At 66.6% G+C, this 56,464-nt stretch carries 50 protein-coding genes, 3 tRNA genes and 1 pseudogene (2 of these 54 running past the window's edge); 21 read left to right on the top strand and 33 right to left on the bottom strand.

Translation table 11 applies throughout. The features are described 5' to 3' along the window. The 7 genes from AB0N24_RS10020 to AB0N24_RS10050 all read right to left on the bottom strand — a co-directional run. Nucleotides 1-457: the start of an ABC transporter permease gene (locus AB0N24_RS10020; RefSeq protein WP_364123345.1), read on the bottom strand. 569 nt of this gene lie to the left of the window's left edge; only the first 457 of its 1,026 coding nucleotides appear in the window; the start codon lies at nt 455-457; the stop codon falls past the left edge of the window. Nucleotides 458-469: 12 nt separating this feature from the next. Continuing rightward, nucleotides 470-1,447 carry an ABC transporter permease gene (locus tag AB0N24_RS10025; protein ID WP_364123347.1) on the bottom strand — a complete coding sequence of 326 codons (978 nt, stop codon included), beginning with the start codon at nt 1,445-1,447 and terminating at the stop codon, nt 470-472. A gap of 111 nt (nt 1,448-1,558) precedes the next feature. Beyond that, nucleotides 1,559-3,238, bottom strand: a complete 1,680-nt coding sequence (locus AB0N24_RS10030) for an ABC transporter substrate-binding protein (protein ID WP_364123349.1) — start codon at nt 3,236-3,238, stop codon at nt 1,559-1,561. Between the two features lie 78 nt (nt 3,239-3,316). Next, complete coding sequence (locus AB0N24_RS10035; protein WP_364123351.1) at nt 3,317-4,399, bottom strand: LacI family DNA-binding transcriptional regulator; 1,083 nt, start codon at nt 4,397-4,399, stop codon at nt 3,317-3,319. 325 nt (nt 4,400-4,724) lie between these two features. Further along, nucleotides 4,725-4,800 (bottom strand) — tRNA-Phe (locus AB0N24_RS10040). Nucleotides 4,801-4,848: 48 nt separating this feature from the next. Beyond that, nucleotides 4,849-4,922: transfer RNA gene (locus tag AB0N24_RS10045), tRNA-Asp, on the bottom strand. Between the two features lie 115 nt (nt 4,923-5,037). Further along, a tRNA-Glu gene (locus tag AB0N24_RS10050) sits at nt 5,038-5,110 on the bottom strand. Nucleotides 5,111-5,284: 174 nt separating this feature from the next. Between AB0N24_RS10050 and AB0N24_RS10055 the strand changes: the two genes are divergently transcribed. After that, on the top strand, nt 5,285-6,307 hold the full coding sequence (locus AB0N24_RS10055; RefSeq protein ID WP_364123353.1) for a PHP domain-containing protein: 1,023 nt from the start codon (nt 5,285-5,287) through the stop codon (nt 6,305-6,307). A 12-nt stretch (nt 6,308-6,319) separates the two neighbouring features. Here AB0N24_RS10055 and AB0N24_RS10060 read toward each other — a convergent pair whose 3' ends face one another. Continuing rightward, a complete protein-coding gene (locus tag AB0N24_RS10060) occupies nt 6,320-6,865 on the bottom strand; it encodes an isoprenylcysteine carboxylmethyltransferase family protein (RefSeq protein WP_364123355.1) in 546 nt (181 codons plus the stop codon). An 83-nt stretch (nt 6,866-6,948) separates the two neighbouring features. After that, entirely contained in the window at nt 6,949-7,551 is a 603-nt protein-coding gene (locus AB0N24_RS10065; protein WP_364123357.1) for a LysE/ArgO family amino acid transporter, read from the bottom strand. Between the two features lie 69 nt (nt 7,552-7,620). On the opposite strand from AB0N24_RS10065, the gene AB0N24_RS10070 reads away from it, so the two are divergent. From AB0N24_RS10070 to AB0N24_RS10090, 5 genes and pseudogenes are all read left to right on the top strand, one after another. Further along, nucleotides 7,621-8,502: an ArgP/LysG family DNA-binding transcriptional regulator gene (locus AB0N24_RS10070; RefSeq protein WP_364123359.1), complete on the top strand. Its 882-nt coding sequence runs from the start codon at nt 7,621-7,623 to the stop codon at nt 8,500-8,502. 214 nt (nt 8,503-8,716) lie between these two features. Next, nucleotides 8,717-9,658 carry a class A beta-lactamase gene (gene bla / locus AB0N24_RS10075; RefSeq protein ID WP_364123361.1) on the top strand — a complete coding sequence of 314 codons (942 nt, stop codon included), beginning with the start codon at nt 8,717-8,719 and terminating at the stop codon, nt 9,656-9,658. Nucleotides 9,659-9,792: 134 nt separating this feature from the next. Beyond that, on the top strand, nt 9,793-10,782 hold the full coding sequence (locus AB0N24_RS10080) for a DMT family transporter (protein ID WP_364123363.1): 990 nt from the start codon (nt 9,793-9,795) through the stop codon (nt 10,780-10,782). A gap of 9 nt (nt 10,783-10,791) precedes the next feature. Next, on the top strand, nt 10,792-11,220 hold the full coding sequence (locus tag AB0N24_RS10085; protein WP_364123365.1) for a metallopeptidase family protein: 429 nt from the start codon (nt 10,792-10,794) through the stop codon (nt 11,218-11,220). Nucleotides 11,221-11,234: 14 nt separating this feature from the next. Further along, nucleotides 11,235-11,771: pseudogene (locus AB0N24_RS10090) on the top strand (cation transporter). Between the two features lie 6 nt (nt 11,772-11,777). On the opposite strand, the gene AB0N24_RS10095 reads toward AB0N24_RS10090, so the two are convergent. Beyond that, nucleotides 11,778-13,697, bottom strand: a complete 1,920-nt coding sequence (locus tag AB0N24_RS10095) for an EAL domain-containing protein (protein ID WP_364123367.1) — start codon at nt 13,695-13,697, stop codon at nt 11,778-11,780. Between the two features lie 444 nt (nt 13,698-14,141). Between AB0N24_RS10095 and AB0N24_RS10100 the strand changes: the two genes are divergently transcribed. Beyond that, nucleotides 14,142-15,560, top strand: coding sequence for a C40 family peptidase (locus AB0N24_RS10100; protein WP_364123369.1), 1,419 nt, complete (start codon nt 14,142-14,144; stop codon nt 15,558-15,560). A 200-nt stretch (nt 15,561-15,760) separates the two neighbouring features. On the opposite strand, the gene AB0N24_RS10105 is transcribed toward AB0N24_RS10100, so the two are convergent. The 12 genes from AB0N24_RS10105 to AB0N24_RS10160 form a co-directional block, all read right to left on the bottom strand. Continuing rightward, nucleotides 15,761-16,831, bottom strand: coding sequence for an aldo/keto reductase (locus AB0N24_RS10105; protein ID WP_364123371.1), 1,071 nt, complete (start codon nt 16,829-16,831; stop codon nt 15,761-15,763). A gap of 183 nt (nt 16,832-17,014) precedes the next feature. Next, nucleotides 17,015-18,007 (bottom strand): carbohydrate kinase family protein, encoded by a 993-nt coding sequence (locus AB0N24_RS10110; RefSeq protein WP_364123373.1) that lies wholly within the window; start codon nt 18,005-18,007, stop codon nt 17,015-17,017. Nucleotides 18,008-18,242: 235 nt separating this feature from the next. Next, nucleotides 18,243-19,658: an NAD(P)H-quinone dehydrogenase gene (locus AB0N24_RS10115; RefSeq protein ID WP_364123375.1), complete on the bottom strand. Its 1,416-nt coding sequence runs from the start codon at nt 19,656-19,658 to the stop codon at nt 18,243-18,245. 148 nt (nt 19,659-19,806) lie between these two features. After that, the gene (locus tag AB0N24_RS10120; RefSeq protein WP_364123377.1) at nt 19,807-19,950 is read right to left on the bottom strand and encodes a hypothetical protein; all 144 of its coding nucleotides are present in this window, start codon (nt 19,948-19,950) and stop codon (nt 19,807-19,809) included. Nucleotides 19,951-20,174: 224 nt separating this feature from the next. Further along, the gene (locus AB0N24_RS10125; RefSeq protein ID WP_364123379.1) at nt 20,175-20,684 is read right to left on the bottom strand and encodes a universal stress protein; all 510 of its coding nucleotides are present in this window, start codon (nt 20,682-20,684) and stop codon (nt 20,175-20,177) included. Between the two features lie 12 nt (nt 20,685-20,696). Then, entirely contained in the window at nt 20,697-22,070 is a 1,374-nt protein-coding gene (locus tag AB0N24_RS10130; RefSeq protein ID WP_364123380.1) for an MFS transporter, read from the bottom strand. A gap of 168 nt (nt 22,071-22,238) precedes the next feature. Further along, nucleotides 22,239-23,381, bottom strand: coding sequence for a LacI family DNA-binding transcriptional regulator (locus AB0N24_RS10135; RefSeq protein ID WP_364123647.1), 1,143 nt, complete (start codon nt 23,379-23,381; stop codon nt 22,239-22,241). 100 nt (nt 23,382-23,481) lie between these two features. Continuing rightward, complete coding sequence (locus AB0N24_RS10140) at nt 23,482-24,324, bottom strand: ABC transporter permease (protein WP_364123649.1); 843 nt, start codon at nt 24,322-24,324, stop codon at nt 23,482-23,484. Between the two features lie 67 nt (nt 24,325-24,391). Further along, nucleotides 24,392-25,390 (bottom strand): ATP-binding cassette domain-containing protein, encoded by a 999-nt coding sequence (locus AB0N24_RS10145; RefSeq protein ID WP_364123382.1) that lies wholly within the window; start codon nt 25,388-25,390, stop codon nt 24,392-24,394. Beyond that, entirely contained in the window at nt 25,387-26,631 is a 1,245-nt protein-coding gene (locus tag AB0N24_RS10150) for a hypothetical protein (protein ID WP_364123384.1), read from the bottom strand. The genes AB0N24_RS10145 and AB0N24_RS10150 overlap by 4 nt, the downstream gene beginning before the upstream one ends. Before the next feature lie 128 nt (nt 26,632-26,759). Further along, nucleotides 26,760-29,420: a PEP/pyruvate-binding domain-containing protein gene (locus AB0N24_RS10155; RefSeq protein WP_364123651.1), complete on the bottom strand. Its 2,661-nt coding sequence runs from the start codon at nt 29,418-29,420 to the stop codon at nt 26,760-26,762. 125 nt (nt 29,421-29,545) lie between these two features. Further along, nucleotides 29,546-30,577, bottom strand: a complete 1,032-nt coding sequence (locus AB0N24_RS10160) for a universal stress protein (RefSeq protein WP_364123386.1) — start codon at nt 30,575-30,577, stop codon at nt 29,546-29,548. A gap of 458 nt (nt 30,578-31,035) precedes the next feature. On the opposite strand from AB0N24_RS10160, the gene AB0N24_RS10165 reads away from it, so the two are divergent. Beyond that, a complete protein-coding gene (locus AB0N24_RS10165; protein WP_364123653.1) occupies nt 31,036-31,668 on the top strand; it encodes an FAD-dependent monooxygenase in 633 nt (210 codons plus the stop codon). Nucleotides 31,669-31,692: 24 nt separating this feature from the next. Here the strand turns inward: AB0N24_RS10165 and AB0N24_RS10170 are convergent, their stop codons facing one another. Next, nucleotides 31,693-32,313: a copper resistance CopC family protein gene (locus tag AB0N24_RS10170; RefSeq protein ID WP_364123388.1), complete on the bottom strand. Its 621-nt coding sequence runs from the start codon at nt 32,311-32,313 to the stop codon at nt 31,693-31,695. A gap of 112 nt (nt 32,314-32,425) precedes the next feature. Here AB0N24_RS10170 and AB0N24_RS10175 point away from each other — a divergent pair, with 112 nt between their 5' ends. Both AB0N24_RS10175 and hutG read left to right on the top strand, forming a co-directional pair. Continuing rightward, on the top strand, nt 32,426-33,871 hold the full coding sequence (locus AB0N24_RS10175; protein WP_364123390.1) for an NCS2 family permease: 1,446 nt from the start codon (nt 32,426-32,428) through the stop codon (nt 33,869-33,871). Nucleotides 33,872-33,968: 97 nt separating this feature from the next. Continuing rightward, entirely contained in the window at nt 33,969-34,940 is a 972-nt protein-coding gene (hutG, locus tag AB0N24_RS10180) for a formimidoylglutamase (protein WP_364123392.1), read from the top strand. 9 nt (nt 34,941-34,949) lie between these two features. Here hutG and AB0N24_RS10185 read toward each other — a convergent pair whose 3' ends face one another. Together AB0N24_RS10185 and AB0N24_RS10190 are read right to left on the bottom strand one after the other, a co-directional pair. Then, on the bottom strand, nt 34,950-36,890 hold the full coding sequence (locus AB0N24_RS10185; protein WP_364123394.1) for a hypothetical protein: 1,941 nt from the start codon (nt 36,888-36,890) through the stop codon (nt 34,950-34,952). A gap of 110 nt (nt 36,891-37,000) precedes the next feature. After that, nucleotides 37,001-37,744 (bottom strand): FadR/GntR family transcriptional regulator, encoded by a 744-nt coding sequence (locus AB0N24_RS10190; RefSeq protein ID WP_104173906.1) that lies wholly within the window; start codon nt 37,742-37,744, stop codon nt 37,001-37,003. Nucleotides 37,745-37,959: 215 nt separating this feature from the next. Here AB0N24_RS10190 and AB0N24_RS10195 point away from each other — a divergent pair, with 215 nt between their 5' ends. From AB0N24_RS10195 to AB0N24_RS10225, 7 genes are all read left to right on the top strand, one after another. Beyond that, the gene (locus AB0N24_RS10195) at nt 37,960-39,324 is read left to right on the top strand and encodes an MFS transporter (protein WP_364123396.1); all 1,365 of its coding nucleotides are present in this window, start codon (nt 37,960-37,962) and stop codon (nt 39,322-39,324) included. A gap of 102 nt (nt 39,325-39,426) precedes the next feature. Next, on the top strand, nt 39,427-41,172 hold the full coding sequence (locus AB0N24_RS10200; protein WP_364123398.1) for a dihydroxyacetone kinase family protein: 1,746 nt from the start codon (nt 39,427-39,429) through the stop codon (nt 41,170-41,172). Further along, the gene (locus AB0N24_RS10205) at nt 41,169-41,639 is read left to right on the top strand and encodes a ribose-5-phosphate isomerase (protein WP_364123400.1); all 471 of its coding nucleotides are present in this window, start codon (nt 41,169-41,171) and stop codon (nt 41,637-41,639) included. Before AB0N24_RS10200 ends, AB0N24_RS10205 begins: the two co-directional genes overlap by 4 nt. Then, nucleotides 41,623-42,435 carry a triose-phosphate isomerase family protein gene (locus AB0N24_RS10210; RefSeq protein WP_364123402.1) on the top strand — a complete coding sequence of 271 codons (813 nt, stop codon included), beginning with the start codon at nt 41,623-41,625 and terminating at the stop codon, nt 42,433-42,435. Before AB0N24_RS10205 ends, AB0N24_RS10210 begins: the two co-directional genes overlap by 17 nt. Next, a complete protein-coding gene (locus tag AB0N24_RS10215; protein WP_364123404.1) occupies nt 42,432-43,265 on the top strand; it encodes a sugar phosphate isomerase/epimerase family protein in 834 nt (277 codons plus the stop codon). Before AB0N24_RS10210 ends, AB0N24_RS10215 begins: the two co-directional genes overlap by 4 nt. Nucleotide 43,266: 1 nt before the next feature. Then, the gene (locus AB0N24_RS10220; protein ID WP_364123406.1) at nt 43,267-44,127 is read left to right on the top strand and encodes a phosphogluconate dehydrogenase C-terminal domain-containing protein; all 861 of its coding nucleotides are present in this window, start codon (nt 43,267-43,269) and stop codon (nt 44,125-44,127) included. A gap of 178 nt (nt 44,128-44,305) precedes the next feature. Beyond that, the gene (locus tag AB0N24_RS10225) at nt 44,306-44,542 is read left to right on the top strand and encodes a hypothetical protein (protein ID WP_364123408.1); all 237 of its coding nucleotides are present in this window, start codon (nt 44,306-44,308) and stop codon (nt 44,540-44,542) included. 24 nt (nt 44,543-44,566) lie between these two features. Here AB0N24_RS10225 and AB0N24_RS10230 read toward each other — a convergent pair whose 3' ends face one another. From AB0N24_RS10230 to AB0N24_RS10245, 4 genes are all read right to left on the bottom strand, one after another. Beyond that, nucleotides 44,567-44,803 carry a hypothetical protein gene (locus tag AB0N24_RS10230; protein ID WP_364123410.1) on the bottom strand — a complete coding sequence of 79 codons (237 nt, stop codon included), beginning with the start codon at nt 44,801-44,803 and terminating at the stop codon, nt 44,567-44,569. A 165-nt stretch (nt 44,804-44,968) separates the two neighbouring features. Further along, nucleotides 44,969-46,561 (bottom strand): histidine ammonia-lyase, encoded by a 1,593-nt coding sequence (gene hutH, locus AB0N24_RS10235; protein ID WP_364123412.1) that lies wholly within the window; start codon nt 46,559-46,561, stop codon nt 44,969-44,971. Then, the gene (locus tag AB0N24_RS10240) at nt 46,558-48,261 is read right to left on the bottom strand and encodes a urocanate hydratase (protein WP_364123414.1); all 1,704 of its coding nucleotides are present in this window, start codon (nt 48,259-48,261) and stop codon (nt 46,558-46,560) included. Before AB0N24_RS10240 ends, hutH begins: the two co-directional genes overlap by 4 nt. Before the next feature lie 222 nt (nt 48,262-48,483). Next, nucleotides 48,484-49,311: an IclR family transcriptional regulator gene (locus AB0N24_RS10245; RefSeq protein ID WP_364123416.1), complete on the bottom strand. Its 828-nt coding sequence runs from the start codon at nt 49,309-49,311 to the stop codon at nt 48,484-48,486. A gap of 229 nt (nt 49,312-49,540) precedes the next feature. On the opposite strand from AB0N24_RS10245, the gene AB0N24_RS10250 reads away from it, so the two are divergent. Beyond that, nucleotides 49,541-50,458: an SDR family oxidoreductase gene (locus tag AB0N24_RS10250; protein ID WP_364123418.1), complete on the top strand. Its 918-nt coding sequence runs from the start codon at nt 49,541-49,543 to the stop codon at nt 50,456-50,458. A 35-nt stretch (nt 50,459-50,493) separates the two neighbouring features. Here AB0N24_RS10250 and AB0N24_RS10255 read toward each other — a convergent pair whose 3' ends face one another. Then, the gene (locus AB0N24_RS10255) at nt 50,494-52,041 is read right to left on the bottom strand and encodes a DUF222 domain-containing protein (protein ID WP_364123420.1); all 1,548 of its coding nucleotides are present in this window, start codon (nt 52,039-52,041) and stop codon (nt 50,494-50,496) included. Nucleotides 52,042-52,278: 237 nt separating this feature from the next. Between AB0N24_RS10255 and AB0N24_RS10260 the strand changes: the two genes are divergently transcribed. Then, nucleotides 52,279-53,784 (top strand): amino acid permease, encoded by a 1,506-nt coding sequence (locus tag AB0N24_RS10260; RefSeq protein WP_364123422.1) that lies wholly within the window; start codon nt 52,279-52,281, stop codon nt 53,782-53,784. Between the two features lie 28 nt (nt 53,785-53,812). Here AB0N24_RS10260 and AB0N24_RS10265 read toward each other — a convergent pair whose 3' ends face one another. Further along, a complete protein-coding gene (locus AB0N24_RS10265) occupies nt 53,813-54,418 on the bottom strand; it encodes a hypothetical protein (protein WP_364123424.1) in 606 nt (201 codons plus the stop codon). Between the two features lie 331 nt (nt 54,419-54,749). Here AB0N24_RS10265 and AB0N24_RS10270 point away from each other — a divergent pair, with 331 nt between their 5' ends. Next, entirely contained in the window at nt 54,750-55,028 is a 279-nt protein-coding gene (locus AB0N24_RS10270) for a hypothetical protein (RefSeq protein WP_104173761.1), read from the top strand. Between the two features lie 37 nt (nt 55,029-55,065). Further along, nucleotides 55,066-55,701 carry a LysE family translocator gene (locus tag AB0N24_RS10275; RefSeq protein ID WP_364123426.1) on the top strand — a complete coding sequence of 212 codons (636 nt, stop codon included), beginning with the start codon at nt 55,066-55,068 and terminating at the stop codon, nt 55,699-55,701. A 40-nt stretch (nt 55,702-55,741) separates the two neighbouring features. On the opposite strand, the gene AB0N24_RS10280 is transcribed toward AB0N24_RS10275, so the two are convergent. Together AB0N24_RS10280 and AB0N24_RS10285 are read right to left on the bottom strand one after the other, a co-directional pair. Beyond that, nucleotides 55,742-56,233 carry a hypothetical protein gene (locus tag AB0N24_RS10280; protein WP_364123428.1) on the bottom strand — a complete coding sequence of 164 codons (492 nt, stop codon included), beginning with the start codon at nt 56,231-56,233 and terminating at the stop codon, nt 55,742-55,744. A gap of 93 nt (nt 56,234-56,326) precedes the next feature. Beyond that, on the bottom strand, nt 56,327-56,464 hold the end of the coding sequence (locus tag AB0N24_RS10285; protein WP_364123430.1) for a class I SAM-dependent methyltransferase. 618 nt of this gene lie beyond the right edge of the window; the window shows 138 of its 756 coding nt (coding positions 619-756); the start codon falls outside the window, past its right edge — the gene reads right to left on this strand; it ends in the stop codon at nt 56,327-56,329.

The raw sequence follows: 56,464 nt of genomic DNA on the forward strand, positions 1-56,464 counted from the left end.
ACTTGCCGAAGTAGGCCGAGGCCAGGCCCACGAGGATGCCGATGAACGTCGAGGCGAAGCCCACGGTCAGGCCCACAAACAGGGAGCTGCGTGCGCCGTGGATGGTCAGGGCCAGTACGTCCTGGCCCTTGGCAGTGGTGCCCAGCCAGAACTCGGCATCGGGCTCCTGGGACGCCATGCCGGTGATTTTGGAGGGATTGTCCGGGTAGAGGACGGGGGCCAGGAGCGCCAGGGCGATGAAAACGAACAGGATGGCCGCGCCCGTCATGGCCTTCTTGTTGGTCAGCAGGCCGTGCAGCAGGCTGCGGTTGGGCCTGCGGACGGAGGGTCCGGGCGGGAGCCCTGGGCCGCCGTCGGGCGTTCCTGCCGTGTTTCCGGCCAGGGTGCCCGGCGGAGTGCCGCCGGCGGGGGTCTCCCCCGACACGGTGGAGGCGGTGGTTGCGATGGAAGAGGTCATGGCCCGTCCTTCCTAGTTGGCGCGTACGCGCGGGTCGAGGCGGACGTAAAGGATGTCCACGAGGAAGTTGGCCAGCAGCACGGCGGCCGTGATGGTCAGGAAGAGCCCCTGCATCAGCGGGTAGTCGAGGCCCTGAACTGCGTTGAGGAGCTGGTAGCCCACGCCGGGGTAGGCGAACACCACCTCGGTCAGCAGCGCACCACCCACCACGAAGCCCAGGCTCATACCGAAGCTGGTGACGGACGGCAGCATGGCGTTGCGGGCGGCGTAGCGGAACATGATCCGGCCCGGGCGCAGGCCCTTGGCCTCGGCCATGGTGATGTAGTCCTCGGCGTTGGTGGCGATCATGGTGTTGCGCATGCCCAGCATCCAGCCTCCCACCGAAACCAGCACGATGGTGAGGGCCGGCAGCACCAGGTGCATGCCGACGTCGGACATGAACTCCCAGCTGAAGCTGGGCTCAATGGTGTCGCTGAACGCGTGGCGGATGGGGAACCAGCCCAGCGTGACGCCGAACAGGTAGAGGGCACCCATCGCGAGCCAGAAGTACGGGAAGGACCCGATGAAGATCAGGAAGGGAGGCAGTGCCGAGTCGATGGCTCCGCCGCGCCGCCAGGCGGCCAGGATGCCGAGCAGGTTGCCCACGACGGCGGCAATCACCAGCGCGGTCCCGCCCAGCAGGAGCGTCCAGCCCACCTGCGAGGCGATGACTTCGGTGACCGGGGTGGGGAAGCGGGAGATGGAAACGCCCATCTGCCCGGTGACCATGTTGTGCAGGTAGCCGACGTACTGCTCCCAGATGGGCCGGTCGTCGACGCCGAGCAGCTTGCGCAGGGCGTCGATCTGTTCGGGCTGCATGCGGTCCTGGGTGCGGGCGAACATGCGGGATACGGGGTCCCCCGGCATAAAGCGCGGGAGGAGGAAATTCAAAGTGATGGACACCCAGAAGGCGATCAGGTAGAAACCCAGGCGGCGCAGGATAAAGCGCACGGTTTCCCTCCATTCGGGAATTGCGGAAGTGGGGCGGCGTGCCCGGTGCCGTGGCTTGGTGCCGGGCACGCCGTTAGTGCGGAAGGGGCGAGGGGACTGAGTGCCCAGCCCCTACTTGGCTGGTTCCAGCGAGGTCAGGACCAGCACCGTGGTGGGTGCCCTGACCGAGAGGGTGGCGTACGGGTTTTCTTCCGTGGGCCATCCGGTGAAGCGCGTGTTGTTGTAGGCGCCCCATTCCGGCCCTGCGAACAGCGGGATGGCGGGGGCAACGGCGCTGTACTCCTCCTGGAGCTTGTCCGCGATCTCGTGCTGCTTGTCCTGGTCGGTGGCGGCCGCGAATTCGGTCAGCAGGGCGTCGGCCTTGGCGTCGCCGAAGCGGTGGTAGTTCTCGAACGTCTTCTCCCCCACCGGCTTGACCGTGGAGGTGCCCATCATGCCCGCGAAGTACTTGTACGGGCTGGGATCGTTGGCGCTCCAGACGATGCCGGAATCGAAGTCACCGGTCTCATAGCCTGCAACCACGGCTGCCCAGTCCGGGGAATCAACCTTGGCCGTGACGCCCACCTCGGCGAGGTTCTGGGCGATCACGTTGGCCACGGAGAGCCAGTCGGAGGACGCGGCGCCTACGGAGATCTTGAACTCGAAGGGCTTGCCGTCCTTCAGCGTGCGCTTGCCGTCCGCGCCCTTGGGGTAGCCGGCCTTGTCCAGGAGCTTGTTGGCCTCGTCAACGTTGAGCTTCGTCCAGTCGCAGTCGTCCTGGACGTCCTTGTTCTTCCAGGTTCCGTAGTTCCCGGACAGGCCGGTGCAGTCCGCCGGCTGGGTGTAGCCGCTCATGCCGATCTTGGTGACCTGCTCACGGTCCACGGCCATGGAGAGGGCCTTGCGGACGTCCGTGTCGTTGAACGGGGCCTTGGTGGTGTTGAGCTGCCAGTTGATCATGGAACCCGTGGGCGGGAACCAGTACTTGCGGTGGTCCGGGTCCTTGGAAATGAAGGTCTTCTCGATGTTGGGCATGTACTGCGGGGCCCAGTCTACGTCGCCGTTCGCGGCGGCGAGGTTGGCGCCGTCGTTCCCGGCGAAGGCGAGCATCTTGATGCCGGCGATCTTCTGCTTTTCCGGCTGCCAGTAGTTGGGGTTCTTCTTGAGCACAAACGATTGGGCCTGGAAGGTGTCCACCTCGGTGTACGGGCCGGTGCCCACGGGCTTTTCGTTGGCGTCCTTCTCGGGGTCCGCAATCTTGGACCAGACGTGGTCCGGCAGGATGCTCAGCTGGCCGAGGTCGAACAGCGCCGGGGACCATGCGGTTTTGAAACTGAACTTGACCTGGTTGGTGCCTTCGGCCGCGACAGTGTCCAGGTAGTCGTAACCGCCCTTGATCTTCTTCTGCAGCGCGAACGTGGTGACAACATCGGCCGGGACCAGGGGCTGGCCGTCGGACCACTTCACGCCGTCGCGGAGGGTGAAGGTGATGGACTTGCCGTCCTCGGCTGCCTTCCATTCGCTGGCCAGCCACGGGGTGGTTTCACCCTTGGCCGGGTTGTAGACCAGCAGGGATTCGTAGATGGCCTGCTGGGTCATGGGGGCCACGGTGGGGGCGAACGGGTTGAAGTTCCGGACGAACGTGCCCATGTCCTCGCGGGGAATGGTCAGGAGCGCGCTTTGGGCCGAGGCGTCAGCCTTCGCGGAGCCGGAGTTGCCCGCATTGGCGGAGCACCCGGTGAGCACCAGGGCACCCATGGCCAGGCCGGCCGCCGCAATGCGGGCAGACCTCAGGAATCGTGCTTGTGTCATGATGGATATCTCTTTCCTCGTCTTCGCTGTCGAAGGTGAAGGTGTGGTTGGGGTTGCTGTTCAGTAGTTGATTTGCCGTCAGACTGAATAGCGTTCTAGCAGCGGACAGTCGACCATTTGCTGATGTGCAGTGATCGGCTGTCCTGCTGTAAGGCTTGCGAGTGTCTGGACACCCAGCGCACCCATCTCCTCGAAGGGCAACGCAACCGTGGTCAGTTTCGGCCTGAGGTAGGCCGCAATGAGTTCCTGGTTGTCGAAGCCGATCACGGCGATGTCTTGGGGGATGGCGAGCCCGCGCTCCTTGATGGCGTCGTAGGCGCCCATGGCCATCCGGTCGTTGAGGCAGAACAGCGCGGTTGGCCTGCCTGCCCCGGCGGGATATTTGTCAAGAATTTGGCAGGCTGCCTCGTAGCCGCCGTCCGCCGTCGCGTATCCCGGGACTACAAGATCAGGATCGAGTTCCAGCCCTGCCGCGGCGAGTGCTTCGCGGCAACCGTCCAAGCGCCCGATGGCGGCGGGGATGTTCGGATCCAGGTTGATGACACCGATCCTGGAGTGGCCTGCCTGGAGCAACCGCTCGACGGCGACGCGGCCACCGGCACGCTCGTCCGGGACAATCGAGGGCAGCTTCCCGTCCGCGTCGAAGCAGTTGATGAGGACTGTGGGCACCTCGTTGGCGCTTTTCGGAACATGCACGGCCCGGTGGAAGGTGGCCGCATACAGAAGTCCTTCCACCCTCTGCTCCAGCAGCTTTTCAAATGCTGCATCCTCCATCCCCTGGTTGGGTCCTACGGCATCGGCCTGGTCTGAAGGGGCAATGAGCAGGAACCGGCGGGAGAGCCAGGCCTGGTCCTGCGCGCCCTTGATGATGTCGACGGCGAACGGTGCCGTGACGATCTCTGTGACGATGCCGTACCAGTCGCTCCGTTGGGAAGCCAGGGCCCTGGCGCCGGCATTGGGCCGGTAACCGAGCCTGTGGACCGCTTCGAGGATGCGCTGCTTGGTGTCTTCCGAAATGCTGGCGTTTTCCCGGTTGCTGAGGACGAACGACACGGCGGTGCGGGACACTCCGGCGGCTTTGGCAACGTCCGCCATGGTGGCGCCGCGGTTGCCGGGGGCCGACGGAGTCGCCTCCGCCGCAGTGGGTGTGCTGTTCGCCATTGAATACTCCGGGTATCTTGCCAACACTGGCCGCCGTGGCCAGCTGAATCATCTTTAGTAACGCGCGTTACTTCGAGCGTGTGATTTAGGTTACGCGCGTTACTAGGATCCTGTCAACGGGTTTCGTGGGGATTTTCCTGGCCTCGCGCTCTGGGCCGGTAAGCGCGCCATGCTGGCGCCGGACTCTGTGGTCGAAGGGGCGCCGCCGGGAGCGTCACGACGCGCGTCGCGGGGACATTTGCGCGTCGCTGGACCTGCTGCGCCTCAGAGGGAGTAGCTGGTTAAAGAAGAAAAGCACCAGTTCCGAAGAACTGGCGCTTCCCAGTGGTGGCTCCGACCGGCGTCGATCCGGTGACCTTTCGATTTTCAGTCGAACGCTCTACCAACTGAGCTACAGAGCCTAGGTGACATGTCACCTTGACGGCCGGAATTTCTTCTGGCAATCAGAGCGACCCTGACGGGACTTGAACCCGCGACCTCCGCCGTGACAGGGCGGCGCGCTAACCAACTGCGCTACAGGGCCTTGCTTGTTTACTGCTTGTACTGCGTGTTTCTTGCTTCCTGCAGTATCGCTACTGCAATTTTTCAAGGCCTTTAGCCTACCAGACTTTTCGGTCCGGTTTGACCACTTCCTTGCGTACCCCCAACGGGATTCGAACCCGTGCCGCCGCCGTGAAAGGGCGGTGTCCTAGGCCGCTAGACGATGGGGGCCTGAACTCAATCCGGCTCATTCAGGGCAAAAATAAAGGGCCGAAGCCTTTCGTTTTTGTCCTTTCGAGTTGCTCCGAACTGGACCTCTAAAACTATAGAGCCTACTTCCGGAATATCCAAAATCGGTCCCGCACGGGGGCAGGATTCGGCACCCATCGGGTGCAAGATGGACTGATGGACGCCGTTGATGCCCTGAATGAAATCGCCTTCTGGCTCGAGCGCGAGCTGGCCCCGACGTTCAAGATCCAGGCGTTCCGAAAGGCGGCCGGGATCATCGGGGCCCTGGACCCGGACGAGGTGGCTGCCCGGGCACGCAATGGCCGGCTGAAGAGCATGAAGGGCATCGGGGAAAGAACCTTTGAAGTCATCCGGCAGGCGGTCGACGGCGGCGTCCCCGACTATCTCGACGGCCTGCGGCAGCGTGGGCAGCAGCCACTGGCAAAAGGCGGCGCCGAACTGCGCTCCGCCCTCCGCGGTGACTTGCACAGCCACAGCGACTGGTCCGACGGCGGGTCCCCGATCGAGCTCATGGCTGACGCCGCCCGGACGCTGGGCCGGGACTACCTTGCCCTGACGGACCACTCGCCCAACCTCAAGATCGCCAACGGACTAAGCGCCGAACGCCTGACGGAGCAGCTGGACGTTGTTGCGGGGATCAACGACGACGACGGCAGCAACTTCCGCCTGCTGGCCGGCATCGAGGTGGACATCCTGGAGGACGGCACCCTGGACCAGTCGCCGGACATGCTGGACCGGCTGGACGTCGTGGTGGCGAGCGTCCACTCGAAACTCCGGTCCGACCGGCGCACCATGACCGACAGGATGCTCGGCGCCATCAACGATCCGCACATGAATGTCCTGGGCCACTGCACCGGGCGCCTGCTGCAGGGGTCTAGGGGAACCCGGCCGCAGTCCGAGTTCGACGCCAAGCGGGTATTCGCCGCGTGCGCCGAGCAGGATGTCGCTGTCGAAATCAATTCCCGTCCCGAGCGGCAGGATCCCCCGGACGAGCTGATCCAGCTGGCCCTCGACGCCGGCTGCCTCTTCAGTATCGACAGTGACGCCCATGCGCCCGGGCAGCTGGATTTCCTGCAGTACGGCGCCGAGCGCGCGGCCTCGAACGGGGTGCCCGCCGAACGGATCGTCACCACCTGGTCACTGGACCGGCTGCTGGAGTGGGCGGGCCGCGGAAAGTAGCCGCCGGTGCGACTAGCGCCGCGGTGACCCCGGACCCTCCGGGCGCCACGGCGTGAGCCTGGGCAGCCAGCGCGGGACGTTGCGGCGGTACTCGTCGTATGCCGCACCGAACTTCCGGGTCAGCACCGGTTCCTCGTACAGCCGGACGAACGCCACCACCGGGACGGCGCCGATGGCCAGCGCCAGAAAGAGCTTAGGCTGCCCAAGCAATAGCCCCTGCCCGGCGACGGCCGCTGCTATGGACACGTACATCGGATTCCGCACGTACCGGTAGAGCCCGCCCACCACCAGATGCTTGGGAGGCGCAAAAGGCGCGGGAGTCCCGAGGCCCTCCACCGCGAAATGCACAAAGGAGTTCGCAATCACCGCCGCGCCCGCTCCGATCAACAGCGCGCCGGTGACCTGCGCCGGCACACCCCCGGGTACAGGCGCCGCCACTTCCCAGCCAGTGAGGAGCCACGGAACCACACCAGCCACTGTTGCCGGGGCAACTGCGAAGGCCGCCGTGCCGATGGCTGCGCGCCTTCTGTCGCGGGCCGAAGCTGCGGATGCTGTCATACCAGCAATCGTGAACCCGCCCCCCTTGAGCGGGCAAGTGCCGACCGGCCCTGTCCTTCCGGCGGGACGGGGGTTGGCGGTACTCAGGCGACCAGCGAGATGGCCATCGTCACCATGACCGCGGCGATGACGGCATCGAGGACGCGCCACGCACTCCTGCGCCGGAAGACCGGGGCCAGGAATCGTGCGCCGACGCCCAGTGCCGTGAACCAGGCGATGCTGGCCAGACCCGCCCCGGCAGCAAACCACCAGCGGCCGTCCGGGCCGTGCGTGCTGGCCAGCGACCCGAGCAGCAGGACCGTGTCCAGGTACACATGCGGGTTCAGCCACGTAAAGGCCAGACCGGTTCCCAAGACAGCGACCCAGCTGACAGCCTGCCCTGTCCCGAGCTGTCCGAGCGCCTGCCCGCGGATGGCCCGCCAGGCGGCGAAGGCTCCGTAAGCCGCCAGGAAAGCAGCCCCGGCCCAGCGCACCGCCTCGAGCACTGCCGGAGCCTGTTCGATCACGACGCCGACGCCCGCCACGCCCAACAGGATCAGCACCAGGTCCGAGACGGCGCAGACGGCGATGACCAGGGCGACATGCGAGCGCTGGAGGCCCTGGCGGAGGACGAAGGCGTTCTGGGCGCCGATGGCCACGATGAGGGACAGGCCGCTGGCTAGGCCTGAGAGCAAGGGAAGGATCACGTTCCCAACGGTAGGAGGATCGTCATCATGAAACCAGTTAAACATTCTGCTCATAGATAAGATGAGCTAATGATAGACATCCATCCGGACCAGGCCCGGACGCTGGCGGCCATCGTCACGCAGGGCAGCTTCGATGCCGCGGCCAGCCATCTGTCGGTTACCGCCTCCGCTGTCAGCCAGCGCATCCGCGCCCTCGAGGTTGCCGTCGGCCGCCCTGTCCTGCGGAGGACACGTCCGATTGAACTCACCGAGTCCGGCCAGGCGGTGGTGCGGTTTGCCCGGCAGCTCGAAATGCTGTCCGCCGACCTCGCCGATGAACTGCAGCCCGGCAACCCCCATCCGGACACCCGCCTGACCCTCGTGATCAACAGCGACTCGCTGCACACCTGGGCGCTGGCCGGGCTGGCTGCGGCGGCCGGGACGGTCCAGCTGGAAATCCTGCGCGAGGACCAGGATTATTCGCTGGAGCTCCTCCGCAGCGGCGCAGCGGCAGCGGCCATCACGGCCACCGCCAAACCGGCCCCGGGCTGCACCTCCCGGCGGCTCGGCGTCATGCGCTACCTGCCGGTCTGCACGCCGGCCTTCGCCGAAACCTGGTTCGACAGCGGCGCGGCGGCCAGTGCCTTTGCGAAGGCCCCGGTCATCATCTTCGACCGCAAGGACGACCTGCAGGACCGCTACCTGCGGCGGTTCAGCCGCAAGCCCCTCCAGCCGCCGCGCCACTATGTGCCTGCAGCCCACGAGTTCGGCGAGGCGATCCGGCTGGGCATGGGCTGGGGCCTGCTTCCCGAGATTGAACTCGGCGACGACCTGGACCAGCGAACACTGCAGACCCTGGCCGCCAAGTCCTTCGTCGACGTCCCGCTGCACTGGCAGCAGTGGCGCTACGGATCGGCCGTGCTGGACGGCGTGGCGGCAGCTATCCAGGACGCGGCCCGCGTGCTGAGGTGAGAGGCGGCGCCCGGGCCCGGCCGGTCCCGTTGGGTGACGGCCGGAGCGCGGCCGGCTCCAATAGCACCCCGAATGACAGCTTAGTAAAAGTGATTGACAAATTACGGTGACGTCGGTTGAGTGGACCTCGCGTGCACGCCATCGGCGCAAACGGCATTAGCGTCGGCGATCCGGACGGCGGTGCGGGAACAGGCCCAACACACGGGGAGCAGCCATGGCCGGACGCACTTCAAACCTTTCGCGGCGGACCCTGCTCACGGGAGCCCTGGCGGCGCCTGTGGCAGGAGGCATCGCCCTCGCCGGGGCACCGGTCGCAGCAAGTTCCCAGGGGCCGGCCGCGGCCAATGTGCTCCTTCAACGGAGGGACTGGCTCATGCGGAGGGTGGAGCGGCTCGAGCGGGAGTTCTCCGCGAGAGTTGGGCTGTTTGTGGCAGACGGGCTCACCGGCGCGGAGTTCGGGCACCGGGCCGACGAGCGGTTCGCCATGTGCTCCACGTTCAAGGTCTACGCCGCGGCAGCTGTGCTGGAACGCGCCCGGGAAGGACTGACGGACCTCAACCGGGGCATCCGCATCGATCCCGCCGGCGTGGTGGTGAACTCACCCGAATGCGCCGACTTTGCCGGGAGCACCCTGCCGCTGAAGTGGTTCTGCAAAGTGGCGCTGACGCACAGCGACAACACGGCGGGAAACCAGCTGCTGGAGGAACTGGGAGGACCGGCTGCGATCGGCGCCTACGCCCGGTCACTTGGCGACACCGAAACACGGCTTGACCGCTGGGAGCCCGAGCTCAACAACGCCGAGCGCGGTGATCCACGGGACACTTCCACGCCGCAGGCCCTCGCGCAGGGGTACCGAAAGCTGCTGCTGGGCGACGCCCTCAGCCCGGAAACGCGGACCCGGCTGACAGGCTGGATGCTGGCCAACATCACGTCGGGATCGCGGATCCGGGCGGGCCTGCCGGGCGGCTGGACATCCGCGGATAAGACCGGCGCCGGGCTGTTCGGCACCGTGAACGACGTCGGCATCATCCGGAATCCCGCCGGCGAACCGCTGGTCATCGCCATCCTCACTGACTCCGCCACCGGCGTGGCCGACACGCCGGGGAGCAACGAGCTGGTCGCGGCCGTGACCCGGGCGGTGACCAGCGGAAAGTGACGCGCGGATTTGACCGGCGAAGAGTAACCCGCCGAAAGCGCCCGGCTGTCAGCCGGGAAACTTTGGCAGGATCTCGACTAGACGTGACCGATTTCCGCCAGCCGCGGCGATGCGGCGAGGGCTAGATTGGCAGCATGGCTACCACCGCCGCACCCGGCCCCACTCCGTCCGCAGGCCCCCACGAAGGGTCCCCGCACGCTGCCCCCGCACCCGCCCCGCAACCCGCGCCAGCCACACGCAGCGTCGCCAACAGGAGCGCGCCGGTCAACAAACTTGGAGTGGCCGCCGTCGCCGTCACGGTGGTCCTGTGGGCCTCCGCCTTCGTGGGCATCCGCGCGGTGGGCCCAAGCTTCTCCCCCGGTTCCCTGACCCTGGGACGGCTGGCGATTGCCGCCGTCGTCCTCGGTGCGGTGGTGCTGCCCAAGTTGCGGAACCTCCCCCGAGGGCGTGAGTGGTGGCCCATCCTGGCGTACGGCGTGATGTGGTTCGGCGGCTACAACGTGGCCCTCAACGCCGCCGAGCACATGCTGGACGCCGGCACCGCCGCCCTGCTGATCAACGTCAATCCCATCCTGATCGCCGTGATGGCCGGGGTGATCCTCAAAGAGGGATTCCCGCGCTGGCTGATCATCGGCAGCCTGATTGCGTTCGCGGGCGTGGCTGTCATTGCGCTGGGTTCCGGCCAACGGTCGACGGCGGACGTGCTGGGCGTGCTGCTTTGCCTCCTGGCCGCCGTGCTCGCCGCCGTCAGCGTCATCGTCCAGAAGCCGGTGTTGAGGAAATTCCCCGCGGCACAGGCCACCTGGTTCGGCATCATGATCGGTGCCCTCTGCTGCCTGCCGTTCAGCGGCCAGCTGGTGGGCGAACTGCAGCAGGCCCCGCTGCCGGCCACCCTGGGGGTTGTCTACCTGGGGATCTTCCCGACGGCGATTGCGTTCACCACGTGGGCGTACGCGCTGTCCCTCATCGATGCCGGAAAACTGGCCGCCACCACGTATCTGGTCCCCGGCACCACCATCCTCATCTCCTGGCTGGTGCTCGGCGAAGTGCCCACGGTGTGGGGCCTGGTGGGCGGCGTGATCTGCCTGGTGGGTGTGGGGCTGACGCGGCGAAAGTCCCGCTAGAGTCTTGGTATGCCCGCCAACCTGCCGCCAGGTCTCCCCATCGTCCCGGACGGCGCCGACAACGACGCGCCATTCCCCATGACCGAGGAAGACTTCGAATCGGCCGTCAGCGACGCCCTGGAGCGCATCCCGCCGGACGTGGCGCAGGCCATGGACAACGTTGCCGTGTTCATCGAGGACGATTACGTCCCGCAGCCCGGCGAGGACCCGGACACCGTGCTGTTGGGCCTCTACGAGGGTGTCCCGCTGACCGAGCGGGACGCCTGGTGGGGCGCCGGCTCGCTGCCCGACCGCATCACCATCTACCGCCAGCCGATCCTGGAAATCTGCTCGTCACGGGAAGAGGTCATCCAGGAGGTGGCCATTACCGTGACGCATGAGATTGCGCACCACTTCGGCATCAGCGACGAACGGCTGCACGAACTCGGCTGGGACTAGCTAGCCTTGGAGGCATGGGACACGACCACAGCCACTCACACGGCATCTCTGCCAGTGGCACGGGCACTGCCAAGCACCGCAAACGCCTGATCGCCGTCCTCAGCATCACCCTGGCCGTGGTCCTGATCCAGATCGTCGGCGCCGTGATCTCCGGTTCGCTGGCGCTGCTGGCCGACGCCGGCCACATGCTGTCCGACGCCGCCGGTGTGTTCATTGCCCTGCTGGCCGCCTGGATCGCCACCCGGCCCGCGAGCGACCAGCGGACCTACGGGTACCTGCGCGCAGAAGGAAAGCCTGAACGTGCGCGGCGCCTACCTTGAAGTCCTCGGGGACCTGCTGGGTTCGTTTGCCGTGATCGCAGCGGCCGTGGTGATCCTCCCCCGGGCGTGGCACCTGCTCCGCGATGTGGTGGACGTGCTCCTGGAGGCGCCGACCAGGTGCTGGACAAACTAACCACGTGCCTGGGCTCGCACTTCGACACCGAGCACTGCACGTTCCAGCAGCTGAAGCCCGAGAGCCACCCCGAGCACGAGTCCCACCAGCACGCCTGAGCGGCACTAGGGAAACCACCGCTGTTCGTCCAGGTCCCTCAGATCCAGTGCCCGCCCGACGGAGAACTCGTCGAGGATGGCCAAGTGCGAGTCGAGTCCTACCGGCCGTTCGCTGGGACGGCCCAGCAGGTAGCCCTGCCCGGCAATGACAGGCTGGTGCCCAACAGCAGCAGGGCCCCGTTGCAGCAGCAGGGTGAGCATGCCGGGTTCTTCGATTCCCTCGGCAATGATCCATCCTCCGGCCTGCTGGACGAAGGTGACGGCGGCCGCCACGGTGGCCACCGCCGAGGGGTCGTTGTCGAGACGGGAGATAACGTCCCCATCAATCTTGATGATGTCGAATCGGACCAGTCCGAGGGAATGCAGGCCTGCGTTGCTCTTGCCCATGTCATCCAGGGCCAGCCGGAAACCGCGGCCCTGGGCATGCCTGAGCGTGCGGATGGAGTCCGGATGGTTCAGCCCGGCCTGCTCCGTGACCTCCAGGACGACGTCTTCAGCCTCCAGTCCCGCTGCCGCCAGCTCGGCGACCAGATGATCAAGATCGAAGTACGGCAATCCGTCCGGGTGCACGTTCAGGAAGAGCAGCCCCTCCCAGTGCTGCCTGCCAACCGCCGACAGCACCGCTGACCGCGCCCGGGCGTCCAGCACCGCGGCCATGCCGAGACGTTCGGCGAGTTCAAACGCCTCCTGTGGCCCGTTGATCCTCGAACCTGCCGGCAGGCGCAACAGTGCCTCGTGGGCGAGCACCACCCCACGGCGCAGGTCCCAGATGGGCTGGAACGCTACGTTGAGCGGCTCTTTGCTTGAGACCAGGGAAGTCAGCTCGTCGATTTTCTCGGCGCTGACAATGTGGCCCTCGGCCATTGATTTGAACGAGACGCTTTGACGCCGGCCCAGGCGCTTCGCCTCGTAGAGCGCCGCGTCGCTGCGCTCCCACAGTTCCGTCAGAGTCAGCGACTCCCCCGCGCTTGAGGCGACACCCGCGCTGAACGTCACGCCCGGGAACCGTCTGGCAAGGGCCGCGCGGACCTGGTCGAGCGCTTCGGTTGCCCGGTCCTCGTCGCTGCCGGGCAGGATGACTGCGAACTCGTCGCCGCCGAGGCGGAACGGAGTGTCGGTCGCGGGAAGTACCTGGAAGGAATCGGCCAGGGCCCGCAGGACGCGGTCGCCGTGGCTGTGCCCCAGCCGGTCGTTGATCTGTTTGAATCCATCAATGTCGAGCAGAACCAGAGTGGTGGTGGCGAACCTTGTGTCCGCCAGCGTCGCCTCAAGTGAGGGCTGGAACGGCCGGCGCCCCGCCAGGCCGGTCAGCGGGTCCCCGTCAGCCTGCTGCTGTGTTCGCATCTGGTGGCGCTGGAGGGAGCGTCCCCCGAAGACATACGACAACGGTATGGCGACCACTATGGCAGTGAACAGTCCCAGGATTTTGTGCGGGCCAAGGTCCCCGATCAATTCCGTGATGATGTCCGCGTGCTGGTCAATCTCCAGTATCAGGGTTCCTTCCGGCGCGGACACCGGCACCAGGAACTCATACCGCGTGATGCCCCTACCCCCGATTTCGGCTTCGGTTTCCACGGAGGTTTCGCCAGTGGACAGCACCTCGGCAAAACGGGAGGCGTCAGCATGATCGGACGCGCCGCCGTCCTCGCCGCTGCGTAAGATCAGCGTCCCTGCCGCGTCAAATAAGCCAACATACACTGTGCCTTGGCTGTGCTGCAGGTGGCGGACCTCCGCCGCAACCCCCTGCTCGCGCCGCAGCGGGTCCGTCTCCTCGCCGAGGACTTGCTCAAGCCTTTCGGCCAGTGCCTCGTAGTTCCGCCGGGAATCCTGCAGTCCGCGGTCGATGATGTGCTGGCGGGTGACGCCGTACTCGATAAAGCCGGCAACCAGCATCGCGGCCGACACCGCGAATACCCAGCGAACCATGAAGGACAGCCCTTCAGCATTGAAGCCGCGGCGCCTTCCGTGGCGCCCGGGGCTTCGACGCCCGCGCCTACGGGAGGGTCCGCTGTCAGGTTCGCCATCCGCCCATAGGTGATGCCCACGTTTTTCCACAACGCCCCCGTCGCAAGGAAGTACGGATACCCTGCCCGAGCAGGGAGCCGATTAGGGGCCACGATAGTCGAACAGGCCTGTTGTCCGACAGGGAATCCACCCGCTGGGCCGGTTTTTCCGACACGCCGGAAGAAATGTGACGAAATCACATCATTGTTGTTTATGTTATCGATGTGACCAGTGTTGCCAAAGTTGCTGTTGGCACGTAGCCTCGGGTGTGCCGGATCTCCGCAGCGGAGCATTTACTTGTGAAAATCACGCGTGAAAAATTCAAACTCCTCGCTCATTCCGGCCTGACTGCTGCGAGGTTTATTGATGGGTTTGACCGGATCCGGCCGCAAAGCGGCTGTGCTGTGCACCGCCGTCGTACTCCTCGGATCCCTTACCCTGCCCGCCCAGGCCGCACCGCTTCCGGGCACAGCAGTGCCCGCTGTGACGGTTCCGGCGTCGCCGGAGATTCCGTCCCCGGAAGAGATCGCGGCAGCCAAAGCCAGTGAAAGCGCGACGGCGGACCAGGTCACCCGGATCGACCGCCTCCTGGCGGACGCCGCGGCAGCCCAGGAAGCCAGCTTCGCGGCGGCCATGCGGGCCAACAATGCCTACGGTGACGCCCTGGTCACGCTCGAGATACGCCGGGATGCCGCCACGCTCGCCTCGGCGAAGGCCGCGTCCGCCGAGGCCGAACAGGCGAAGACCCGCAAGCAGGTGGGACAGCTGGCCGGGGACCTGTACCGGAACGGCGGGCTCAATCCCGCACTGAGCACTTTTGTCAGTGGCAATGGCGATACACTGCAGCAGGCCGCCACCCTTGAAGCCATCTCTGCCGGCCGCAGCCGGGCCTTCGAAGCCGCCGAGAACGCCGCCTCGGCGGCGAAGTCACTGACCGCGGCGGCGGAAGACGCCAACCGTGCCGCCGACGATGCCGCCAAGTCAGCCGAGGACCGGAAGGTTGATGCCGAACGTGCCAACGCTGCCCGGACGAAGGCGGTGTCCGAGGCAAAGGCCCAGCGGACCGTGCTGGTGGACCAGCTCGCAAGCCTCAGGAACACCACCGTGGCGCTCGAATCCGCCAGGGTGGACGCGCTGGACCGCCAGCGCGCCCAGGACCGGCTGGCGGCTGTCACCGCGGCCGCCGCTTCCCAGGCAGCGGACCAGGCTGCCGCGGCACAGGCCACCCCAGCACAATCCCCGGCAGCACAGAACCGGCCGGCGGCGCAGACACCGGCCTCACCGGCCTCACCGGCTGCTCCCGCTCCGGCCGCTCCCGCGGCACCGGCGGCGCCCGCTCCCGTCCGTCCCGAACTGGTCACCCCGCCGCCGGCTGTTCCGGCTCCGTCCCCCGCGCCGGCTCCGTCCCCGGGCGGTTCAAACCAGACCGCCATCTCGGCAGCGTTGGCCAAGGTGGGATCCCCCTATTTCTACAAGTACGGGGGTTCCGGACCGCTGGGCTTCGACTGTTCGGGACTGGTGCAGAACGCCTTCGCCGCGGCCGGCAAATACCTACCGCGCACGGCAGCCCAACAGTATGCGCAGGCACCTGTGCACGTGCCGCTCTCCCAGGCACAGCCCGGCGATCTCCTGGTCTGGGGATCGGCCCCCGATTTTTACCACGTGGGGATCTACATTGGCGGCGGGCGCGTGGTCCAGGCCCTCAACCCGGAGGACGGCATCACGGTGACGGACCTCGCCTGGATGGCCGGAATGCAGCTGCACCCCACCGTGGCCCGCTACTAGTGTCCTGCGCCTGAAATTCGGTTCAGAAGTCGGCCGATTGATTCGAGGATCTCCACTGGGCACCGCTTCAGCCGGCCGGGTCCGCCTTTAGAAAAGGGGCGGGGAACGGTCAGGCGCATGGCTGGAATAGGCCCCCGTTGATGGTGTCAGCCTATATAAGTGCAACACCGGCCACCATTTTCAATGACGAGACAGGTCCCCTAGACATGTCCGTTCCCGACATGCTGATCCACCGGGCCCAGTACGCCGCTACCTGCTAGCGCCCTTGCTTGCGGGGTCGGCCACGCTGGTTCAGGGCCTGGCCCGGGGACCGGGACGTCTGCTCCGCGGGCTGCCCTCCAGAGGGCGTACCATTCGTGTCTGGTCATGAGGGTGGCTTGAAGCTCTGCGTCCCGGCTCGCCAGGATCCGTTTGGGGTCCCTCGTTCCGATGACGGGTTCGATCCCGGCAGGATGTTTCATCAGCCATGCCAGGACGATTGCTTCGGGCGTGGTGTTTTTGCCATGTGCAAGGGAGAGGACCAGCTTAGCCGTGGCGGCCTCTTCCGGTGTGCTGAGCGCGGATGCGCGGCCCGAGTAGACACCTCTGGCGAGTGGGGCCCAGGCCTGGAGCCTGACGGAGTTGCCCAGGCAGTATTCGATGGTTCCCTCGGGGAAGCTGTACCTATTCCTATCCCGGTGGTTGACGAGGACACCGGTCTCGATCCAGTCCCTCTTGCCCAGGCTCATTTCCATCTGATTGACGACGATAGGTGTGTCCAGATGCCTCTGGAGCGAAGCCATCCGGGTGCCGGACATGTTGGAGACGCCCAGATACCGGACCTTGCCGGATGACCGCAGAAACTCGAAGGCCGAAGCGATCTGTCCTGGTTCCAGGAGCGGGTCGGCCCGGTTGAGCAGGAGCGTATCGATGTAGTCTGTTTTCAGCCGCGTCAGGCTGCGCCCTACACTCTCAATGATCGCGGCGCCATCCAAGTTATAGTGCGGCACTTCACGACTGTCGGTGCTGAGTCCGCAATGCGTGTTGATTTGGATGCGTTCCCGGAGGCCGCCCGAACGGGAAAGGACCTCGCCAAAGACGGCTTCGGACTTGCCAAATCGATAGGCTTCCGCTTGGTCGAAGATCGCGATCCCCGCTTCCAAGGCAGCCTCGACGGCGGCTTCTGCCTCGTCGATCTCTGCCAGCCCGTACGGTGCAGATGACCAATCGCCGCCAAGACCCATGCACCCATAGACAATATGGCCTAAGCTCGTGGTTTTTTCACCATTCATGATTCTCTCCATTCCAGCGCTCTTCCCGCTGTGAGGCGGAGCGTGCGTAAATAGGTGCCGAAACCGCTGAGGCGTTCGCCCCCGCGGTTCTGGCAGACTCCCCACAGGCTGCGGTTGAGAGGGTCGATGCCTGGAGGAGTTCGGCCAGGTCGTTCACTACGTAGCTCGCTTGGGGGGGTTCCGTCAGGCCAGCGACAGGCTGCCGTAGGTGTCCAGAATCTGGCGGTTGGTCTCAGCCAGGTCGTGGTATCCCAGCCCCGGCTCAGAACAACGCTGTGCGCCCAGCGCATTTCCGTAGCGGGCTGCCGATACGAAGTCGTGGTGTTCGAGGTAGCCGAAGGCCATCCCGGCGGCAAAGGAATCGCCGCAGCCTGTCGTATCAATGACATGGCCGACCGGTACGGGCGGCACGAAAGTCTCCTGGAGGGTGCCGTCCCGGTCCAGCTGGTAGATCACGCAGCCCTTTTCGTCGAGTGTGATGCAGACGGCCTGGATTCCTCTGCGGAGGCAGTGTTCGGCAAAGCGTGGCATTTCCGCGGGCGGAAGAGGAGCACCGAAGACCGCTTCGCTCGACCGGAATCCGGCCGCGAACCAGCTGCATCCGGCCTCTTCAAGGTTCATCTTCAGGATGTCGACGTTGCCCAACCAGGTGTCCCTGTCCACCCAGAGACGCCTGACGCGTTCGCCGCCGACGCTCAGGGCCCTGGTCGGGCCAAGGCCGTCGAGGAGGATCACGCTGTTGCTGTTCTGCCTGATGTAGGCCAGAGTCTGGTTGCTGACCTCATAGTCCGTGATGGGCACGCACACGAATGCGTCGGCGTCGAGGACGAACCTTATGTCCTTGGGCAGGATCGGGCTCATGAATCCGGTTTGCCGTTCGATGCGGACGTTTTGGTCGACGTAGTCAAGTTCAACGATGTCGCCGCTGTCGGTCGCGGAACGGATGCCCGTCAGGTCCACGTTCGGGAGTCCCTTCAACAGGTTCTTAATGGGTTCCTCGTCCTCCCGCCGGACGTGTACCACAGGGCAGATGCGGTCGCTGGTCGCCATCAGTGCCGACAGCGCAGCCACGGTGTACAGAACGCAACCGTACCTGGCCAGGATGTCCCCGTGGTGGGTCGTGATGCGGTCGCGAGGTATTGGGCCGAGGACCGCGACAGTGCGATGGGTGGACATGATTGCTCCTTGGTGCGCTGCGTCAGCGGCGCGCGAGTGCGCGCCACTGGAAATGCGGGTGAGGCAAGCCGTGCGGTTCAAACCATTGCGGCCGCAGCAGGAAGCCGTGGGCATCCCGCCTCAGCGGGTGGTTGCTAAGGAGCCGGCCGTGCGGATACGGCTTCCATGTCTTCGAGCTCCACTCCCGTGGTTTCGCGGACGGCGAACACGATGAAGATCATCGACAGCAGCGTGGTTACATGTGCACGTGCAGGCGCCGCGCAGCCTCGGCGATTGACCCGGTAAGAGACGGGTACACCGTGAATGTGCTGGCGAGGTCATCGACATGCAGTTTCTGCGCGACCGCGATGGCGATCGGAAAGATCAGCTCGGAGGCGTTCGGTCCCACGACGACTCCGCCGATCACAGTGCCTGATCCCTTGCGTGCGATGATCTTGACGAAGCCGTCCTTGTGGTTGCGCATTTTCGCGCGTGCGTTGCTGCTCAGGGGGAGCTTGACGACATCGCCCTGGTATTTGTCTGATACCACGTCTTCCTCGGACACGCCCACGGTGGCGATCTCGGGAGAGGTGAAGATGTTGGAGGCCACATGGTGCAGTTTGAGCGGGGTGACGCCGTCTCCCATGAAGTGGGCGATCGCGATGCGGCCCTGCATGGCGGCCACGGAGGCCAGGGCGAAAACCCCGGTGCAGTCGCCCGCCGCGTAGATGTTTGACGCGGTCGTCCGGGAGACGCCGTCCACCTTGATGTGTCCGCTTTCAGTGAGCTCCACGCCGGCCGCCTCCAGCCCGATGCCATCGGTGTTCGGGATGGACCCGACGCACACGAGGCAGTGGCTGCCGGTTACTTTGACGCCGTCTCCCAGCACCACGGCCACACCGTCGCCGGTGCGCTCGACGGCTTCGGCGCGGGACCGGGCGAGGACCTTGACTCCGCGGCGCTCAAAGACGCCTTCCAGCACCTCTGCGGCGTCCAGGTCTGACCTTGGCAGGACACGGTCTCCGCTGGAAATCAGGGTCACTTTGGAGCCCAGTCCGTTGTAGGCGGAGGCGAACTCGGCACCGGTGACGCCGGAGCCGACCACAATGAGCTCCTCGGGCAACTCCTCGAGGTTGTATAGCTGGGCCCAGTTCAGGATCCGCTCACCGTCAGGACGGGCGGTGGGCAGTTCGCGAGGGTGGGCGCCGACTGCCAGGAGGATCGCGTCGGCTTCCACAATCTCGGTGCCGTCGGCTCCGAGGACCTCGATTGTGTGGTTGTCCACCAGCGTGCCGGAGCCTATGAGAACGCGGACACCCAGATTTTCGAGGCCCTTTTGAATGTCAGTCGACTGCTGACGGGCCAGTACCAGGAGTCGGTCGTTGATGTGCTTGAGGTCCGCGCGCATGGTCGGGGTGCAATCGCTGCCTTCGACGTCGAACTTGACCCCCAACTCTCCGGCCTCACCGACGCGGGTCATCAGGTCTGCCGTCGCGATGAGCGTCTTGGAGGGGACGACGTCCGTGAGCACGGCGGCCCCGCCCAGGCCGGCGCGTTCGATGACGGTTACCGCCGCGCCGAGGGAGGCAGCGACCATGGCGGCTTCGTAACCACCTGGTCCCCCACCGAGAATTGCGATACGAGGTGAACTCAGGACCGGATGTGTAGTCATAAAAACTTCTATTCTCGTGGATACGGTGCGAACTTTAACGGGTTCACAGTCCGCAGTTATGGCCACTTGCGGATCGGCAAGTTGCAGCCCATGACTCAAATGATGGGGACCAGGACGAGCAACAGCGCCTGGCGCGCGCCGCCAGGACCTACCAAGTGTGGTTCTCCTGGGTCAGGCCGAAAGGGACACTGTCGCTGAGCGCCACAGTGAATTCACCGGCACCGTGCCGGGTAACAAGAATCCCCCGACGCCGTTCGCCCGTTGACAGGTCGTGCTCGGTGAGGGTTTCCATATTCATGTCCTTCTGGGTTTTCGTGCGTAGACGCGGGCGTTCGTCTCAAATGGAACGGGACGGGATCGCTCCAAAGCATGTCGCGCGCATCGCAGTGCGGGATCAGGCGGTCAAGCCACATCTTGATGTCACCGTGGCGGTCCCGGGTGACCGCCGTCATGGCTGGGGCGGGTTGGAGGTCGCGACCGCCGGTCAGGGCGGCCGCGCTCTTGAAGTCCTCGTCGTCAGCCCTGCGGTGCGTCCTCGGGCACCTCGAGGTCGCCTTCGTCATCGGCCGGACGGACGATGAGCACATCGCACGTCGCCCGCTTGGTCACGTCAGAGGCCACCGTCCCGAGCAGCCGGTCTGCGAGCGAGCGGTCATGGATGGCCCCGAGGACGATGAGGTCCGCGGATCGCTCTTGAGCAGTGGCCATGAGTGCCGTGGCTGGCTCGCCGTCTACGAGGAGGGTTGCGGAGACCGTCGCCCCCTCGGCCTTGGCCGTGGCCATGGCCGACTCGACGGCAAGTGCGGCTGCCTCGCGGCCGAGGACCTGCCCGCTGCGTGGGTCGCCGCCGAGCGTGTGCACGTTCATGGCGTCCTCCCGTCGGGTCGCACGGGCGTATGCGCAGACGATGACGAGATCGGCGTCGTCTCGCACTGCGAGCCATGCCGCTCGTGCGACAACGGGTCCGGCGAGCCCGGATCCGTCCGTCCCGACGACGATGGTGCGGTAGTCCTTCATAGAAGTCATGTCAGGTGCCTCTCAGTGCGCGGACATCGGCATGGGGGTGACGTCGTCGACGTCGCGAATCGTTGGCGGTTCCTTGATCCACAGCATGGTGAGCGCGGCCAGACCGAGGAGCACACCGGCGAACACGATCGCGTTGTTGGGGTTGGCTCCCAACAGGTGCTCGTAGATCCAGCCGAAGGTCACCGACTGGATCAGCATCGGCACCACGATCATCATGTTGATGATGCCCATGTAGACGCCGTACCGGCTTGAGGGGATCATCCGGACGGCCATGATGTAGGGCACGCCCATGATGGAAGCCCAGGCGATCCCGAGGCCGATGATCGGGAGGAAAAGCAGGAACTTGTTGTCGATGAACGGGAAGAACATCAGCCCGGCGGCTGCCAGCAACAGGCACACACAGTGCACGACCTTGGCACCGCGGCGCCGCGCGAAGGCGACCAGTGCGAAGGCGACGCTGAACGTGATGATGTTGTACCAGCCGTTGACCAGGCCGGTCCATGCGACAGCGTCCTCCTTGCCTTGCAGGTCGTCCGGGAATACTGACTTGGCGACGGACAGAGCCACGAACTGCCAGTAGCAGACCATCCCGTACCACTGGAACAGGTACACGACTGCGAGCTTGCGCAGCTGGGTCGGCATCTCGCGGATCGCCTCGCCGATCTCCTTCACCGCGGGAACGAGGCCGCCCTTCTTGGCACGCAGTGCCGCGAGCTCCTCTTTGGTTGGCGGGATCTCCGGCGTGGTCAGGACCGAGACGAGCACGGTGGCGATCGAGCAGACGGCACCAAGCATGAATGATCCGACCACCCAGTACGGGATGCCGGCCTCGGTGGCCCCTTCGATGAACTGCTGGAAGACGAACAGGGAGATGTTGGCCAGTGTGATGCCGAGACCGGTGAAGAACGCTTGGGCCAGGAAGCCCTTACCGAGCTGGGAGGGCGGCAGTTTGTCGGCGATGAACGCGCGGTAGGGCTCCATTGCCGTGTTGTTGCTGGCATCCAGGAGCCACAGCAACATCACCGCCATCCAGACCGCGGTCACGAAGGGGAACAGGAACAGGCAGAGAGCGCAGCCGATGGCGCCGATGAGGAAGAACGGCTTGCGGCGCCCCCATCGAGGGCTCCAGGTGCGGTCGGAGAGGGCCCCGATGAGCGGCTGGATGAGGAGGCCGGTGATCGGCCCTGCCAAGTTGAGGATCGGCAAATCGGCGGGGTCGGCGCCGAGGAACTCGTAGACCGGGTTAATCGCGGTCTGCTGCATCCCGAAACTGTACTGGATCCCGAAAAACCCGACATTCATCAGCAGGATCTGTTTCATGTTCATCAACGGCTTCTGCCGGACGACCGCCGTTTGCTGCATGCTGGACTGCTTCGCCGAACTCATAGGCGTTTCCTTCTTACTGTCAAGGGCCGGAGATCATCCGCCGGACCAGTGCGGCAACGTTGCCCGCGCGTCGACGCGCTTCGTCGACGCGTGTCAATGATCACAGTAAAGAGGATTCGAGAGTGTGTCAAGGGTCACTACATGGGGGGTGAGAGGATCCGCTACAGGCTAGGCGGGCGCGACGGCGGTACTGCCCCGCTCAATCAATTCGGGCCTAATGAGCGTCTGGAATGTCGCAGAATCCTCGCCACGAAGCCGGCGGATCAGATATCTTACGGCCAGCCTGGCAATGTCGCTGTGATTGGGTGAGACGCTTGTCAGGCTCGGGTGGCTCGCCTGCGCCGTGTGGTCACTGATGGTGAGACCCACAACAGACAGCTCGCGAGGGATGCGGAGACCTTGTTCTCTGGCTGCGGCCATCAGACCCAGGGTAGCGGGCTCGTTTATGGAGAGCAGAGCGGTCAGCTCCGGCGCAGTCTTCCGGATTTCGTCCAGGACGTTCCATCCGGCATCGAAAGTCAGGGATGCGGTGAACACGTGGGACCGGATACCCAGCGCCTCGGCGGACGCAACGACCGCTTCCGTCGTCCTCACCATCGGCCCGTGCCCGGCGTCAAGGTCCGACTGCGACCGGGCAAGAAATCCGATGTCCGTGTGCCCCAGCCCGGCAACATACTCGACCGCTATTGCCCCCATGGCTTCGAAATCGGTATCGACGTACGCCTGTGCCTGATGCCCCCCGGTGCGGCCGATGGTGGTGAACGGAATTCCCGCGTCCAATAGGAAAGACACCCGTTCATCGACGGTCCGCACTTCCATGAGAACCACGCCCTCCACGATGCCCTGGCTGACCATCTTCCGCACGGCGTCGATTTCATCCGCGCTATAGGGCCACAGCAGCAGATGGTAGCCGTCCTCGCGGGCCTGTTCGGATGCTGCACGGATGTACTCAAACTCGGTCAGGTTGAAGCCCACGTCCCCGATGGGGAAGATCAGCGCGATGATTCCCGTGCGTTTTCCGGCCAGGCCCTGGGCGAGGGCATTGGGCGTGTAGTCAAGGTCCTTCATGGCCCGCAGGACCTGCTGTCGCGTCTCCTCCGAGATCGGCCGGGTACCACTCAGCACGTATGACACGGTGCTCCTTGAAACGCCGGCAACACGCGCGACGTCGGCCATCGTAGCCAAATGACCCTCCTCAGAATCGATGTCGATTGCAAGGGCCGCCACGGAATACGCCACGTGACCCACCACCATCGACGCGCTTAACAAGCATACTGCGTTCTCATGAACCCTCAGTCCCACACCCTTCATCTGGACCAAATCAGCAGAACAGGTCCTCAAATCAATCGGACGACTTCTGAACCGAATTCAGGCGCACGACACTAGGAGCACAGGAGACCTGCTCCGGCAGCTAGGACAGAATGTCCTTCGTGACGAAACGGCCGTAGGCGAGCGCCCCGAAGACTGCGATGTATCCGGCCTGCAGCAGCGCATTGTTGCCGAAGGACTCCCAGGCAATCGGCTGGCGCAGCAGGTCGGCAAAACCGAACCAATAGTGGGTGAACAGCCAAGGGTGCAGCCACTCCAGCTGAGGCAGTTCACCCAGCACCTGGGACACCACCGAGGCCACGATGGTGGCGGCCATGGCGCCCACCGGCACATCCGTCAGGGTGGACAGGAACAGCCCGACGGCGGAGAGCCCCAGGAGTGACACCGTCAGGTAGGAGGCCACGAGCAGCAGGCGCACCACCGCTTCCTCCGGGCTGACCACGTCGCCGGACAGCAATGTCACCGGACCCACCGGAAACAGCGCAGTGCCAATGCCGGCTCCCGCCAGTGCCACCACCAGCGGGGCGACAATACAAAACGCGGCGGCCCCGGCATATTTGACCAGCAGCAGCCGCACCCGTCCGGCCGGAGCCACCAGCAGATACCGCAATGTCCCCAAGCCGGCCTCGCCGGCAATCGTGTCGCCAGCCACCACCCCCACGGTGAGCGGCAGGAAAAGCGGCACGCAGACCAGCATCGCCGTCACGCCCACAAACAGCCCGTTCTGGGTGATCCTGTCCAGGAAGGCGGGTCCCCGGCCCGGCGGTACGGCCGAGGAGGCCCGGACGGCGATTGCCATCAGCACCGGCACGGCGGCCAGCGCTAGCATCATGGCCCAGGTTCGGCGTCGGCGAAACAGGACGGTCAGTTCGGAGGCCAGGAGCGGCCACCCGGAGGGTTGCCTTCCCGACGGCGCTTCGGCCATGCGAACGTCGCCGGCACCGTCCGTACCGGTCGCTTCCCCAATGGGCACTTCTTTGTCGGGCACATCTCTACTGGGCAATGTCGAACCCCTCCCCCGTCAGCGCCACAAAGCGGTCCTCCAGGCTGCCCTGCTCCACAGCGAAGCCGCGGACCCGCACGCCGGCCGCCACGAGGGCAGCCACCACAGCCTCGGGCTCAACATCGCCACCGGTGGGCGCGGCGCCGTCCTGCACGCCCGTCTCTCCAACCGAGGCGGAATACACCAGCGCCCCGTTGCTCCGGCCGCCCACGGGGGTCATGCCCAACCGGGCGAAGACATCCTCGGCAAGGCCGGCGTCGGGCGTTACCAGGCGGATCCTCGCCTTGCCGGCGTCGCGCAATTCCGGGAGCGGTCCCTGCGCCACCAGCCGCCCGGCGCTCATCACGGCCGCGTGGGTGCAGATCTGCTCCACTTCGGCTAGCAGGTGGCTCGAGACAAAAACCGTGGCGCCGTCCGCCGCAAGCGACCGCACGAGCGAGCGGACTTCGCGCGTTCCTTGCGGGTCCAGCCCGTTGGTTGGCTCGTCGAGCACCAGCAGTTCCCGGGGTGAGAGGAGCGCATTGGCGATGCCCAGGCGCTGTTTCATGCCCAAGGAGTACGCGCGGACCTTCTTCCCGGCGGCGTGTGTCAGGCCCACGCGTTCCAGCGCGGCATCCACCCGGGCACGCCGTGTGGAGGCTTCCGCATGGGGGTCCGCGGCATCGAGGCGCCGAAGGTTGGCCGCCCCCGAGAGGAACGGGTAGAACGCCGGGCCCTCCACCAGGGCGCCCACCCTTGGGAGGACCTTGCGGAATCCGTCCGGCATCTCCAGCCCCAGCACGCTGACGGAGCCGTCGGTGGCCCCGGCGAGGCCCAGCAGCATGCGGATGGTGGTGGTTTTTCCGGAGCCGTTGGGCCCCAGGAAACCAAAGACAGACCCCTTCGGAACGGACAGATCAACTCCGTCCACGGCCAGCTGATGGCCGAACCGCTTGCTGAGACCGTGCGTCTCTATGGCGAGTTCACCGCCTCGGCCCGCGGCTGTCACCTCGCGGCAGCAACGGTTAGCAGGCGCTCCGCAGGAACAGACCCGGCGAAGACTCTGCCGTCAGCGGTGAACAGCACATTCACGACGGCGGTGCTGAAGAGCCGCCCGCCAGGTACTGCAACGGCCGCCTGCTGAAGCAGCGGATCATCGGACAGCATCGCACCGGCTTCCGCAGACGCCGGGCTGGCGGGGAATTCAACTACTGTCTCCCAGCCGGTACCGGTCACTGTCGGTCGCGGCAGCCCGCCGTTGGGATTCCGGTAGTCCGGGCGTACTGCATCGGGCGGAATTGTGCCAGGATCCACGGCGTCGGGCGGAACGGCGCCCGGATCTGCGGCGCCCGGTTCAGCGGCATCAGGGACTACTCCGCTTTCCGTTCCGTGCATAGGCCGATGCCCTTTCCCCAGGTGTCCTGTCCCGTGGGCCGGGACTTGAATTTCCTTGACGGTGGCGCCCGGAGGCGGGCTGAAGGCGAACAGGGAAGCGTCCGGCGCCTCGAGCGTCAGGCTGGTGAACGCCAGCTTGAAGGCCGGCTCCGCCTGGCCGCGGGCCTTCAGTTCGACGCTGAGCGGCAGGCCGCTCTGGCCATCAACCGCAATGGAAACCGAACCGATCAGGGTGCCTTCTGTCCGGGGTGTGATCACCAGGTTGTAAGCAGCCCGGCCTGCAACGTTGACCTCCGGAAGCACGGCAACTTCAGTGGTGGGTTCGGCGGCGGCAAGCAGCCGCTCCGCCAGTTCCTCCGGCGTCGGCATCACACCGTGCATCCCGGCGTCCGGATGCTTGTACTGGCCGAAATCTTTGGAGTGGCCGGCGTCGGCGGGGAGCGTCAGGTGCGTGGCGGTGTTGTCCTTGGAGCTGTAGAGCCATACCTGGTCACCGCTCCGCACCGCATTGCGTTCAGCGAGGCGGTCCAGCACCTGGACTCGTACGTTGCTGGGTCCGTCCAGGAACACCCGTGCCGTGTGCGGGCCGCTCAACAGCTCCAGGACGGAGGCGGCGCCGCTCCCGGACGACGGGCCTGCCTGGGGCAGCTCGGGGAGGCCGATCTGGGAGGTCTGTTCGAGGGTCCCGGAGAGGGACGGAGCAGTGTGCTGTGCCACCAGGGCCAGGACCTCGGCCGGGGATTTGGGGGGCAGCGGGTCCCCTGCGCTTGCAGGCAGGGAGCCAGCCAGCGCAGCGGCGGCAATTACGGCAGGCACGGCAACGGCGGGCATCCACCGCAGCCACTTTCTGGTCATGGCAACTCCGCTCCGAGGTCGCAGCCTATTGATTCCAGAGTACGCCTCGGGGCCGCCCGCTACACCCCTTGGGAGAGCTTCCGGGCTGCCTGTTTGGCCGGCGGTTCGGCTGGCGCGTCAGTTCGCGGTCAGCCCGCTGACGGCGCGACTGTGCCGGCCCCGCCGTCGAGCGTGATGACCTGGCCGGTGCTGATGGCGGAGGTGGCGTCCGGGACGCCCACGACAGCGGGAATGCCGTACTCCCGGGCGACCACTGCGCCGTGGGAGTTGGGGCCGCCCATTTCCATCACCAGTCCACCGGCGGTGAGGAACAGCGGCGTCCAGCCCGGATCCGTTGACGGGGCCACCAGGATTTCACCCGGTTCCAGCCGGGCGCCATGCGGGTCCAGGATGACGCGTGCCTTGGCAGTGACGGTTCCGGCCGAGGCTGGCGTGCCGGACAGGACTCCGGCCCCGGGACCCGGTCCGCCGCGGGCCTGCAGGGCTTCGGGTTCTGTCCCGTCGGACAGCAGCACCCGCGGGATGCGGCGGCGGCCAAGCTCGGCTTCGTAGGCCTCCCGGCGCTCCGCCACCAGTGCGCGCATGGACGCCCCGGCCAGGCCGCGGTGCGCTTCGGCGAAGTCGAGGAAGAAGATGTCGTCGGCATCGGCGATGCGGCCGGCGGCGGCGAGTTCCGCTCCTACCGCCGAGAGCTGCTGCCGTACCGAGCCCAGGCCCTCGACGAGGTGGTATTTCGGCAGTTCGCGCAGCCCGGCAAACAGCCTCGTCCGTTTCAGGGCGCCCCGGACCAGGCGGGCGCGGAACCTGGCCGCCGGCCCGCCGCGGCTCCCTGCGGCCGCTGTGAGCCGCTCGATCCGGACCTCCGCCTCGCGGGCGGCATTGGCGAACTGCCGGTCCGGCGCCAGCGCGGGATCGTCGAGTTTGAGGTAGTTCGCGAGGACGCCGAGGATATGCCCGGGGTCGTCGGACCAGCGGGGCATGCCGAGATCGATTTCCGCCACGGCGCGGTGCCCGTACCGTCCGAGGAAACCCGCCAGCCCGGACTGCACGACGGCGGGCAACTCACCTGCGCGGTACCGCCGGGCCAGTTCCGGCGGCGAGGACTCCTCAAAGGCTGCGGCGGCTCCGGCGTGGGCACGGATGTCCGTGGCGAGCTGCCAAAGGGCAAGGTCCATCTCCGTGGTCACGTTGTTGGGCAACCCGCGCAACACTGGCTGCAGGACGCCGGGCACCGCACCCTGGCCTGACAGCTTCCCTGCGATGCCCAGCAGCGCAAACCCCAATGCCGGCAGCGGGAGCACGGCCGGGACAATCGGGAAGAGCTCCTCGCCGAGGATGCGTTCAGCGTGGTTCAGCCGTTCCGCCGCCGTGGCACTGGCCGGGACCACGAGGGCAGCCCTGAACCGCTCGCCGAGACCATCCACGCGCCGGAGCGCCGCTTCCGGGCGGAACAGTGCACGGAGCAGCGTCTCCGGAATCCGCATCTTGGCCGCCACCGGGCCAACGTGCCGGACCAGCCGCCACGGGGTCCTGAGCGTGACGGAGAACCGGGGATCGGCAAAGAGTCCGCGCAGGACGGCGGCGGATCGGGCTTCCATGACGTCGAAGACGCGGGGCACGATCGCTCGGCCCACGCTGCTGCGGACAACAGGAGTGAGGTCGAAAAAGAGGCGCTGCCCTGCCTGCCTGAACGGGGCCGGCCCGTTGCGGGGCACCGGCACGTCAAAGCCGGCAGCGCGTGCAACGGAGGACGCAATCAGTTTGAGGCCTGCCGTGCCCATCGGCGTGAGAGGCCTGGTCAGGCCCTGGGCAAGGCTGAAGCAGAGGTACACGCGTGTTCCCTCCCGTTCCGGCAGGTCAGGACGGGGATCGGGATCGGGAAGAGGGTACAGCGTGGTGATGGGCCGGGATTGCGTCAGCCAGAGCTTGTCCGCGCCGTCGATGACCCATTCGATGTCCTGCGGGGAACTGTAGTGCCGCTCCACGCGGCTGCCCAGCGCGGCCAGCGCCCGGACCTGGACATCGGTCAAGGAAGGGGCGGAATCCGGCGCGAGCATGACCCTCTCGGTGCCGCCTCCCGGCACCGGCCGGATAGCGATCCCCTTGTCCCCGGGCCGCCGTTCCAGGATCTCCTTTGAGTCCGCGTCCACGACAAAATGGTCAGGGTTCACGGCTCCCGAAACCACCGCCTCGCCCAGCCCCGGGCTGGCATCGATCACGGCTTCATGCCGCCTTCCTGTCACCGGGTTCGCGGTGAACAGGACTCCGGCAACGGCGGCATCCACCATTTTCTGGACCACCACCGCGAGCGCCACTGTGGAGGGGCTGATCCCGTGCGTGGCCCGGTAGGTCACCGCCCGGTCGGTCCACAGCGAGGCCCAGCACTGCCGCACCGCCGCCAGCACGGCATCGGCGCCCACGACGTTGAGGTATGTGTCCTGCTGCCCGGCGAAGCTCGCGAAGGGAAGGTCCTCGGCTGTCGCCGAAGACCTTACGGCCACGGGGACGTCGGTCCCCAGTGCCGCATAGGATTCCCGGACGGCCCCGGAAATCTCCGGCGGAATCTCCACGCCAAGGATGAGTTCCCGCGCCCGGGCCGCCAGCCCGGCCAAGGCTTCAAGGTCATTCGTTCCGGTGACGGCCAGCGCGCTGTGCACCTCTTCGAGTCCCGCGGGACCCACTGCGTTCCGGTACGCATCCGTGGTCAGGCAGAATCCGGGCGGAACGGGCAGCCCGGCACCGATGGTTTCGCCGAGGTTGGCGGCCTTGCCACCCACCCGCGCCACCATTCCGGCATTGGTCAGCTCCAGGCCCAGCACCAAGCCATCCGCCGACGCATCAGGGGTGTTGACCTGGTTCACTGCTGGCCTCCTGGTGTGTGGGCTGGGCTGGGCGGACGGGCTGGGAAGTCCGGCTAGGCTGCTCCGAGCATAGGACCGAAGCTGGCCCGGTCCGCAAGCCGCGGATCGTCCCTGTCCGGAACCACCAGCACAGGTCCCTTGGCATGGTGAAGGATGCCGTCCGACGTCGACCCCAGCAGCATTCCGGTGAAGCCGCCGCGGCCGCGGGTGCCCACAACCACCAGTTCCACATGCCTGCTTTCGCCAACAAGCACATCCACGGGCGAGCCGTCCACAAGCTGGGTCTCCACGGTCAACTTGGGATAGTGGCTCTTCAGCCAGGCCACTCCGGCATCGAGCTGGACGCGGATGTCCGCGAACAGTGCTTCCCGGTCCATGGGCGCCGGAACCCATGCCAGCGAACCGCTGTACTGCGGCACGGCGCAGACCACGCGAAGCGGCGCGCCGAGCCGTTCGGCCTGGTCCGCGGCCTCCAGCACGGCCACGCGGGCCTGCTCGGAGCCGTCAACGCCGACCACTACTACGTGCTCGACCGGCTGGTGGCCGGACTTGGCCTGCTCGGCCTTGATGTGCTTGTCGTCCGTGGTTTCGCCCAGGCGGTCGGCGCAGATCAGCGGCACAGTGACAGTGGGGCACTTTGCATGTGCCGGCAGGGCGCTGCTGACCGAGCCCAGGAGCCTGCCCACGAAGCCGCCCCGACCGCGGGTGCCGAACACCAGCAGTTCAGCGGTTTCGGACATCTCCAGCAGCACACCGGAGGCGTCGCCGTTCTCCACGGAGGCGTCAACGTCGATGTCATAGGGGGCCACTTTGTCCATGGCCTGCTTGAGTATGGCCTCGGCGCCCTCACGGATCACCGAGTCGTCCACCGTGGCATAGCCGCCGTCCAGGCCGGACGCCGCGAAGATTGGTACGGAGTAGGCAGTCACGATATGGAGCGGGCGGCGGCGGCGTTCGGCTTCCCGGGCGGCCCACACGAGTGCGCACTGGCTATGGTCGGAACCGTCCACGCCCACAACGATCCCCTCGGGGGCGGCTGAACCGCCGTCGTCATCCCTTGACGGGTGCACCTGATCTCGGCCCATGGGGTCCGCCTCCTCGCGATACTGCCTGATGTTGCCGCTATTCTGCCAGAAGTATCCGCCCGCGGCGGGACCCGTGAGCCAGGTACTGCTCTGGGCTGAAAATTAGCTCTTGCTGATAACTATTCTCGGTTGCTGAACTCTAAGCAAGCGCTCCTAATCCGCGGCATACGAAGGCTCCGGAGACCCAAGCTGGCTCCCACTTTTTACAGCGCGGAAACATAGAGATCCCACCTCCGATGAGGAAAATTACAGGTGTGAGATTGTTGGGGTAGCCAATGTCCGGCAAGGGCTATCCAGAGGTCGAAAAGTTCTGTAGTGTCGAGGCGTTGCGAATCTGAGATATGTGTTTCAGAACACAAATCCAGCTTCATGCGCGGCGGCCGGACTTTGGGGGTTACGGAAAGTGCAGGAGGGATCTGCACAGTGAACCATTCGAGGAGGAAGCAGCAGTGTCGAGCATGCCAATTTATGGCGGAACCGAGCAGACCACCACGGTGATCATCGGCTCAGGGCTGCCGGGCCTGGCAATTGCCAGCGAGCTCCGGCGGCGCGGCGTGGATTCCATCACCGTGGATGCGCTCGAAACCCTGGGCGGAATCCAGTCCGCCAAAACCACGTCCCTGCCCCGGTGCGACGCACCGAATTCAGCCACTATGCAGGAGCGCAACGAAATCCTCCGGCACCTGCGGAACTACGCCAGCAGCCACAACCTGGATATCCGCAATAACACCCGGGCCGTGCAATTGAACCTGCTGGGCACCGGGCTCTCCGAGCCGTCCACGCACCAGTGGGCTGTCCACACACCTGACGGCGTCCTGCTGGCCCACCACATCGTCCTGACCCGCGGTGCACACAGCCAGCTGCGCCGCATGCTTGCCGACCTCGGGCTGGCCGTGGGGCAGAACCTGGCGGCCGCCATGCGCGCCATCGGCATTTACCTCGTCGGGGTTGGGGAACTCATCACGCCGACGCCCAAGGAAGTGCTCCGCCAGGCAAAGGTTGTTGGGCAGGCGATTTCCGCCAAGGTTTATCCGGACAGTGTCCCGACAGTGCTTACGGGAAGCTTCGCCGCACTGCAGGCGCGGGCCTAGCCCGGACTTCCTGCCCGGGTGGACCTACTGCTCCTCGCCGGCGTCGCCGTCCGGGGTTTTGAGGTTGCGTTTTGCCAGCACGGCCAGCGCCACGAGGATACCCAGGGCCGTTCCGGCAAAGAGCACCAGGCTCCACGGGAACGGCTCGGCTGCATCCGGCGCAGGCTCCGGCGCCGTTGTGGTGCCGGGCTGGGCGGTGCCGGCGGTAGGAGCCTTCGCAGGTGTCGTCGAGCTGCCCGGACCCGCAGTCCCGGAACCCGCCGCCCCGGCGGTGGCCGTAAACGTGAAGGTGCCCTCAATCGGGTGCGAATCGGAACTGACCACTCGCCACACCACGGTGAACTGCCCTGCCGGAGCGCCGGCCCGGAGTTTCTGCGACGCCACGTTGTCCACGATCTCCACGGGGCCCTCGGCCCAGCTGGTGCCTGCCGCATCCTTCACCTGGATCTGCGATCCGAGCGCCAATGGGTCGTTGTTGAACGTGACCGACACCTTCTCCGGAGGAGTTGCCACGGTGGCTCCCTGGGCCGGGCTGCTGGATTCGGCGGCGTCGTGGGCTGAGGCCGGCGCCGCCGCAGACAGGACGGCGGCCGCGAAAAACAGTGCCCCGAGAAGGGCGCTCAGCAAGTGGCGGATGGGACGCATGGGGGGCTACTCCTGTGTGTTGGCTTCCTTACAGACTAGGCGAAATCACGGGGTCGCAACCCGACCACCTACTAGGATTCAAGTAATCCCCAACACTCTCCCCGGAGGACTAATGCTCAAGCAGGGCTCTGCACTGGACCGGTACTTCAAAATATCCGAGCGGGGGTCCAACTACTCCCGCGAGATCCGCGGAGGCTTTGCCACCTTTTTCGCCATGAGCTACATCGTGGTGCTGAATCCCCTGATCCTCTCCGTGGCCGACTCCAGCGGCGCAACCCTGGGCTTTCCGGCCGTCGCAGCCGTCACCGCCTTCGTGGCAGGCATCCTGACCATCCTCATGGGCGCGTGGGCAAAGCATCCGTTCGCCATGGCCACCGGGCTGGGCGTCAATGCCTTCGTGGCCGTGACCGTGGCAACGAATCCGGGCCTGACCTGGCCGGACATGATGGGCCTCGTGGTGCTATCCGGCGTCACCATGCTGATCCTGGTCCTCACCGGGTTCCGCACCGCGGTGTTCAAAGCCGTTCCGGACGGGCTCAAGACGGCCATCGTGGTGGGCATCGGCCTGTTCATCGCCCTGATCGGGCTGGTCAACGCAGGTTTTGTCCGCCGCATCCCGGATGCCGCCGGCACCACGGTACCGGTGGGCCTTGGCTTCGATGGGAAGCTCCTGGGCTGGCCCACCCTGGTGTTCGTGTTCGGCCTGATCCTGACCATCGCCCTGGTGGTCCGCAAGGTCAGGGGCGCCATCCTGATCGGCATCGTGGCCTCCACCGTGCTCGCCGTGATCCTGGAATTCACCCTGCACATCGGCGCGAGCTTCTCCCCGGGCAAGCCGTTCAACCCGCAGGGCTGGTCCCTGGTGGCCCCGACCTTCACCGAGTGGGCCGCGCCCGACTTGTCGCTGATCGGCAAGGCCAACCCCATCGGCGCCTTCGAACGCCTGGGCTTCGTAGCGGCAACACTGCTGGCATTCGTGATCCTGCTGAGCATCTTCTTCGACGCCATGGGCACCATGGTGGGCCTGGCCAACGAGGCCGGAACCGTGGACAAGGACGGCAACATCCCCGACGTGGACCGCGTGCTGCAGATCGACGCGCTCGGCGCAATTGTGGGCGGCGGCGCTTCCGTCTCCTCCAACCAGATCTACGTGGAATCCGGGGCCGGCATCGGCGAAGGCGCGCGGACGGGCCTGGCGTCGATCGTCACCGGCCTGCTGTTCCTCGTGGCCATGTTCTTTACCCCGCTGATCAACCTGGTGCCGTTCGAGGCAGTGGCCCCGGCGCTGGTGGTGGTTGGCTTCCTGATGGTCTCGCAGGTGGGCAAGATCGACTGGCAGGATTGGGGCATCGGGATTCCCGCGTTCCTGACCTTCAGCCTGATGCCGTTCACCTACTCGATCGCCAACGGCCTGGGCGCCGGCTTCATCGCCTACGTCCTGATCCGCACCTTCCAGGGCCGCGCGCGCGACGTCCACCCGCTCATGTGGGCCGTGGCGGCCGCGTTCCTGCTCTTCTTCGCCGTCGGCCCCATCGAGCAGGCACTGGGCATCCACTAGCGTCCCAGCAGGTGGCTTTTGGGGCATGTCCGGGATTTGGGACAGCCAGACGGCGGCGGGGCTGGTTTTGGGGGCACTGCTGCGGTGAGCTTGGAGTATGCCTCACACAGCCCTAACAGTCGACATCCCGCCGCTCACGTGGAGGGGCCGTTTCGACGGCGACGGCGCCGAGCACCGCCGCTGGTGGCAGGCCGTCACGCCGTATCGCCACGAGCCCGCCGCTCCCCTACCCGACCACGCAGCGCCCGGCAGCCGACCCGCCGTCATTCTCGGCTTCAGCAGCGATGCGGGCGTGCTGCGCAACAAGGGCCGGGTGGGCGCCGCTGCGGCCCCCGGCGCCATCCGGGCCGCCCTCGGTCCGCTTGCGTTCCACCTCCGGCGCGAGGTGTTCGACGCCGGTGATGTGACCGTCAAGGACAACGCCCTGGAGGCCGGACAGGCGCGCGCCGGGCTGGCAGTCGCTGAAATGCTCGACGCCGGCAACCTCACCGTGGTGCTGGGCGGCGGCCACGAAACCGCGTTCGCCAGCTACCTTGGTGTGGCCGGTTCCGAAGCCGTCCGCGGCGGGAAGCGGCTGGGCGTGCTGAACCTGGACGCGCACTTCGACCTCCGCGACGCTCCGGAGCCGTCCTCCGGCACTCCCTTCCTGCAGATGGCCCGGGCGGAGGAGGCCGCCGAACGCAGACTTAACTACGCCGTCGTCGGGATTTCCGAGCCCAACAACACCCGCGCCCTGTTCAGGACCGCCGAACGGCTGGGCGTCAAGTACCTGCTGGATGAGGAGTCCTCGGCGGAGGCCACCCGGAAATTCGTGGCCGACTTCCTGGATAGCGTGGATGTCCTCTACCTGACCATCGACCTGGATGTGCTGCCCGCCGCCGTGGCCCCGGGAGTCAGTGCCCCGGCCGCGTTCGGGGTGCCCCTGGCCGTGATCAGCGCCGTGTGCCGGCAGGTGGCTGCCAGCGGGAAACTGCTGCACCTGGACGTCGCCGAGCTGAGCCCGGAATTCGACATCGACCAGCGCACGGCCAAAGTGGCCGCGCGGCTGGTCAACACGCTGCTGGGCTAGAGGCCGGGGTCAGTCCCCGAAGGTGACGACGGCGGTGGACCACGGTCCCAGCGTTACCGCCAGAACTCCGTTGTCCGGTGATGATGCCTCCGCGGGATCCGCAACCGCGGTGGCGCCGGCCGCGGCCCCGATCACCGTCATCTCTGCCGCCGCATGGGCGCCGCCCGGAAGGGACAGCACCGCTGTGGCTTCGCGCGGGCTGAGGTTGCCCAGGAACACCTGCAGGCCGGCGGCTGACTGCACCGGGTAAACCGTCAGCGGGGTCTTCCCGGCGGTTCGTTGAACCGGCTGCCGGGTGGCCGCCAGCACAGGTTCGCCCTTGCACGCGGCCAGCTTTTGCAGCAGCTCCCCCACGGGATTGAGGGTGCCGTCTGGTGCTGCGATGCCCCGCGGAGATCCGGCCTCGAAGTACGTCACGGAGGCCACACCCTCGAGGGTAAGGGCCTTGAGGCTGGCCAGGGTCCACGCTGCGGTGAAGCTGTGGTCCTGGAGTTCATCACCGTCGGCGTGCTGGTCAGGGGCGTGGAACCGGGGCTTGAGGGTAATGGGGCCCACGTGGACAGGGCGCCCTTCCCCGAGCCTTACGGCATTGGCCGCGGCGACCCCATGGATGGGTACGGTCTCCACGATGTGGGGAATCTCCGTGCTGTGGACCTGCGGCGTGAGGCTGAACGCCAGGGCATCGGCGTCCTGCGGGACGGGGCTGCCGCCGCCGGCAATCCACCGGTTTAGTTCGGTGAAATGCGAGCTGGTGCCGGCCAGGAGCTGCCCGCTGAATCCTGCGAGCTGCAGCGGCTCCTTCAGCGCGGCAAACGCCGCCGGATCCGTGCACTGCGTTTCGGGGTGGAACAGTCCCAAGCGGATGATCCGCGACAGCTGCCCGCCGCGGGCTCCGCTGAGGGCTTCCGCCACGCCGTCCGCGGACGCCGAAACGACCCGTACATCCAGCGCCGCACCGTGGCGGTCGGCCTCCCGGGCCGCGGCGGCAAGCTTGGCCGGCCAGAGCTCCCGGGGTTCGTACAGTTCCACCAGGACGGCGTCGAGGCCGGGAAGCTGCGCTCCCTCCCCGGCGTTTGCAGCCGCCGCTCCGGCCGGGTCCACGGAGAGCGCCAGCGCCGGGACAGTGCCCACCGGCTCGCCCAACGTGAAGGCCATGCGGTCGTAGCCGCCGGGGGCGGGGTTGTCCGGCGTCTCGATGCTGAGGGCCTCAATGCTGACCGACTGGGTCACGGCGTCACCCGCGGCCACGTCCACCGGGATGGGCAGTGCGGACGGGGTGCTGTAGGTCTTGAAGGACCCGTCGCTCCAGTTCCGCTGGTCCTCGGTTTCGAAGATGTCCCCGGAAAAGCCAAGGTCGAAGGCGGTCCCCGCGTCGGCCCACTCCAGCGAGGAGATGTCCGTGAAAACCAGGTCCGGCCTGATGTCCGTGGGGAAGGCCCCGGCGGTTACGTTGCCGTCCGGCGACACCACGCTGACGTCCCGTCCGGCTTCGCCGGTGGGATGGAGGACCACCAGGCCGATCCGGTTCCGCCGGAACGCTGTCTTCGCCCGGCCCGAGAACGATACCTCCACCGTGGCCGGAGTGACCCGCAGCATCAGCATGGCTTCGAAGGCGGGGGCAGCGGAGTCCGCCGAGCCGGGTGCCGCATAATCGACGTGGAGACGGAGGCTGACGCCGTCGTCGTCCTTCAGTTCGGCAAGGTCCCGTACCGACGGCGCAAAGGTGCGCCATTCGTGGTCCCGCACCACCGCTTTGATGGCACGAAGCACGGGCCTGCCGCCGTAGCTGATGTTCGCCAGTTCGTCCCCCACCAGCTCGGCCGTCCAGACGCCCACGGCAAGCATGCGGACCTGCGGATCAAGGCGCCGTTCGAGCGCGGGGCGCTTGTCGGAAACCGCCTGGGCGGACAGTGTTGCGGAGTGCAGTGTTGCGGAGTGCTCGGTAGTCACGGAAGGCTGCTCTCTGGTGGCTGGTGACTGCACCCAGCTGACCCAGGGCGGTCCTGTCGCCTTGACGATATCGGATGGGGCGCGGCGGCTCAATGGCCGTCCGCCAGTGGTTACTGCGCGGCGTCGTAGCCGGCCAGCAGGCGGCGCGAGGCTGTAGTCATATGGGAGGCCATGGCCTTCGTGACTGCTTCGGCATCGTGTGATTCGAGCGCCTCGAAAATGGCCCGGTGCTCTGCGAGCGCGGCGGCAGCGTGCCCTTCATCGGTCAGTGCACGGTCAACCCAGATCCGCAGCAGGGAGCGGATGCTCTGCAGCAGCTCCTGCAGTACCTGGTTTCCGGAACTGGTGGCGATTTCCTTGTGGAAGGCGGCGTCGGCTTCCACGAATGCTGCCAGGTGGTCCAGGTTCTTTTCCATCGCGTCGAGGTTGGCGCGCATGCGCCCCAGTGCCTCGTCCGTGATCCTGGCCGCAGCAAGCTGCCCGGCCTGGACCTCCAGTCCGCTCCGCAGCTCAACCAGCTCACGCGTCCTCGGTTCACCCAGCATGAGTCCCCAGCTGAGGGTCCGCGGCAGGAGTTCGGAGACGCCGTCGCGCAGATACGTCCCGGACCCCGGGCGGACGATCACGATGCCCAGGATTTCCAGGGCCGCCAATGCTTCGCGGACCGCTGAGCGGCCCACCCCGAGCGATGCAGCCAGCTGGCGCTCGGCTGGAAGGCGGGTTCCGGCGGCGATGTCACCGCTGGTGAAGTAGGCCATCAGCCTCTCGGCTACCTCGGAGACGACAGAACCCTGCCCCATGGAACCGAGCGCGGCGCTGATTTTGGCCGTCGAGGCGGCGGAGTTTGCTGACACAGTCTCAGCGTAGCAACCGGACGCTGCCCTGAACGGCATCCGCCCCCGCGGACATAAACCAGTCAACCGGTTGACCAATTTGCCGTTTCGGCCTTATGGTGGAAGTCACAGGCCTAGCCCCCCACCTTGATACGCACACCCGGCGCTAAGCCTCGAAACCAGCCCCACGCCTCCAGCGCAGGATGCGGCCGGGACACCAACATCTAGGAGTCAACGTGGACACCACACAATCGGTGGTCGAAAAATCTGCAATCAGGAAAGTGGCGATCCGGCTGGTGCCGTTCGTTGCCCTGATGTTCTTCATCAACTACCTGGACCGGACGGCCATTTCGTTCGCCGGCCCCAACGGCATGAACACCGATCTGGCCCTCTCGGCAGCCCAGTTCGGCTTCGCGTCAGGCGTCTTCTTCATCGGCTACATCCTGCTCGAGATCCCCAGCAACCTGGCACTGCACAAGTTCGGCGCACGCCGCTGGCTGGCCCGGATCATGGTCAGCTGGGGCATCGTGTCCCTGCTGTTCACCTGGGTGGGCAGCGTGGAGCATCTCTACATCCTGCGCTTCATCCTGGGCGTGGCCGAGGCCGGCTTCTTCCCCGGCGCCATCCTCTTCCTCAGCCTCTGGGTTCCGTCCCGGCACCGCAGCAAGATCCTTGCCCTGTTCTACCTGGCGCAGCCGCTGACCACCGTCATTGGTGCCCCGCTGGCCGGCCTCCTCATCCAGCAGCACGGCCTCTTCGGCCTCTCCGGCTGGCGCGTTATGTTCCTCGGCGTGGCCCTTCCGGCCATCATCGTCGGCGTCATCGCCTGGTTCTACCTAGCTGACTCCCCCGCGAAAGCCAAGTGGCTGACCGCCGAGGAAAAGACCTGGCTGACCGGTGCGCTGGAGACCGAAAAGAAGGCGACCACCGCCAGCAACAAGCACGTCAGCGTCCGCACCGTCTTCGGCAACGGCAGGGTCTGGATGCTCTCGGCCATCTACTTCGGCTTCATCTACGGCCTGTACGCCCTCGGATTCTTCCTGCCGACCATCATCGCCGGTTTCGAAGGCATCTACGGCACCAAGTTCGATGTGCTCCAGAAGGGCCTCATCACCGCCATCCCGTACCTGCCGGCGGCGTTCGCCCTGTACTTCTGGTCCAAGGACGCCACCAAGCGCGGCGTCAAGACCTGGCACATCGCCCTTCCGGCCCTCATCGGCGGCCTGAGCATCCCGCTCGCATTGTTCGCCGGTTCGCCGGCCGCGACGATCGCCGTCATCACCATCACGGCCATGTCCATCTTCGCTGCACTGCCCAACTTCTGGACGGTGCCCACCCAGTTCCTCACCGGCGCAGCAGCCGCCGCCGGCATCGCCCTGATCAACACCGTGGGCAACCTGGCCGGTTTCAGCGCCGGCTACGTCACCGGCTGGCTCAAGGACCTGACCGGCGGGTACACGGTGCCGATGTTCGTCGTCGGCGGCTTTATGCTCCTGTCCTCCATCCTCATGGTGGCGCTGAGCCGCGCCGGCAAGGTCAGCGAAGGCGTCCCGGCTGAAGCCCTGGACCCCGCGGGGGCCGGACACCACGCCGAGCCGTAACAGGCCCGGAGGCGTCCCCCTTGCCCGGGGACGCCTCCGCACCAACCCAACAAACCCGGTGGTCGAGCCACCGGAGCGAGCAATAACTCCAGGAGCTTTCCCATGACCCGCCTGTTCAATGAACCTTCAGCCTTCGCTGACGAGATGATCGAAGGCTTTGTCGCCTCCCACGGCCGGTGGGTGAAGCGCGTGTCCGGCGGCGTCGTCCGCAACACCAAGAGCACCCCGGACACGGTGGCGCTGGTGATCGGCGGCGGCTCCGGCCACTACCCGGCGTTCGCCGGCCTGGTGGGACAGGGCCTGGCCCACGGGGCCGCGATGGGCAATCTTTTCGCGTCCCCCTCCGCGAAGCAGGTCTACAACGTGGCGAAGGCCGCCAACAACGGGGCCGGTGTGCTGCTGGGCTACGGCAACTACGCCGGCGATGTCCTGCACTTCAACCAGGCCCAGGACCGCCTCCGCAAGGAAGGCATCGACTGCCGCAGCATCGCCGTCACCGACGACGTCTCCTCCGCCCCGCTCGCCGAGCGCGCCAAGCGCCGCGGCATCGCCGGGGACCTGACCGTCTTCAAGGTGGCCGCCGCGGCCGCCGAAGCCGGTCACCCCATGGACCGGATCATGGACATCTCCGAGCGCGCCAACGACCGCACCCGTTCCTTCGGCGTGGCCTTCACCGGCTGCACCCTGCCGGGCGCCGACCACCCCTTGTTCTCCGTCCCCGAGGGCCGGATGGCCGTCGGCATGGGCATCCACGGCGAACCCGGCATCGGCGAGACGGACATCCCGACGGCGGACGAACTCGCCGAGCTGCTCGTTTCCAAGCTCCTCACCGAAGTCCCCGAGGGCCTGGAGACCAAGGGGGCGCGGGTTGTCCCCATCCTCAACGGTCTGGGCAGCGTCAAGTACGAGGAGCTGTTCGTGGTCTACCGCCGCGTCGCCCAGCTCCTGGCCGAAGCGGGCCTGGAAGCCGTGGACCCGCAGGTGGGCGAACTCGTGACCAGCTTCGACATGGCCGGCACCTCCCTCACCCTCTTCTGGCTCGACGACGAACTCGAGACCCTCTGGAACGCCCCCGCCGACGCCCCGGCCTTCCGCCGCGGCGCGGTCACCGCCGAAGCCCTCTCAGCGTCCGACGGCACCGAGCTTGCCGACGTCGAACTCTCCATTCCTGACGCAACGGATGAGTCCCGCGCCGGCGCCGTTCGGGTCCTCGCCGCGCTGGGCGCCGCGAAGGCCGTGGTGGACGCCAACGCCGACGAGCTCGGCCGGATCGATGCCATCGCCGGCGACGGCGACCACGGCATCGGCATGGAACGCGGCGTCCGCGCCGCCGTTGACGCAGCCCGCGACGCCGTCGCCCGCGGTGCCGGGGCCGCCACCACGCTGCACTTCGCCGCAGACGCCTGGGCCGACAAGGCCGGCGGTACCTCCGGTGCCCTCTGGGGCATGGCCCTGCGGGCCGTCGGTGACGCGGTTGGGGACACCAAAGCCCCCGACGCCGGGACTGTCGCCGCCGGAGTGGCCGGCGCCGCGTTCGCGATCATGGACTTCGGCAAGGCCAAACCCGGGGACAAGACCCTGGTGGACGTCCTGGTCCCGTTCCGCGACGCACTGGCAGCCGGAGTGAATGCCGGGCAGTCCCTCACCGAGGCCTGGGGCGCCGCCGCCACCGTTGCGCAGCAGGCCGCCGAAGACACCGCCCAACTGCTGCCCCTGATGGGCCGCGCCCGCCCGCACGCCGAGAAGAGCCTCGGCACCCCGGACGCCGGAGCGGTCTCCATGGCACTGATCGTCCGAGCCATCCACAACACCCTCACCGAACAGACAACTATTAAGGAGAAAGCATGAGCGCCAAACTGCGCCTGGTCATCGGAGCCGACGACGCCGGATTCGAATACAAGGAAGCCCTGAAGGCTGACCTGGAGGCCTCCGACCTGGTCGAATCCGTGACCGATGTCGGGGTGGACGCCACCAGCCACACCCCCTACCCGTCCGTGGCCATCGCCGCCGCCGAACTGATTGCCGCCGGCAAGGCCGACCGTGCCCTGCTGGTCTGCGGCACCGGGCTCGGCGTGGCCATCGCCGCGAACAAGGTCCCCGGCGTCCGCGCCGTCACCGCGCACGACAGCTTCTCGGTGGAACGCTCCGTGCTGAGCAACAACGCCCAGGTCCTCACCTTCGGCCAGCGCGTCGTCGGACTGGAACTGGCCCGCCGGCTCGCCCGCGAATGGCTCACCTACACCTTTGACGAGACCTCCGCCTCGGCCGAAAAGGTCACCCTGATTAAGGACTATGAAGGTGTCACTTCCTGCTAAGACAGCAACAACACCGAAGGCCATCATCGGCGTCAGCCTGAAGATGTACTTCGGCTACGAACGCACACTCGAATACTGCCGCGAAGTGGCCACCATCGCGTTCGCGCACCCGGCGGTCCAGAACGGCGACATCGAACTGTTCGTGCTGCCCACCCTGCCGGTACTGCCCGAAGCGGCCCGCATCCTCGGAACCGCAGGGGCAGCCGCCGGAGCCCAGGACATCTTCTGGGAAGACGAAGGACCCTACACCGGCGAAGTCGGCGGCAAGACCGTGGCCGAGCTCGGCGGACGTTACGCCGAGGTGGGCCACGCCGAACGCCGCCGGATCTTTGGCGAGGATGACACGGTCATCGGGCTGAAGACGGCCGCGGCGTACCGCAACGGCCTGATCCCCGTCCTGTGCGTCGGCGAGCTGGTGCAGGGCTCCGTGGAGGAGGCCGTCGCCCTCTGCAGCGCCGAGATCAACGGGGCCCTGGTTCGGGCCCAGTCCCTCGGACCCGCCGGCCGGACCATCGTGGCCTACGAGCCGCAGTGGGCCATCGGCGCACCCGAACCTGCCACCCCGCAGTACATCAGTGCCGTCATCGCAGGGCTGGATGCGCACCTGCGCTCCCTGCCCGGGCAGGCCGAGAGCCGGGTCATCTACGGTGGCAGCGCCGGCCCCGGCCTGATCAGCCAGCTCGACATGTCCGTCGCCGGGCTGTTCCTGGGCCGCTTCGCCCACGATCCGAAGGCGCTCAAGGCCATCCTGGACGAGGCCGCCGCACGGCTTGCCGCGAACAAGGTGGCCGCATGAGCGGCGTCGGCGAGGGTTCACGGATTGGCCAGGGTTCAACGATCGGTCTGAGCAGCTACGCGTTCTTCTGGCAGCTCTCGGACAAGGTCTCCGAGCCGCTCAGTATCCACCAGGCACTGGAGCGGACCGCGGCCCTGGGCGTGGAGCTCTTCCAGATCTGCGACTACGCCCCGCTGGAATCCATGACCGAGACGGAACTCGCAGCCGTGCGGGCCACCGCGGACCGCCTCGGCGTCGCGCTGGAACTGGGCACCAAGGGCATCCGCCCGGAGCACCTGCGCAGGTTCCTGCGCATCGCCGGGATCCTCGGATCTCCCCTGCTGCGGACCATGTTCAACGTCCCGGGCCACACCCCGACGGCTGACGAGGCGGCAGCAATCTTCGCCGAGGTCCTGCCGGAATTCCAGGCAGCCGGGGTGAAGATCGCGGTGGAAACCTACGAACAGGTCCCCACCTCACGGATCCTGGACGTGATCCGCCGCGTGGACAGCCCCTACCTGGGCATCTGCAGCGACCCGGCCAACACGGTCGCGGCGCTGGAGATGCCGCGTGAGGTGATTGACGCCGTCGCGCCTTATGTCCTGAACATGCACATCAAAGACTTTGCGTTCAGCCGCAAGGAGGGGTGGGTCGGGTTCACGTACTCCGGCGCTCCCCTCGGCGAAGGCCTTCTCGACTATGACTACATGGCCGGGAAGTTTCAGCCCAAAGAAAGAAACATCAACCAAATCGTCGAACACTGGCTGCCGTGGCAGGACTCCGAGGCGGAAACCATCCGCCTCGAAAACCAGTGGACCCAGCAAAGCATCGATTTCCTAAGGAGCAAGTGAAATGTCAGCAGAGCAATTGACCGTCGCCGTCATCGGAGCCGGTGGCAAAATGGGGATGCGCGTTTCCCGGAACCTCCAGAAGAGCGCCCACACCGTCTTCTACAGCGAGAACTCCCCCGCAGGCCAGGACCGCGTCCGCACCGAAGGCCGCGAAATCACCTCCACCGACGACGCCGTCAAGGGCGCCGACGTGGTGATCCTCGCCGTCCCCGACACCGTCCTGGGCGTTGTGTCCGAGGGCGTCGTCCCCCAGATGAAGGCCGGCGCAATCCTGCTCACCCTGGACCCGGCAGCGGCCTACGCCGGGCTGCTGGCCAAGCGCGACGACGTGGTCCAGGCCGTGGCGCACCCGTGCCATCCGTCCGTGTTCCTGGAGCGCACCACCAAGGAAGAATGGGCCGACACCTTCGGCGGCGAAGGCGCCCCGCAGAACGTTGTGGCCGCCATCGACGAGGACGCACCGGCCACGACCCGCGATTCGGCCGAGGCCGTCATCCGCACCATCTACGCCCCCGTCATCGACGTGCACTGGGTCACCGTGAAGCAGCTCGCCATCCTCGAACCCACCCTGGTGGAAACCGTGGCCTGCATGATCGGCACCCTGCTCAACGAGGCGCTGCACGAGACCGTGCACACCGCCGGCGTCCCGGAGGAAGCAGCCAAGGCCATGCTGTTCGGCCACGTACAGATCGCCCTGACCAACGCCCTCCGCGGTTCCAACCCGTTCTCCGAGGCCTGCGAAATCGCCATCCAGTACGGCAAGGACACCATCATCAAGGACGACTGGAAGAAGATCTTCGATGACTCCGAGCTGGACGGCGTCATCGCCAGGATGCTCAAGCTCGACGCCGTCAAGCGCTAGGCGACTTGGCCCCGCCAGGGCCGCAGCCCGGGCCGGGAAGGCTGAAAACAGGCTGTCCCGCAGGACTTCGGTGGACCCGAAATCCTGCGGGACAAATGCCTGACATCTTACCTTTTTTGACATCGCCGGTAGACTGGTCTGTGGCCAAACCGGCAATCAGTTTAGAGAAAGTCCTGCAATGAGCTCCGCCATCATGGAATCCCAGACCAGCAACGTCCGATCGATCCGCCTGACATTTTCGACCGCCGAGGAGGTTCACGACGGCCTGGAGAGCGCCGTCCAGGAGCTCATCGAAGCCGCCGTCGAGGACGGTAACTGCGGTATCCGCGTTACCCGGCTCGAGCCTGGCGCCTACACCGTGGCCCTGGACGACTCCGTCCCGTTCGGTGAGACTTACGAGGACATCGCCGCTTAACTACGGCGGCTTACGTCCGAGGACTTACGCCCTGCGGACCTGGACGCCGTCGGATTTCATAAAGAGCTGGTTTTCCGACGGGCTTGAAGGCACCAGCCAAAGCACGTTTCCACTCACGGAAACTTCCTCAACTTCACCTGCAGCCACCACATGCGCGTGCTTGAGGATTTCGACCCGCTCGCCTGCTTTGAGGCTCCTCCAGTCGGAAACCGTGGCAGCAAATGCCATCCGCCTGGACAGAACCGTCCCCCGTGCTTTCATTGAACTTCTACCCCTTTGTATATGTTCGTTTGCCACAACATCGTTGGTGTGGACTTCATCACTACATCTTTAGTTCTACTACAATTCCCGGGCCCCCGCCCGTTGTGTCGCTAAGTGTTGCGGGGGCGCCGGGAATTTGTCATTCCTGATGCACAATATTCATTTTTAGGCCAGAATTCCGACGGCGGATTCGGCTGCCGCGCGGATCTCGCCTGACGCGACGAGCCGGTCTGCGGCCTCCAGTTCCGGCGACAGGAACCTGTCGGTTCCCGGACCGTCCACCACGTTGCGAAGTGCCGCGATGACGGCAGTGCCGGCCGGTCCCGGCGTCAGTTCCCCTCCGGACAGCTGGGTCCGCATGTCGATGGCCCGCGCCGAGGTCACCAGCTCGATGGCCAGGACGCGGCGCAGGTTCTCCACGGCCTTCCTCAGCTTGCGCGCCGCGTGCCAGCCCATGGACACATGGTCCTCCTGCATGGCGGAGCTCGGGATGGAATCCACCGAGGCAGGAACGGCGAGCCGCTTGTTGTCCGAGACGAGCCCGGCCTGCGTGTACTGGGCGATCATCAGGCCGGAGTCCACCCCGGGATCCGCGGCCAGGAAGGCCGGCAGCCCGTGTGAACGCGCCGGGTCCAGCATGCGGTCCGTGCGGCGTTCCGCGATGGAGCTCAAATCCGCCACGGTGATCGCCAGGAAGTCCAGGACATACGCCACGGGGGCGCCGTGGAAATTGCCGTTGGAGCTGACCCGGCCGTCCGGCAGGACCACGGGGTTGTCGATGGCTGCGGCGAGTTCACGCGAGGCGACGAGCGCCGCGTGGTCCACCGTATCGCGGACGGCACCGGCCACCTGGGGTGCGCAGCGCAGTGAATACGCGTCCTGCACCTTGGTGTCGTTGATGCGGTGCGACGCCACGATCGGGGAATTGGACAGTACCCGCAGCATGTTGTCCGCAGACGCCGCCTGGCCCGGGTGCGGGCGGAGCGCGGCGTGCAGCTCGGGCAGGAACACCTGGTCCGTGCCGAGCAGCGCCTCGACGCTGAGCGCGGCGGTGATGTCCGCCGTCGTGAGCAGCTGGCGGATGTCCGCGATGGCCATCAGCAGCATGCCCAGCATGCCCTCAGTGCCGTTGACGAGCGCCAGCCCTTCCTTCTCCGCGAGCGTGACGGGTTCGATCCCGTGTCCAGCGAGGAGCTCGGCGACGGTGCGGCCGCCCTTCGCGCCATAAAGCTCACCGTCGGGGCCGGTCGCTTCCCCCTCGCCCATCAGCACCAGGGCGCAATGGGACAGCGGGGCGAGGTCGCCGGAGCAGCCGAGCGAGCCGAATTCACGGACCACCGGCGTGATGCCGGCGTTGAGCACGTCCACCATGGTCTGCAGGACGACGGGCCGGACGCCGGTGCGGCCGGAAGCGAGGGTCTTGGCGCGCAGGAACATGATGCAGCGGACCACTTCGCGTTCCACGGCCGGGCCCATGCCGGCGGCGTGGCTGCGGATCAGTGATTTCTGCAGTTGGGTGCGCAGCTCGTTGGGGATGTGCCGGTTGGCCAAGGCCCCGAAGCCGGTGGAGATGCCGTAGGCGGGAACCTCGCTGTGTGCGAGGTCGTCGATGTGGGCGCGGACCTTTGCAACCGTGTCCAGCGCTTCCTGGGAGATGGTCACCTTGGCGTCGTGGCGGGCGACGGCGACAACGTCCTCGGGGGTCACGCCGCTGGAGCCGAGGGTGACAGTGAGCGGTGCTTGCGTTATGACAGTCACTTTGCAGTTCCTTCGTTCATCGGGATGCGGACGCCGCGTTCTTGGGCGACGTCGAGGGCGCGGTCGTAGCCGGCGTCGGCGTGGCGGATGACGCCCATGCCGGGGTCGTTGGTGAGGAGGCGTTCGAGCTTCTGCGCGGCGAGGTCGGTGCCGTCGGCGACGGAGACCTGGCCGGCGTGGATGGAGCGGCCGATGCCGACGCCGCCGCCGTGGTGGATCGAGACCCAGGTCGCGCCGGAGGCGGTGTTCAGCAGGGCGTTCAGCAGCGGCCAGTCGGCGATCGCGTCGGAGCCGTCGGCCATGGCCTCGGTTTCCCGGTACGGGGAGGCGACGGAGCCGGAGTCGAGGTGGTCCCGGCCGATCACGATGGGTGCTTTGACTTTGCCTTCCTTGACCAGCTGGTTGAACAGCAGCCCGGCTTTGGCGCGTTCGCCGTAGCCGAGCCAGCAGATCCGCGCGGGCAGGCCCTCGAACTCGACCCGTTCCTGTGCTGCGTCGATCCAGCGGTGCAGGTGCTTGTTCTCCGGGAACAGTTCCTTGATCGCCGCGTCGGTCACGGCGATGTCCTCGGGGTCCCCGGACAGGGCGACCCAGCGGAACGGGCCCAGGCCCTCGCAGAACAGCGGCCGGATGTAGGCCGGGACGAAGCCGGGGAACTCGAACGCCCGGTCATAGCCGCCCGTGCGGGCCTCGTCCCGGATGGAGTTCCCGTAATCGAAGACCTCGGCCCCGGCGTCCTGGAACTCGACCATGGCCTGGACCTGGCGGGCCATCGAGGCCTGGGCCTTCTTGGTGAACCCTTCGGGGTCCGCGGCGGCCTCGGCCTGCCACTCGTCCACGGTGATGCCCTCGGGCAGGTAGCTCAGCGGGTCGTGCGCGGAGGTCTGGTCCGTGACGATGTCGACGGTGAGCTCGCCGGCGGTGTGGCGGCGCAGGATTTCGGGGAAGACCTCGGCGGCGTTGCCGACGTAGCCGACGGACCAGCCGCGGCGTTCTTCCTTTGCCTTGAGGACTTTGGCGATGGCGGCGTCGAGGTCGGTTTCGACCTCGTCGAGGTAGCGCTTGCCGGCGCGGCGGCGCAGCCGGGTCTCGTCGACGTCGACAATCAGGCAGGCGCCGTCGTTCAGGGTCACCGCGAGCGGCTGGGCGCCGCCCATGCCGCCGCAGCCGCCGGTGAGGGTCAGGGTGCCGGCGAGGGTGCCGTTCTCGTCCCCGGTGAGTTTGCGGGCGATCGCGGCGAAGGTCTCGAAGGTGCCCTGCAGGATGCCCTGGGTGCCGATGTAGATCCAGGACCCGGCGGTCATCTGGCCGTACATCATCAGGCCCTCGGCCTCGAGCCGGCGGAACTCGGGCCAGTTCGCCCAGTCCCCGACAAGGTTCGAGTTGGCCAGGAGCACGCGCGGCGCCCACTCGTTGGTGCGGAACACACCGACGGGCTTGCCGGACTGGACCAGCAGGGTCTCGTCCTTTTCCATCGTCTCCAGGGTGCGGGTGATCGCATCGAACGCGGCCCAGGACCGGACCGCACGGCCGGTGCCGCCGTAGACCACCAGGTCGTCCGGACGCTCGGCGACCTCGGGATCGAGGTTGTTCATCAGCATCCGCAGCGGGGCTTCGGTCTGCCAGGACTTGGCGGTGAGCTCGGTACCGCGGGCTGCTTTGACCGGGCGGGCACCGGTAGTGAAATCGGCGGGTGCCATGAGGGGCTCCTTCGTGTGCTTGGTGATTGGTGATGGTGGTTCGGGAGGAAAGAGGTTCTGTATCCACTAAAGCCTGTCCGGCCGGGCGGAAACAGGGCCTGCCGGCGAGTGCTGTCCGGGATTCCAGACGCGCCCGCCCTGTCCCAACTAGCTCGCATTTAACGTCGCGAAAAGCTGGTTTGACGACGTTTAGTGCCAGTCAGTTGGGCCGGGGCCGGTGAGTTACTGGGCGGGGCGGCCGTGGATGCGCACGGAGAGTTCGTCCGCCACTTTCCGGATGCGGGCGGCGAGGGCAGGCCACTGGTCCGCCGGGAGCTTGTCCTCGAGGAAGGTCACGGCGACCGCCGCCGTCGGCCATCCGACGTGGTCCGTCACTGCAGCGGCAATCGAGCCGAAGCCGGGGGTCACCTCGCCGTGTTCGGTGGCATAGCCGCGCTGCCGGACCTGGTCCAGGTGCGAGGACAGCGCCGAGTACTTCATGATGGCGCCTTCCACCTCATGCCGGGCCGTGAAGGCGGCGGTGTTCGGGTACAGCGCGCGGACCTGCGACTTGGGCAGCGCCGCGAGGATGGCCCGCCCGCTGGCGGTGAGGTGGCTGGGCAGCCGGACGCCGACGTCGGTCACCAGGGACGGCCGGTTCTTGGCGCGCTCCTCCACGATATACAGCACGTCACGGCCATGGAGCACCGCCAGGTGCGCGCTTTCACCGATGACGTCCACCAGCGAGGCGAGCATCGGCCGGCCGATCCTGGACAGCGGCTCCTGGCGCGAATAGGCGGAGCTGAGTTCGAAGGCGCTGATGCCCAGCCCGTACCGCTGCTCCTCATGCAGGTGCATCACGAAGCCGTTTGCCTCCATGACCCCCAGCAGGTGGTAGACGCTGGAGCGCGGCAGGCCCAGCGCAGTGGCAATGTTCGACGCCGCCATGGGACCGCGTTTGGAGGCCAGCAGTTTGAGGATGCGCAGGGCGTTTTCTGCCGCCGGGACTTTCGACGTCACCTTTGCTGCCGTCTTTGACGCTGCCCGTACGGGCGCCTCGTCATCGGCCATGCTGTCCTCCATCGCTCGCGGGCGGACCCTTCGACTGAAGATGGGCAGGTGTCCGGTATCCCGTACTTAAGCCTGCGCCCTGGCCGGGCACCCCGACACGCCATCGAACCACATAGCTGTCTGGGATACCAGACCTTCGTCCAGGGGAGGCGCGGCCGGTGCTTCGATGGAGGTCACGGACCGTTGCCGCCGCCGCGGCGGCCAGCGCATAAGGGTGGGGAACGCAACTATGACCAAACCGTTGGCAGGAAAAGTCGCACTGGTCGCCGGGGCCACGCGCGGAGCAGGACGCGGCACCGCCGTCGCGCTCGGCGAAGCCGGGGCAACCGTGTACTGCACCGGCCGCAGCACGCAGGGCCAACGGTCCGATTACGGCCGGCCGGAGACCATCGAGGACACTGCCGCGCAGGTCACGGCCGCCGGCGGGGTGGGCATCGCCGTCGGCGTGGACCACCTGGATCCGGCGGCGGTGGAGTCGCTCGTGCAGCGGATCGACGACGAACATGGGCGCCTGGACATCCTGGTGAACGACATCTGGGGCGGGGAAAACCTCATCGAATGGGACACTCCGGTGTGGTCGCACAACCTGGGCTCCGGCCTGCGGATGCTGCATACCGCTGTCGATACGCACCTGATCACCAGCCACTTCGCGCTGCCGCTGCTGATCCGGAACCCCGGCGGCCTGGTGGTGGAAATGACTGACGGCACCCGCGAATACAACGCGGACCATTACAGGGTCTCGACGTTCTACGACCTGGTCAAAAACTCAGTCCTGCGGCTCGCCTTCAGCCAGGCCGAGGAGCTGAAGCGATTCGGCTGCACCGCAGTGGCGCTGACCCCCGGCTGGATGCGCTCTGAAATGATGCTGGAGCATTTCGGCGTCACCGAAGCGACTTGGCGAGACGCTGAGCCAACGCAGCCCCACTTCGCCGCGATCTCCGAGAGCCCCCGTTTTGTGGGCCGCGCCGTGGCGGCCCTGGCGGCGGACCCGGACGTAAACCTCCGCACCGGCGGCTCCTTCTCCTCCGGCGGCCTGGCGCAGGAGTACGGCTTCACGGACATCGACGGCTCACGGCCCGACTGCTGGCGCTACCTGGTCGAGGTTCAGGAGGCCGGACGCCCTGCTGACGCCACCGGCTACCGCTGAGGCTCCGGGGTTGGTGTTCCGAGTTTGGGGCTCCGTTACGCAGCCGAGCGCATACCGGAGCCGCCGTTGTCCGCCATTGCTCCGGCCAAGATCTGGCTTGGCCAGTGTGGTGGTTCCCAGTCGGGTTGTTCGCTGGGATATCGGCGGCCCGTGGGTGAGGTCCAGCCGGGCGGGTCGTTAATGCTCGCGCCGGCGGGTGTCCAGGCCGTGGAGTGTTTGAGCCGGTGGTGTTTGGGGCATGGTTGTCCGAGGTTGCTGATCCCGGTGGTCCCGCCGTGCGCCCAGGCGAGGAGGTGGTCGGCCTCGTTGTCAAGGGAATGGTTGTTGCAGCCGGGGAACGGGCACTTCCCGTCCCTGAGTCGCAGCCATTGCCGCAGCGGCTGGGAAATCCGGTAGTTGGTTCGGCCTATCTCCAGCGGTGCACCATCGCGCGGATCAATCAGCACCCGCAGGAGCGATGACGCCCCGTCCGCGACGAGCGCGCGCGCCATGGACGGCGGTACCGGGCCGTACCCGTCCAACATCGCCGGTTCCTCGGTCAGGCCCAGCAGTGAGAACACCGGCACCGTAATCAGGACCTGCGCTGCGGGCGAGGGAACATCACCCAACGGCCCAAGACCGTCTTGGGCGCCCTCGGCCCGGAGAAGGTCCCGCCGCGCATCCGGCGCAAAATCCGCATAGTTGCCGTCCGGGGTAGGGTCCATGCCGTTGCCGTCCTCTCCACCACCCGCAACACCCTTCGCTGTGCCCGCCGGTGTTCGTTCACGCCCGGCGGTGAGGAGCCAGGTCGCGGCGACGTCGGCGCGGAGTTGGGTCAGGGTCCTGGCCTCATCCGGGCCCTGAAGGGCTCGCGCGGCGCTGGTGGTGCGGTCCCAGATCCCCGCGGCGGTAGCGGCCGGGAGGTAGGCGGAGAGCCAGGCCATGCCATCACGGTCCGGAACGTACTCCACCCGCCGGTCCGCGACACCACGGGCATGGCGCGTTTCGATGCTGACCGGGTGGTGCCGTTCCCGCCAGGTGCGGGCTTTCGCCCGGAACCGGCCCGGGACAAGTTCCCCGGCGGGGCAGCCGCGGGCCGGGGCGGACGCGTCCGGGTCCAGGAAATGCGCCTCCAAAGCTGCAGCTCCCACTCGGTCGAGGTTGGCGGTTTCGTCCACCATGATCCGGGCGTGCTGCCACGAAATGGTTCCAGCCTGCAGCGCGGACAATGTCAGCGGGAGGGTGCGGGTGAGCGTGTGTGCTTCGGAGAGGAAGGCACTGGCGGTGCGTTCGCTGACCGCCAGGACGCACGCGACCTCGGCGGTTATGGCCATCTCCTGGGCAGTCCGTTCCTGCGGGGACACAGCCGGCGCCGCCATCGCTGTTGCCGCATCGGCGTATTCGGCGGCCAGGTGCACCTTCAGGGCAGCCATCTCTGCTTCGACGCGGGACGCTTCGGCCAGCCCGTCCAGGCACACATCCGCCAGGTCCCGCAGAGGGTCACCACCATCCGGACCATCAGAATCACCGCGGAGCACACCAGCCAACGCCGCGACGGAAGCCTCGACAGCCTCCAACGCCCCCACCACGGCTCTGCTTTCCATACCCACAGCATCCCAGCAGGCACTGACAGTATTGGTCCCCCGGCGGGGTCACGGTCCCGGGGCCGCACCTGTCCGTTCGCGCCCACCCCCAGGGCCACACCTGCCCGTTCGCGCAAGGATTCCGGAACCGAACAGTCTGGAATGAAAGACACCAAGAGCCCGTGAGTCTGATCACAGCTGCCCCGAACGTGGTCTGCTGGATAGCGATCCCCCTCCCAATGACGAGAAGGTATTCGCATGCAACAAGCCCAGACAGAAGCCAAAACGGGGGCGCCCGACAACAGCACCAGCACCGGCGGCACGGTCCGCGCCGCCGCGGGCGCCGCCGTCGACACCGTCCTGAACCGCGGACTCAATGTCCGGCACATCCGCTTCATGGCCCTCGGCTCGGCCATCGGCACGGGGCTGTTCTATGGATCGGCCTCCGCCATCCAGAAGGCCGGCCCGGCGGTACTCCTCGCGTACATGATCGGCGGCGCGGCCGTGTTCATGGTGATGCGGGCACTCGGCGAGATGGCCGTACGGCACCCCGTTTCCGGTTCCTTTGGCCAGTACGCCAGCCGCTACCTTGGCCCGCTTGCCGGCTTCGTGACCGGCTGGACGTATGTCTTCGAGATGGCGATCGTCGCCATCGCGGACGTCACCGCCTTCAGCATCTATATGGGGTTCTGGTTCCCGGAAGTGGAGCGGTGGATCTGGGTCCTGGCCATTATCTTCTTCCTGGCGGCCCTGAACCTGCTCAGCGTCAAGGTCTTCGGCGAGTTGGAGTTCTGGTTCTCGCTGATCAAGGTGGTGGCCATCATCGCCATGATCGCCGGCGGCGCCGCCATCATCATCTTCGGCTTCCAGGCAGGCGGGGCAACAGTTGCCCCGGGCATCGGCAACCTCGTGGAGCACGGGGGTATTTTCCCCAACGGCTTCGAAGGGCTCCTGGCCTCGTTCGCCGTGGTGATGTTCGCCTTTGGCGGGATCGAGACCATCGGCGTCACGGCCGGCGAAGCGGCCGATCCCAAGAAGGTCATTCCCAAGGCAGTCAACACCGTGCCCGTGCGCGTGCTGCTGTTCTACGTTCTGACCCTGGCCGTACTGATGAGCCTGTTCCCGTGGAACGAAGTGGGCACCAACGGCAGCCCGTTCGTCCAGATCTTCAGCGGCCTCGGCATTCCGGCCGCCCCGCACATCCTCAACGCCGTGGTGATTACCGCGGCCCTGTCCGCCATCAACAGCGACATCTTCGGGGCCGGACGCATCCTCTTCGGGCTGGCCCGGCAGGGCCACGCCCCCGCCAGCTTCGGCAAGGTCTCCCGCCACGGGGTGCCGTGGATGACCGTAGTGATGATGGCAGTCGTCCTGTTGGTGGGCGTGGTCCTGAATGCTGTGATGCCAAAGGACGTGTTCCTGCTGATCGCCTCGATCGCGACCTTCGCCACAGTCTGGGTGTGGGTCATGATCCTGGCGTCCCATGTGGCAATGAAGCGGGAGATAGCACGCAAGGGCCTGCCGGCGTCGGAATTCCCGTCGCCCTGGTGGCCGGCGGCATCCATCCTGACCATCGCGTTCATGGCCCTGGTGATCGTCATCCTGGGCGCGTTTGAAGACTCCCGGGTCGCCCTCTACGTGGGCGCTGTGTGGCTGGGAGTGCTCGTGCTGGCGTACCGGCTGTGGGTCCGCGGCCACGGCCGTTCCCGTGCGGAACTGGTGGATGAGACGGCGTCGATCCCCGTGGTGGAAGCCCGCCGCTGACACGTGCCGGGCCGCGACACCTGATGGGTCACCCGGCCGGGAGCCAGTCGACGTGCGAATCGTAGTCATAGACACGGCACACCCGCCGGTCAGTCTGGGCCGGCCCGTCCAAGGGCTGTGTGGTGACGGAGAGTTCGACGTCGTAGGACTCCAGGCCGGGTCCGGCCGTTGACCGGTGCGGGGTTCCGGCATACTCCACGGAAACCAGCGAGTAGGGCCGCGGCACAACAGTTCCGCTGACAATCCCGGAGTTGGCCGCGTCGCTCTGCAGGCGGCGGCTGCAGCTGTCCGTCACGCGCTGGACTGCCTGCGCATCGGGGGCGGCACCGGCCGGTTCGCTCGCGGGCGGCTGCCCGGGCGACGGCGGTGCAGCGGGCGGTGCGGCAGCGGACGACGGCGGCTGGCCGCCTGGCGGTTGGCCCGCCGTCGGGGTGGCGGCCGGCACCTCACCGGCTGGCACCCCGGCAGATGTCGCCTGAACTGCGGGCGGGATGAGTTGAGCTGCACCGCCCGCCGCCGTCCCGGCTCCGCCGGGGATCTGGGCCAGGCCCACCACAACGGCCACCATGGCAACGGTGGCAGTAGCAACTCCCACCTGCCCGGGAATCTGCCTGCCGGAGGAATTTTTTCGCACATCCGCCCCTAACGACGTCGCGGGACGTAGTCCCCGAGCCTAGGGCCGCTGCGGCGTGCCCGCACGGGTGCGCCCTACCTGTCTTTGCGGGCAGTCACTTAGGCCGCCGCCCGGTTGCCACCTGCCCTCCCGTCTCGAAACGGGCCAAGTAGTCGGGTAAAGATTTCGAGTGCCGGACGGTACAGAAGGGGTAGGAGTTACGCGTGCGACGCGTGGGGTTTGGCTTTTAGGGTGGTCAACAGGCGCAGACCGGACGATTTGAACCCATTGTCGCAACATCCGGGCCGTCTGCGAGTCCTGCTGGTCCAGGCACTGCAAAGGAGTGGTTTCGATGAAGGATCTTCGAGTCTCCCGGCCCGCCCTCCCCCGCGACAGGCGCCGCCTGATCTGCTGGCTCAACGACGCGGCCGAGAAGGTGCGCACGGCCTCGGTGCCGTTCAAGATCGGGGACGTTGTCCTCGGCGATGACCCCTTCAACGGCCGCCGGCTAGGCGTGGTGGCCGTGATCCGCGGTACGTCGCTTGGCCTGCGGACGGCGGCCGACGCCCACCCCGACCTGGTTCCCGAGTTCGTCTATTACGACTACCGCCAGGTGAGGCGGCCGGACTAGCATCCGATCCGACGGACCGGCGGCGCTAGAATCAGGCATGGTTCCACTGAGCAATCTGCTGACGTTTGCCCTTGCCGCCGTTGTTCTGATCGCCGTTCCCGGGCCCAGCGTGCTGTTTGTGATCGGGCGCAGCCTGGCCTTGGGCCGCAAGGGCGGCCTGCTGAGCGTCCTGGGAAACGCGCTCGGAATGATTCCCCAGATCGTTGCGGTGGCGCTCGGCGTCGGGGTTGCGCTGGCGCAGTCCGTGCTGCTCTTCACGATCGTGAAGTTCGCCGGCGCCGCGTACCTCGTGTTCCTCGGCATCCAGGCCATCAGGCACCGAGGGAGAAGCACGACGGCGGCCGATCCTTCGCGGTCCGCCTCCACTTTCCGGGTTCTCCGGGAAGGCTTCATTGTGGGTGCCACCAATCCGAAGTCACTGGTGTTTTTCGTGGCCGTGCTGCCGCAGTTCGTGGAATACACCTCGGGTGCAATCCCGCTGCAGCTGGCCAGCCTGGGGGCGGTCTTCCTGCTGATCGCCTTGGTCTCCGACAGCATCTGGGCCCTCGTGGCAGGCACAGCCCGCCAGTGGTTCGCCCGCTCCCCCAGGCGCATCTCGACGCTCAGCACCACCGGCGGGGCCATGATGATCGCCTTGGGCGGGACCCTCGCTTTGACGGGCACCAAAAACTGACCCGGGACGCGTTCATCCCCGATCCAAGGGGTTCCCTGCTTCAGTCGCTGGTTTTCAGCAGGTCGTTCATGTCGAACAGCCGTTCAAGGGGGGCCGCCGTTTCCGTCAACGGCTCGTCGGATCGGCCACCGCAGTTCTCGGCCGACTTCGAGTACCGCACCTGGCCGCCGTCCAGGACATTGACCTTTGAGGCGGAGCCGCCCGTGCAGCCTGGCTTTGGTGCGGCAATATCGTGGGAACGCCCAGGCAGGGTGCCCGCCAGTTCAATGACCTTTGCCCATGTTTCGGCAGGCATCGCGGCTGTTTCCTGTCGCAGCACGTCGCCGTAGGAGTCCACGGTGATGCTGGCTTCCGTCGCCGATGCTTTGATGACGTAGCTGCGGTGGTACCGAGGCGGGACGGAACTGTCGCGGAAGTTGTACTCCACCGTGGTTTCCGCAGGATTCAGCTGAAGATCGGCGGGTGCTCCACAGGCGGTGGCCAGTCCGATACAGACCGCGGTAATAACAGTGAACGCGATGCGGCGACGCATGAATCCCCCTTTGGCGGCCGAACGTGTCATTAGCTTAGCGGGCGCGTACGGGGGCCCAGGCACGGCGTATCCTCCGCAGCCCGTAAGGACCCCTCAGCGTGCGGTGAGCCGGTACACCGACACGTGGCTGCGGGAATCTGCGGTGAATTCGCTGCGGTCCCAGTCCGCCCACCTGGATTCCAGCTCAAACCCGGCCAGCCGCGCCATGAGATCGAGTTCGCTGGGCCAGAT

It is taken from the genome of Arthrobacter sp. NPDC093128, from assembly GCF_040683875.1.
Taxonomy (GTDB): domain Bacteria; phylum Actinomycetota; class Actinomycetes; order Actinomycetales; family Micrococcaceae; genus Arthrobacter.

Excerpts from the sequence above, each read along its gene's own strand:
- AB0N24_RS10250 (WP_364123418.1), top strand. The coding sequence starts at position 49,541 with ATGACCAAACCGTTGGCAGGAAAAGTCGCACTGGTCGCCGGGGCCACG.
- AB0N24_RS10070 (WP_364123359.1), top strand. The coding sequence starts at position 7,621 with ATGATAGACATCCATCCGGACCAGGCCCGGACGCTGGCGGCCATCGTC.
- AB0N24_RS10170 (WP_364123388.1), bottom strand. The coding sequence starts at position 32,313 with ATGCGTCCCATCCGCCACTTGCTGAGCGCCCTTCTCGGGGCACTGTTT.
- AB0N24_RS10200 (WP_364123398.1), top strand. The coding sequence starts at position 39,427 with ATGACCCGCCTGTTCAATGAACCTTCAGCCTTCGCTGACGAGATGATC.
- AB0N24_RS10220 (WP_364123406.1), top strand. The coding sequence starts at position 43,267 with ATGTCAGCAGAGCAATTGACCGTCGCCGTCATCGGAGCCGGTGGCAAA.
- AB0N24_RS10280 (WP_364123428.1), bottom strand. The coding sequence starts at position 56,233 with ATGCGTCGCCGCATCGCGTTCACTGTTATTACCGCGGTCTGTATCGGA.
- bla (WP_364123361.1), top strand. The coding sequence starts at position 8,717 with ATGGCCGGACGCACTTCAAACCTTTCGCGGCGGACCCTGCTCACGGGA.
- AB0N24_RS10115 (WP_364123375.1), bottom strand. The coding sequence starts at position 19,658 with ATGACTACACATCCGGTCCTGAGTTCACCTCGTATCGCAATTCTCGGT.
- AB0N24_RS10150 (WP_364123384.1), bottom strand. The coding sequence starts at position 26,631 with ATGACCAGAAAGTGGCTGCGGTGGATGCCCGCCGTTGCCGTGCCTGCC.
- AB0N24_RS10120 (WP_364123377.1), bottom strand. The coding sequence starts at position 19,950 with ATGGAAACCCTCACCGAGCACGACCTGTCAACGGGCGAACGGCGTCGG.
- AB0N24_RS10035 (WP_364123351.1), bottom strand. The coding sequence starts at position 4,399 with ATGGCGAACAGCACACCCACTGCGGCGGAGGCGACTCCGTCGGCCCCC.
- AB0N24_RS10130 (WP_364123380.1), bottom strand. The coding sequence starts at position 22,070 with ATGAGTTCGGCGAAGCAGTCCAGCATGCAGCAAACGGCGGTCGTCCGG.
- AB0N24_RS10175 (WP_364123390.1), top strand. The coding sequence starts at position 32,426 with ATGCTCAAGCAGGGCTCTGCACTGGACCGGTACTTCAAAATATCCGAG.
- hutG (WP_364123392.1), top strand. The coding sequence starts at position 33,969 with ATGCCTCACACAGCCCTAACAGTCGACATCCCGCCGCTCACGTGGAGG.
- AB0N24_RS10060 (WP_364123355.1), bottom strand. The coding sequence starts at position 6,865 with ATGACAGCATCCGCAGCTTCGGCCCGCGACAGAAGGCGCGCAGCCATC.
- AB0N24_RS10080 (WP_364123363.1), top strand. The coding sequence starts at position 9,793 with ATGGCTACCACCGCCGCACCCGGCCCCACTCCGTCCGCAGGCCCCCAC.
- AB0N24_RS10125 (WP_364123379.1), bottom strand. The coding sequence starts at position 20,684 with ATGACTTCTATGAAGGACTACCGCACCATCGTCGTCGGGACGGACGGA.
- AB0N24_RS10240 (WP_364123414.1), bottom strand. The coding sequence starts at position 48,261 with ATGGCACCCGCCGATTTCACTACCGGTGCCCGCCCGGTCAAAGCAGCC.
- AB0N24_RS10160 (WP_364123386.1), bottom strand. The coding sequence starts at position 30,577 with ATGGGCCGAGATCAGGTGCACCCGTCAAGGGATGACGACGGCGGTTCA.
- AB0N24_RS10215 (WP_364123404.1), top strand. The coding sequence starts at position 42,432 with ATGAGCGGCGTCGGCGAGGGTTCACGGATTGGCCAGGGTTCAACGATC.
- AB0N24_RS10100 (WP_364123369.1), top strand. The coding sequence starts at position 14,142 with ATGGGTTTGACCGGATCCGGCCGCAAAGCGGCTGTGCTGTGCACCGCC.
- AB0N24_RS10085 (WP_364123365.1), top strand. The coding sequence starts at position 10,792 with ATGCCCGCCAACCTGCCGCCAGGTCTCCCCATCGTCCCGGACGGCGCC.
- AB0N24_RS10105 (WP_364123371.1), bottom strand. The coding sequence starts at position 16,831 with ATGAATGGTGAAAAAACCACGAGCTTAGGCCATATTGTCTATGGGTGC.
- AB0N24_RS10270 (WP_104173761.1), top strand. The coding sequence starts at position 54,750 with ATGAAGGATCTTCGAGTCTCCCGGCCCGCCCTCCCCCGCGACAGGCGC.
- AB0N24_RS10055 (WP_364123353.1), top strand. The coding sequence starts at position 5,285 with ATGGACGCCGTTGATGCCCTGAATGAAATCGCCTTCTGGCTCGAGCGC.
- AB0N24_RS10275 (WP_364123426.1), top strand. The coding sequence starts at position 55,066 with ATGGTTCCACTGAGCAATCTGCTGACGTTTGCCCTTGCCGCCGTTGTT.
- AB0N24_RS10245 (WP_364123416.1), bottom strand. The coding sequence starts at position 49,311 with ATGGCCGATGACGAGGCGCCCGTACGGGCAGCGTCAAAGACGGCAGCA.
- AB0N24_RS10165 (WP_364123653.1), top strand. The coding sequence starts at position 31,036 with ATGCCAATTTATGGCGGAACCGAGCAGACCACCACGGTGATCATCGGC.
- AB0N24_RS10135 (WP_364123647.1), bottom strand. The coding sequence starts at position 23,381 with ATGAAGGGTGTGGGACTGAGGGTTCATGAGAACGCAGTATGCTTGTTA.
- AB0N24_RS10140 (WP_364123649.1), bottom strand. The coding sequence starts at position 24,324 with ATGGCCGAAGCGCCGTCGGGAAGGCAACCCTCCGGGTGGCCGCTCCTG.
- AB0N24_RS10255 (WP_364123420.1), bottom strand. The coding sequence starts at position 52,041 with ATGGAAAGCAGAGCCGTGGTGGGGGCGTTGGAGGCTGTCGAGGCTTCC.
- AB0N24_RS10095 (WP_364123367.1), bottom strand. The coding sequence starts at position 13,697 with ATGGTTCGCTGGGTATTCGCGGTGTCGGCCGCGATGCTGGTTGCCGGC.
- AB0N24_RS10030 (WP_364123349.1), bottom strand. The coding sequence starts at position 3,238 with ATGACACAAGCACGATTCCTGAGGTCTGCCCGCATTGCGGCGGCCGGC.
- AB0N24_RS10230 (WP_364123410.1), bottom strand. The coding sequence starts at position 44,803 with ATGAAAGCACGGGGGACGGTTCTGTCCAGGCGGATGGCATTTGCTGCC.
- AB0N24_RS10155 (WP_364123651.1), bottom strand. The coding sequence starts at position 29,420 with ATGGTGGCGCGGGTGGGTGGCAAGGCCGCCAACCTCGGCGAAACCATC.
- AB0N24_RS10205 (WP_364123400.1), top strand. The coding sequence starts at position 41,169 with ATGAGCGCCAAACTGCGCCTGGTCATCGGAGCCGACGACGCCGGATTC.
- AB0N24_RS10110 (WP_364123373.1), bottom strand. The coding sequence starts at position 18,007 with ATGTCCACCCATCGCACTGTCGCGGTCCTCGGCCCAATACCTCGCGAC.
- AB0N24_RS10260 (WP_364123422.1), top strand. The coding sequence starts at position 52,279 with ATGCAACAAGCCCAGACAGAAGCCAAAACGGGGGCGCCCGACAACAGC.
- AB0N24_RS10225 (WP_364123408.1), top strand. The coding sequence starts at position 44,306 with ATGAGCTCCGCCATCATGGAATCCCAGACCAGCAACGTCCGATCGATC.